General features: G+C 58.3%; 54 protein-coding genes and 2 pseudogenes (2 of these 56 cut by a window edge). 28 read left to right on the top strand and 28 right to left on the bottom strand.

Translation table 11 applies throughout. The annotated features are described in order from the left end of the window. The 4 genes from FHL16_RS16980 to FHL16_RS16965 form a co-directional block, all read left to right on the top strand. Positions 1-637 carry the 3' portion of a glutamine synthetase family protein gene (locus tag FHL16_RS16980; protein ID WP_077748779.1) on the top strand. The gene continues 737 nt to the left of window position 1, outside the view, so 637 of the gene's 1,374 nt are visible here — the last part of the coding sequence; the start codon falls outside the window, past its left edge; its stop codon occupies positions 635-637. Positions 638-647: 10 nt separating this feature from the next. Beyond that, positions 648-2,039, top strand: coding sequence for an aldehyde dehydrogenase family protein (locus FHL16_RS16975; protein WP_077748778.1), 1,392 nt, complete (start codon positions 648-650; stop codon positions 2,037-2,039). Positions 2,040-2,042: 3 nt separating this feature from the next. Next, positions 2,043-3,203, top strand: a complete 1,161-nt coding sequence (locus FHL16_RS16970) for an iron-containing alcohol dehydrogenase (RefSeq protein ID WP_077748777.1) — start codon at positions 2,043-2,045, stop codon at positions 3,201-3,203. Between the two features lie 133 nt (positions 3,204-3,336). Further along, positions 3,337-4,902 carry an amino acid permease gene (locus tag FHL16_RS16965; RefSeq protein ID WP_077748776.1) on the top strand — a complete coding sequence of 522 codons (1,566 nt, stop codon included), beginning with the start codon at positions 3,337-3,339 and terminating at the stop codon, positions 4,900-4,902. Positions 4,903-5,213: 311 nt separating this feature from the next. Here FHL16_RS16965 and FHL16_RS16960 read toward each other — a convergent pair whose 3' ends face one another. From FHL16_RS16960 to FHL16_RS16945, 4 genes are all read right to left on the bottom strand, one after another. After that, positions 5,214-6,326 carry a hypothetical protein gene (locus tag FHL16_RS16960; protein ID WP_077748775.1) on the bottom strand — a complete coding sequence of 371 codons (1,113 nt, stop codon included), beginning with the start codon at positions 6,324-6,326 and terminating at the stop codon, positions 5,214-5,216. Positions 6,327-6,409: 83 nt separating this feature from the next. Next, on the bottom strand, positions 6,410-7,585 hold the full coding sequence (locus tag FHL16_RS16955; protein ID WP_306461189.1) for a DUF2252 domain-containing protein: 1,176 nt from the start codon (positions 7,583-7,585) through the stop codon (positions 6,410-6,412). A gap of 548 nt (positions 7,586-8,133) precedes the next feature. Then, positions 8,134-9,327 carry an MFS transporter gene (locus tag FHL16_RS16950; protein ID WP_077748774.1) on the bottom strand — a complete coding sequence of 398 codons (1,194 nt, stop codon included), beginning with the start codon at positions 9,325-9,327 and terminating at the stop codon, positions 8,134-8,136. Between the two features lie 71 nt (positions 9,328-9,398). Then, a complete protein-coding gene (locus tag FHL16_RS16945) occupies positions 9,399-10,427 on the bottom strand; it encodes an alpha/beta hydrolase (RefSeq protein ID WP_077748773.1) in 1,029 nt (342 codons plus the stop codon). Positions 10,428-10,618: 191 nt separating this feature from the next. Here FHL16_RS16945 and FHL16_RS16940 point away from each other — a divergent pair, with 191 nt between their 5' ends. Then, positions 10,619-11,518: a LysR family transcriptional regulator gene (locus FHL16_RS16940; RefSeq protein WP_010459000.1), complete on the top strand. Its 900-nt coding sequence runs from the start codon at positions 10,619-10,621 to the stop codon at positions 11,516-11,518. Positions 11,519-11,783: 265 nt separating this feature from the next. Here the strand turns inward: FHL16_RS16940 and FHL16_RS16935 are convergent, their stop codons facing one another. The 3 genes from FHL16_RS16935 to FHL16_RS16925 form a co-directional block, all read right to left on the bottom strand. Then, on the bottom strand, positions 11,784-12,614 hold the full coding sequence (locus FHL16_RS16935) for a type 1 glutamine amidotransferase domain-containing protein (protein ID WP_010458998.1): 831 nt from the start codon (positions 12,612-12,614) through the stop codon (positions 11,784-11,786). 273 nt (positions 12,615-12,887) lie between these two features. After that, complete coding sequence (locus FHL16_RS16930; RefSeq protein ID WP_077748772.1) at positions 12,888-13,637, bottom strand: creatininase family protein; 750 nt, start codon at positions 13,635-13,637, stop codon at positions 12,888-12,890. A gap of 62 nt (positions 13,638-13,699) precedes the next feature. Beyond that, on the bottom strand, positions 13,700-15,013 hold the full coding sequence (locus FHL16_RS16925; RefSeq protein ID WP_077748771.1) for an MFS transporter: 1,314 nt from the start codon (positions 15,011-15,013) through the stop codon (positions 13,700-13,702). Between the two features lie 138 nt (positions 15,014-15,151). Between FHL16_RS16925 and FHL16_RS16920 the strand changes: the two genes are divergently transcribed. After that, the gene (locus tag FHL16_RS16920) at positions 15,152-16,084 is read left to right on the top strand and encodes a LysR family transcriptional regulator (RefSeq protein WP_077748770.1); all 933 of its coding nucleotides are present in this window, start codon (positions 15,152-15,154) and stop codon (positions 16,082-16,084) included. Positions 16,085-16,217: 133 nt separating this feature from the next. Here FHL16_RS16920 and FHL16_RS16915 read toward each other — a convergent pair whose 3' ends face one another. Beyond that, on the bottom strand, positions 16,218-16,943 hold the full coding sequence (locus tag FHL16_RS16915; protein ID WP_238706181.1) for a FadR/GntR family transcriptional regulator: 726 nt from the start codon (positions 16,941-16,943) through the stop codon (positions 16,218-16,220). 269 nt (positions 16,944-17,212) lie between these two features. On the opposite strand from FHL16_RS16915, the gene FHL16_RS16910 reads away from it, so the two are divergent. Together FHL16_RS16910 and FHL16_RS16905 are read left to right on the top strand one after the other, a co-directional pair. Beyond that, positions 17,213-18,319, top strand: coding sequence for a mandelate racemase/muconate lactonizing enzyme family protein (locus tag FHL16_RS16910; RefSeq protein WP_077748769.1), 1,107 nt, complete (start codon positions 17,213-17,215; stop codon positions 18,317-18,319). Positions 18,320-18,381: 62 nt separating this feature from the next. Beyond that, on the top strand, positions 18,382-19,365 hold the full coding sequence (locus FHL16_RS16905; RefSeq protein WP_224795470.1) for an AEC family transporter: 984 nt from the start codon (positions 18,382-18,384) through the stop codon (positions 19,363-19,365). A gap of 248 nt (positions 19,366-19,613) precedes the next feature. Here FHL16_RS16905 and FHL16_RS16900 read toward each other — a convergent pair whose 3' ends face one another. Then, positions 19,614-19,973 carry a DUF6124 family protein gene (locus tag FHL16_RS16900; protein WP_077748768.1) on the bottom strand — a complete coding sequence of 120 codons (360 nt, stop codon included), beginning with the start codon at positions 19,971-19,973 and terminating at the stop codon, positions 19,614-19,616. A gap of 593 nt (positions 19,974-20,566) precedes the next feature. Here FHL16_RS16900 and FHL16_RS16895 point away from each other — a divergent pair. From FHL16_RS16895 to FHL16_RS16885, 3 genes are all read left to right on the top strand, one after another. Beyond that, positions 20,567-21,640 (top strand): NAD(P)/FAD-dependent oxidoreductase, encoded by a 1,074-nt coding sequence (locus FHL16_RS16895; RefSeq protein ID WP_077748767.1) that lies wholly within the window; start codon positions 20,567-20,569, stop codon positions 21,638-21,640. 179 nt (positions 21,641-21,819) lie between these two features. Continuing rightward, positions 21,820-22,302, top strand: coding sequence for a hypothetical protein (locus FHL16_RS16890; RefSeq protein WP_010458980.1), 483 nt, complete (start codon positions 21,820-21,822; stop codon positions 22,300-22,302). A gap of 238 nt (positions 22,303-22,540) precedes the next feature. Beyond that, entirely contained in the window at positions 22,541-22,840 is a 300-nt protein-coding gene (locus FHL16_RS16885; RefSeq protein ID WP_077748766.1) for a hypothetical protein, read from the top strand. Positions 22,841-23,214: 374 nt separating this feature from the next. Here the strand turns inward: FHL16_RS16885 and FHL16_RS16880 are convergent, their stop codons facing one another. Then, positions 23,215-23,808: an NADPH-dependent FMN reductase gene (locus FHL16_RS16880; RefSeq protein WP_077748765.1), complete on the bottom strand. Its 594-nt coding sequence runs from the start codon at positions 23,806-23,808 to the stop codon at positions 23,215-23,217. Continuing rightward, the gene (locus FHL16_RS16875; RefSeq protein WP_077748810.1) at positions 23,805-24,662 is read right to left on the bottom strand and encodes a sterol desaturase family protein; all 858 of its coding nucleotides are present in this window, start codon (positions 24,660-24,662) and stop codon (positions 23,805-23,807) included. The genes FHL16_RS16880 and FHL16_RS16875 overlap by 4 nt, the downstream gene beginning before the upstream one ends. Positions 24,663-24,729: 67 nt before the next feature. Between FHL16_RS16875 and FHL16_RS16870 the strand changes: the two genes are divergently transcribed. Beyond that, a complete protein-coding gene (locus FHL16_RS16870; RefSeq protein ID WP_077748764.1) occupies positions 24,730-25,692 on the top strand; it encodes an AraC family transcriptional regulator ligand-binding domain-containing protein in 963 nt (320 codons plus the stop codon). Positions 25,693-25,913: 221 nt separating this feature from the next. Here FHL16_RS16870 and FHL16_RS16865 read toward each other — a convergent pair whose 3' ends face one another. The 4 genes from FHL16_RS16865 to FHL16_RS16850 all read right to left on the bottom strand — a co-directional run bounded on the left by FHL16_RS16865 (position 25,914) and on the right by FHL16_RS16850 (position 29,871). Continuing rightward, complete coding sequence (locus FHL16_RS16865) at positions 25,914-26,924, bottom strand: zinc-dependent alcohol dehydrogenase family protein (protein ID WP_077748763.1); 1,011 nt, start codon at positions 26,922-26,924, stop codon at positions 25,914-25,916. 55 nt (positions 26,925-26,979) lie between these two features. Then, positions 26,980-27,276, bottom strand: a complete 297-nt coding sequence (locus FHL16_RS16860; RefSeq protein ID WP_010458965.1) for an ArsR/SmtB family transcription factor — start codon at positions 27,274-27,276, stop codon at positions 26,980-26,982. A gap of 259 nt (positions 27,277-27,535) precedes the next feature. Next, a complete protein-coding gene (locus FHL16_RS16855) occupies positions 27,536-28,375 on the bottom strand; it encodes a nitrilase family protein (RefSeq protein ID WP_077748762.1) in 840 nt (279 codons plus the stop codon). Beyond that, the gene (locus FHL16_RS16850) at positions 28,372-29,871 is read right to left on the bottom strand and encodes a purine-cytosine permease family protein (RefSeq protein ID WP_077748761.1); all 1,500 of its coding nucleotides are present in this window, start codon (positions 29,869-29,871) and stop codon (positions 28,372-28,374) included. The genes FHL16_RS16855 and FHL16_RS16850 overlap by 4 nt, the downstream gene beginning before the upstream one ends. Positions 29,872-30,019: 148 nt before the next feature. Here FHL16_RS16850 and FHL16_RS16845 point away from each other — a divergent pair, with 148 nt between their 5' ends. Beyond that, complete coding sequence (locus FHL16_RS16845) at positions 30,020-30,943, top strand: LysR family transcriptional regulator (protein ID WP_077748760.1); 924 nt, start codon at positions 30,020-30,022, stop codon at positions 30,941-30,943. On the opposite strand, the gene FHL16_RS16840 is transcribed toward FHL16_RS16845, so the two are convergent. Further along, complete coding sequence (locus FHL16_RS16840) at positions 30,909-31,448, bottom strand: cysteine hydrolase family protein (RefSeq protein ID WP_077748759.1); 540 nt, start codon at positions 31,446-31,448, stop codon at positions 30,909-30,911. The two genes, FHL16_RS16845 and FHL16_RS16840, sit on opposite strands and share 35 nt — an antisense overlap. 970 nt (positions 31,449-32,418) lie before the next feature. Here FHL16_RS16840 and FHL16_RS16835 point away from each other — a divergent pair. Beyond that, positions 32,419-34,947: pseudogene (locus FHL16_RS16835) on the top strand (beta strand repeat-containing protein); the annotation flags it as partial. A gap of 52 nt (positions 34,948-34,999) precedes the next feature. On the opposite strand, the gene ggt reads toward FHL16_RS16835, so the two are convergent. Further along, complete coding sequence (gene ggt / locus FHL16_RS16830) at positions 35,000-36,727, bottom strand: gamma-glutamyltransferase (protein WP_010458954.1); 1,728 nt, start codon at positions 36,725-36,727, stop codon at positions 35,000-35,002. A 149-nt stretch (positions 36,728-36,876) separates the two neighbouring features. On the opposite strand from ggt, the gene FHL16_RS16825 reads away from it, so the two are divergent. Continuing rightward, a complete protein-coding gene (locus tag FHL16_RS16825) occupies positions 36,877-37,392 on the top strand; it encodes a methylated-DNA--[protein]-cysteine S-methyltransferase (RefSeq protein ID WP_010458952.1) in 516 nt (171 codons plus the stop codon). Positions 37,393-37,558: 166 nt separating this feature from the next. Here the strand turns inward: FHL16_RS16825 and FHL16_RS16815 are convergent, their stop codons facing one another. The 4 genes and pseudogenes from FHL16_RS16815 to FHL16_RS16800 form a co-directional block, all read right to left on the bottom strand. Continuing rightward, positions 37,559-38,152: an NUDIX domain-containing protein gene (locus FHL16_RS16815; RefSeq protein WP_077748757.1), complete on the bottom strand. Its 594-nt coding sequence runs from the start codon at positions 38,150-38,152 to the stop codon at positions 37,559-37,561. A gap of 107 nt (positions 38,153-38,259) precedes the next feature. Then, positions 38,260-39,294: pseudogene (locus FHL16_RS16810) on the bottom strand (chitinase); the annotation flags it as partial. A 43-nt stretch (positions 39,295-39,337) separates the two neighbouring features. Next, positions 39,338-39,973: a lytic polysaccharide monooxygenase auxiliary activity family 9 protein gene (locus FHL16_RS16805; RefSeq protein WP_077748755.1), complete on the bottom strand. Its 636-nt coding sequence runs from the start codon at positions 39,971-39,973 to the stop codon at positions 39,338-39,340. Between the two features lie 221 nt (positions 39,974-40,194). Continuing rightward, positions 40,195-40,632 carry a hemerythrin domain-containing protein gene (locus FHL16_RS16800; protein WP_010458944.1) on the bottom strand — a complete coding sequence of 146 codons (438 nt, stop codon included), beginning with the start codon at positions 40,630-40,632 and terminating at the stop codon, positions 40,195-40,197. Positions 40,633-40,783: 151 nt separating this feature from the next. On the opposite strand from FHL16_RS16800, the gene FHL16_RS16795 reads away from it, so the two are divergent. After that, on the top strand, positions 40,784-41,215 hold the full coding sequence (locus FHL16_RS16795) for a GNAT family N-acetyltransferase (RefSeq protein ID WP_077748754.1): 432 nt from the start codon (positions 40,784-40,786) through the stop codon (positions 41,213-41,215). Between the two features lie 142 nt (positions 41,216-41,357). On the opposite strand, the gene FHL16_RS16790 is transcribed toward FHL16_RS16795, so the two are convergent. Continuing rightward, complete coding sequence (locus tag FHL16_RS16790) at positions 41,358-41,708, bottom strand: hypothetical protein (protein WP_077748753.1); 351 nt, start codon at positions 41,706-41,708, stop codon at positions 41,358-41,360. Positions 41,709-41,870: 162 nt separating this feature from the next. Here FHL16_RS16790 and FHL16_RS16780 point away from each other — a divergent pair, with 162 nt between their 5' ends. From FHL16_RS16780 to FHL16_RS16740, 9 genes are all read left to right on the top strand, one after another. Then, the gene (locus tag FHL16_RS16780; protein WP_008154823.1) at positions 41,871-42,119 is read left to right on the top strand and encodes a hypothetical protein; all 249 of its coding nucleotides are present in this window, start codon (positions 41,871-41,873) and stop codon (positions 42,117-42,119) included. Positions 42,120-42,141: 22 nt separating this feature from the next. Continuing rightward, on the top strand, positions 42,142-42,471 hold the full coding sequence (locus tag FHL16_RS16775) for a DUF6388 family protein (RefSeq protein ID WP_077748751.1): 330 nt from the start codon (positions 42,142-42,144) through the stop codon (positions 42,469-42,471). Between the two features lie 35 nt (positions 42,472-42,506). Continuing rightward, positions 42,507-43,211 carry a YoaK family protein gene (locus tag FHL16_RS16770; RefSeq protein ID WP_042932182.1) on the top strand — a complete coding sequence of 235 codons (705 nt, stop codon included), beginning with the start codon at positions 42,507-42,509 and terminating at the stop codon, positions 43,209-43,211. 222 nt (positions 43,212-43,433) lie between these two features. After that, the gene (gene tusD / locus FHL16_RS16765) at positions 43,434-43,826 is read left to right on the top strand and encodes a sulfurtransferase complex subunit TusD (RefSeq protein ID WP_010458929.1); all 393 of its coding nucleotides are present in this window, start codon (positions 43,434-43,436) and stop codon (positions 43,824-43,826) included. 1 nt (position 43,827) lies between these two features. Continuing rightward, entirely contained in the window at positions 43,828-44,190 is a 363-nt protein-coding gene (gene tusC, locus FHL16_RS16760) for a sulfurtransferase complex subunit TusC (protein WP_077748749.1), read from the top strand. Continuing rightward, on the top strand, positions 44,190-44,483 hold the full coding sequence (tusB, locus tag FHL16_RS16755; protein ID WP_077748748.1) for a sulfurtransferase complex subunit TusB: 294 nt from the start codon (positions 44,190-44,192) through the stop codon (positions 44,481-44,483). Before tusC ends, tusB begins: the two co-directional genes overlap by 1 nt. Then, positions 44,480-44,815 carry a TusE/DsrC/DsvC family sulfur relay protein gene (locus tag FHL16_RS16750; protein ID WP_010458921.1) on the top strand — a complete coding sequence of 112 codons (336 nt, stop codon included), beginning with the start codon at positions 44,480-44,482 and terminating at the stop codon, positions 44,813-44,815. The genes tusB and FHL16_RS16750 overlap by 4 nt, the downstream gene beginning before the upstream one ends. Further along, positions 44,812-45,813, top strand: a complete 1,002-nt coding sequence (locus FHL16_RS16745; protein ID WP_010458919.1) for a glycosyl transferase family protein — start codon at positions 44,812-44,814, stop codon at positions 45,811-45,813. Before FHL16_RS16750 ends, FHL16_RS16745 begins: the two co-directional genes overlap by 4 nt. 90 nt (positions 45,814-45,903) lie before the next feature. After that, complete coding sequence (locus tag FHL16_RS16740) at positions 45,904-46,905, top strand: glutathione S-transferase family protein (RefSeq protein ID WP_077748747.1); 1,002 nt, start codon at positions 45,904-45,906, stop codon at positions 46,903-46,905. A 134-nt stretch (positions 46,906-47,039) separates the two neighbouring features. On the opposite strand, the gene cysG is transcribed toward FHL16_RS16740, so the two are convergent. The 6 genes from cysG to FHL16_RS16710 all read right to left on the bottom strand — a co-directional run bounded on the left by cysG (position 47,040) and on the right by FHL16_RS16710 (position 54,701). Next, positions 47,040-48,434, bottom strand: a complete 1,395-nt coding sequence (gene cysG / locus FHL16_RS16735) for a siroheme synthase CysG (RefSeq protein WP_010458915.1) — start codon at positions 48,432-48,434, stop codon at positions 47,040-47,042. Beyond that, positions 48,435-49,715, bottom strand: a complete 1,281-nt coding sequence (serS, locus tag FHL16_RS16730) for a serine--tRNA ligase (protein ID WP_010458913.1) — start codon at positions 49,713-49,715, stop codon at positions 48,435-48,437. Between the two features lie 15 nt (positions 49,716-49,730). After that, positions 49,731-50,105, bottom strand: a complete 375-nt coding sequence (gene crcB, locus FHL16_RS16725) for a fluoride efflux transporter CrcB (RefSeq protein ID WP_010458911.1) — start codon at positions 50,103-50,105, stop codon at positions 49,731-49,733. Further along, positions 50,106-51,428 carry a replication-associated recombination protein A gene (locus FHL16_RS16720; protein ID WP_010458909.1) on the bottom strand — a complete coding sequence of 441 codons (1,323 nt, stop codon included), beginning with the start codon at positions 51,426-51,428 and terminating at the stop codon, positions 50,106-50,108. It lies immediately after the preceding gene. A gap of 174 nt (positions 51,429-51,602) precedes the next feature. After that, positions 51,603-52,226, bottom strand: coding sequence for an outer membrane lipoprotein chaperone LolA (lolA, locus tag FHL16_RS16715; protein ID WP_007904916.1), 624 nt, complete (start codon positions 52,224-52,226; stop codon positions 51,603-51,605). A 66-nt stretch (positions 52,227-52,292) separates the two neighbouring features. Beyond that, complete coding sequence (locus FHL16_RS16710) at positions 52,293-54,701, bottom strand: DNA translocase FtsK (protein ID WP_077748746.1); 2,409 nt, start codon at positions 54,699-54,701, stop codon at positions 52,293-52,295. A 307-nt stretch (positions 54,702-55,008) separates the two neighbouring features. On the opposite strand from FHL16_RS16710, the gene trxB reads away from it, so the two are divergent. The 3 genes from trxB to FHL16_RS16695 form a co-directional block, all read left to right on the top strand. Further along, positions 55,009-55,968, top strand: coding sequence for a thioredoxin-disulfide reductase (gene trxB, locus FHL16_RS16705; protein WP_077748745.1), 960 nt, complete (start codon positions 55,009-55,011; stop codon positions 55,966-55,968). A gap of 63 nt (positions 55,969-56,031) precedes the next feature. Continuing rightward, positions 56,032-56,712 carry a leucyl/phenylalanyl-tRNA--protein transferase gene (gene aat, locus FHL16_RS16700; RefSeq protein WP_010458902.1) on the top strand — a complete coding sequence of 227 codons (681 nt, stop codon included), beginning with the start codon at positions 56,032-56,034 and terminating at the stop codon, positions 56,710-56,712. Between the two features lie 57 nt (positions 56,713-56,769). Next, positions 56,770-56,891 carry the start of an arginyltransferase gene (locus FHL16_RS16695; protein WP_010458901.1) on the top strand. 586 nt of this gene lie beyond the right edge of the window, so 122 of the gene's 708 nt are visible here — the first part of the coding sequence; its start codon is at positions 56,770-56,772; its stop codon lies off the right edge, out of view.

The following is a 56,891-nucleotide window of genomic DNA, read 5'->3' as shown; positions in this document are numbered from 1 at the left end:
GATCACGTTCATGGCCAAGTGGCGGTATGACGCCGCCGGTTCCAGCAGCCACATTCACAATTCGCTGTGGGACAAAAACGCCAAGAAGCCGCTGTTCTTCGACGCCAAGGCCGAGTTCGGCATGTCGAAGTTGATGCGTGCCTGGGTGGCCGGCCAGCTGAAATACGCCAACGACATCACCTGCTTTCTCGCGCCGTACATCAACTCCTACAAGCGCTTTCAGGCCGGCACCTTTGCGCCGACCCGTGCGGTCTGGAGCCGCGACAATCGCACCGCAGGCTTTCGTCTGTGTGCAGAAAGCAGCAAATCCATCCGCATCGAATGCCGCATCGGCGGCGCCGACCTCAACCCTTATCTGGCCTTTGCCGCGTTGATCGCTGCGGGGCTGGCCGGTATCGACGAGAAGCTCGACCTCACGCCGCCCTTTGAAGGCGATGCCTACGTCGACGAACACTTGCCTGAAGTGTCGAAGACGCTGCGCGAAGCCTGCGCCGCCCTTCAGGGCTCCACCATGTTGCGCGAGGCATTCGGTGATGAAGTGATCGACCACTACGTGCACACCGCCGAGTGGGAGCAGAAAGAGTACGACCGGCGCATCACCGACTGGGAATTGCAGCGCGGTTTCGAGCGCTATTGAGACCGCCATCATGACTGCAACGATTCAACTCATCTCACCGGTCGATGGCCGGGTCTATGCCGAACGTCGCTGTGCCGATGCTGCGCAGATCGAGCAGGCGCTGGCGGCTGCCGCAGCGGCCCAGGCGCAATGGAAGCACCGACCGCTGAACGAGCGCGCCGATTTTTGCGGTGCCGCCGTTGACGCGATGCTGGCCATGAAGGACGAAATCGTCCCGGAACTGGCCTGGCAAATGGGCCGCCCCGTGCGCTTTGGCGCGGGCGAACTGCGCGGTTTCGAAGAGCGCGCCCGGTATATGATCGCCATTGCACCCGAAGCGTTGGCAGCCATTGAACCCACGCCTGTCACCGGTTTCCGCCGCTGTATCAAGCGCGAGCCGATGGGTACGGTGCTGGTCGTCGCCCCTTGGAACTACCCCTATCTGACGGCAGTGAATACGATTATTCCGGCACTGATGGCCGGCAACAGCGTCATCCTCAAACACGCCTCACAAACGCTGCTGGTGGGCGAACGGTTCGCCGAAGCGTTTCGCCGCGCCAATCTGCCCGAAGGCCTGTTCCATAACCTGCTGCTCAATCATGACCAGACCGCCGCAATCATTGCCTCTGGCCGCGTGCAGCAGGTGAACTTCACCGGCTCGGTCGGCGGTGGCAAAACGATGGAAAGCGCAGCGTCAGGCCACTTCCTCGGCCTGGGCCTGGAACTCGGCGGCAAGGACCCGGCCTACGTCCGCGCAGACGCCAACCTCGACCACGCGGTGGAAAACCTGGTGGACGGCAGCTTCTTCAACTCAGGGCAAAGCTGCTGCGCCGTCGAGCGCATTTATGTCGATGAAAAAATCTACCCGGCGTTTGTCGAGCGATTCGTCGCGCTGACGAATCAATACGTACTGGGCAATCCATTGGACGAAGCCACCACACTCGGTCCGCTGGTCAATCCGGGCGCGGCTGAATTTGTGCGCGGGCAGATCGCCGATGCGCTGGCCAAGGGCGCAACAGCGCTGATCGATCCGAAGGCGTTTCCCCTCGACGCACCCGGCAGCGCCTACCTCGCGCCCCAGGTGCTGGTCGATGTCAGCCATCACATGTCGGTGATGCGCGAAGAAAGTTTTGGTCCCGTGGTCGGCATCATGCCGGTGACCAGCAATGACCAGGCCATTGCCTTGATGAACGACAGCGAGTTCGGGCTCAGCGCTTCCGTCTGGACTCAGGACCTCGCCGCCGCCGAACGCTTGGGCAACGCGATCGACACCGGCACCGTGTTCATGAACCGCTGCGATTACCTGGACCCGGCCCTGGCCTGGACCGGCGTCAAGAACAGCGGTCGCGGCGTGACGCTATCGCGCCTGGGCTACGAGCATCTGACCCGAGCAAAATCCTTCCATTTGCGCCATGAGATCTGAGCCATGAGCCTGACCGGAAACTGGAACTACCCCACGAGCATCCGCTTCGGTGTCGGTCGCATCGGCGAGCTGGCCGAGGTCTGTCGCAGCCAGGGTATCCAGCGACCGTTGCTGGTCACCGACAGCGGCCTGGGGCGCGCGCCGATCACCACGGCGGCGTTGGATTCCTTGCGCGCCGCCGGCCTCGGCGTCGCGCTGTTTTGCGACCTCAAGCCCAATCCTGTCGAAGCCAACCTCGCAGGCGGACTCGATGCCTGGCGCGCCGGCAAACACGATGGCGTGGTGGCTTTTGGCGGCGGCAGCGGCCTGGACATGGGCAAGCTCATCGCTTTCATGAGCGGCCAGACTCGGCCGGTCTGGGATTTCGAAGACATCGGCGACTACTGGACACGCGCCGACGAGAGTCAAATCGCTCCGGTTATCGCGGTGCCGACGACGGCGGGCACCGGTTCGGAAGTCGGCCGCGCAGCAGTGATTATCGATGAACGCACCCACACCAAACGCATCATCTTCCACCCGAAAATGATGCCGCGCGTGGTCATCAGCGACCCGACCCTGACCGTCGGCATGCCGGCCAAAATCACCGCAGGCACCGGCATGGACGCCTTGGCGCACTGCCTGGAAGCCTACTGCGCGCCTGGTTTTCACCCGCTGGCCGATGGCATCGCAGTGGAAGGCATCCGCTTGGTGGCCAACGCGCTGGTGCGGGCAGTCCACACCCCGTCCGATCTCGATGCGCGCGCGCAAATGCTCGCCGCCGCCGCGATGGGCGCCACCGCATTCCAGAAAGGCCTGGGCGGCATGCACGCCCTCTCGCATCCGGTCGGCGCGCTATACGACACCCATCACGGCATGACCAACGCCACCTTCATGCCCTACGTACTGCAATTCAATCGCCCCGCCATCGAAGAACGCATCACGCGCCTGGCGGCTTATCTGCGTCTGCCCTCGCCCGGCTTCGACAGCTTTCTGGCCTTCATCCTCAAACTGCGCAAAGACATCGGCGTGCCGCACACGCTGATCGAGTTGGGCGTGGATGACCAACAGGCCGACCTGATCGCGGACATGGCCATTGTCGACCCCTCTGCCGGCGGCAACCCGCTGCCATTGACCCGGGCTGGCGCGGCAAGCATTTTCGACGCGGCTTATCACGGCCGTATCTAGAGCAGTTGTCTGTCCAGACATCGGGCATGGACAGGGTGTACCGGTTGGAAAAGGAGCAGTACGACAAGGGGTTGAAAGCCAGCCCATCCGGGACACGGATGGATGCGTATCAAAACCTGAAGGGGCACACAACATGAAGCCAGCAAGCCAAGCCGGCACCAACGCGTCGCACGACGATGACGTCAAGGTGCTGCACAGCATGGGCTATGCCCAGCAACTCTCGCGACGAATGGGCGTTTTCTCCAACTTTGCCATTTCCTTTTCGATCATCTGCATCCTCTCGGGTGGCATCAACTCACTCGCCCAGGGCACCTCGGGCGCGGGTGGTGCGTCCATCGGCATCGGCTGGCCGATCGGTTGCCTGATCTCCGGGGTCTTCGCCATGGCCATGGCGCAGATCTCATCAGCCTACCCAACCGCTGGCGGCCTCTATCACTGGGGCTCGATTCTCGGGAACCGCTTTACCGGGTGGCTGACGGCCTGGTTCAACTTGTTGGGGCTGGTGACCGTGCTCGGCGCGATCAACGTCGGCACTTACTACTTCTTTTTTGGTGCTTTCGGACCCGCATTGGGGATGGAAGACACCATCACGACACGGATGATTTTCCTGGCGATCCTCACGGGGTTGCAGGCCTTGTTTAACCACCTGGGGATTGGCCTGACCGCGAAGCTCACCGATTTCTCGGGCTATCTGATCTTCGCCACTGCACTGGCGCTGACCATCGTCTGCCTGATCTCGGCGCCCAGTTATGAGTTTGCCCGGTTATGGACCTTCAGCAACTACTCCGGCGAAGCAGGCGGCAACGTCTGGCCGCAGGTCTCGAACGGCTGGATCTTCATGCTCGGCCTGCTCTTGCCGATCTACACCATCACCGGTTATGACGCCTCCGCGCACACCTCCGAAGAAACCCGCAATGCCGCCCTGTCCGTGCCACGGGGCATGGTCATGTCGGTGGTCTGGTCGATGCTGTTCGGCTGGGTGATGCTCAGCTCGTTCGTGCTGATGCTGCCGAGCATGGACGAAGCGGCGAAGCATGGCTGGACCGTGTTTTTCTGGGCGATGGACACGCAAGTGAACCCGACGGTAAAAACGGCGCTGTACGTGGCCATTTTCATCTCGCAATTCCTCTGCGGACTGGCGACCGTGACCTCGGTCTCGCGCATGATCTTCGCCTTCTCCCGCGACGGAGGCCTGCCCTTCTCCAGAGCATTGTCATCGGTCTCGCCAACCCTGCGCAGCCCGGTGGCGGCAATCTGGACCGGCGCTACCCTCGCGGTGTTGTTCGTCTGGGGCTCGTCGGTGATCTCGATCGGTGAAACACCGGTCTACACCATCGTCGTGTCTTGCACGGTGATCTTCCTGTTCTTCTCCTTCATCATCCCTATCGTGCTCGGCCTGTTCACCTACGGGACCTCGAGATGGCCAACCATGGGACCGTGGAACATGGGACGATTCTGGTTCACCGTGTTCGCCCTCCTCTCGATCCTGTCGATGGTGATCATCTTCGTCATCGGCATCCAGCCACCGAACGATTGGGCGCTGTACATCACCATCGGCTTCCTGGTGCTGACGGCGATTGTCTGGTTCGGTTTTGAAGCCCGCCGCTTCCAGGGGCCGCCGGTGGGCGACGTGATCATCAGGCGTCAGGCTGAAATCGCTGCGGCGGAAGAGGCGCTGAACAAACGTTTCGGAGACTGATGCCACCACCATAAAAACGGGACGCCAAGCGTCCCGTTTTATGAAAACAGATAGATCAGGAGTTGTTTAATAAACTGACATTCACTTCCTATAGGCACTGATAGCTTCGACAACGCCCACAAAGCCACTACCGCCTGAGCCTGTTTCGAGGCAGCAATCCCGAGGTGTGTTGGCGCTGTGCGGGTACCGTCGTCGATTACAGCAGAGGAGTTTTACGCTGCGTTGGGTTATCAGAACATCCGCGACGAGTTCCATGGGGCTGAGCGCACCATCGTCATGGAAAAGCGGCTTGAGACTACCCCCCTAGTCGCTCAGTTTGCGGGCACGGTGATCACTGGTGTCTGAGGCGCCACGCCCGTTTCGGCCAGCGAAAACAGGACAAGAATAAACAAGAACTCCGATTTGGATTTCATGTCACGGTCATCGATCCAGAACCAATAGTCGCGATAGCGAACGGCTGCATAGGCATCGATTGGCCGCTCCCTGCTTGAGTGAATGCGCACTAATGGTTCGTCCCATGGGCTTGGATGCTCAGGCGCGGCAGGCGCCGGGTTTGCACGTCCTTCTTGCACATGGGCAGGTGGAACCTCGATGGTAGCGGCCAGCTCCACGAAGATTTCCGACATGGAACGAGTGAGTAGCACGACCTCGGTATCATCCTGCTGCACCATGCCGAACTTTAGATTCAGCTCGCTGGCATCGGGGCTCAAGTGAAGGAGTTCGCGCACCTTTCGGCGATCTTTCTCGATGTCGTCGGAGACGTCCCGCGAGATCAGGACGAGCATGCTTTCATCGTTGCTTCGTTGATTGATGCGCATCCCCAGCGACTCAGAGCGCTGGATCCGTCTGAAGGCCTCCAGTAACTCGTAGAAACGCGGATCTGCTGCTCGAAAACGCGAGGGGGATGTGGATCGGTTATAGACACCATTAACGGCGCTGGTGGTCAATTGCAGGACGCGATCAATAGGATAGCCGGCCTGAATCAGGGAGAACACGGCAGCCGGCGATAGGGGCTGCAGTAAATAGCGAGAGAATCTCTCCCCGGAAAGCGGGGTGTAGCTGATCGTCGGTCGATCCGTGTACACCCCGGAAGCCCCTATGGCCTGGCTGTTTCCATCGCTGGGAAGTCCAGAATACCAACTCGCTGCGAGGCTGACCTGGCTCTGCATCGCGCTGGAGGCAATGACCGAGGAAACCTCGAGGAACACGGGCGCATCTGCGTAGCGTAATTTGACGATATTGAGCAGTGTCTGTTCTTTCCAGGTCGAGGCAATAACTGCACTGTAATCTGTACGGTCACGCTGAATCGAGTTCGGTCCCATCGTTGTGCACCCGGTCACGCAGCAGGCAACGAAGAAGAGCGCTACTTGACGAGTACGGCCCGGCAATAGCCTGGTCTTCGCCGTTGAAAGATCGTGATCCATGACCTTGCCTCACAACGTATTGTTCTGTTGCACTGGGCAATCGGGTTCAGCACGCGAGGTAATGACTGCGCACTGGATCGGTTTCATAAGTCTTCTTCTCTCAACACTTTGATGCGCCCCGATTTTTCAGCGGCCACCAACGAGGCATGGTCTTTCGCGTTTTGCTTGGCGTAGCTCTGGGCAAATTCGCCAATAGCCAGATCGAAGGTGTCCGACTTGCCCAAATAGCCGCTGATGAGCGCAGCATCCCCGGATTTGGCGTGGGCACGGGCCAGGGTGAGCCCGCATAACTCGGCATACAGCTTCATTTGATCGACCGTCGCGCCTTCGACAGGGGCCGCCATTTTCATGTCTCGCAACTGCCGTACGAAGAAATGCCGGCCATTTTCCCCCTGTGTCCAGCCCAGGAAAATATCGCTGGAGGCCTGCATCAGGCGTTGCCCGGTGACCACGCGCTCACCTTGATTCTCAAAGTCACTCTTGCCCGCAAAAGGAGCCAACACCGAAGGACAGGCTTCCTTGAATTGAAGGAGCAACGGGTGATTTTCAGCAGAAAAGAACAGGCCGACAAAACAATAGGTGCCGACGCTTCCGATCCCGACAGCCTTGACGACAAAGTCTTCGAGACGGTAACGATCGAACAGCACACGCCGTTCAAGCGGTAGCGATAATCGATAGTCTTGCAGCGCCACCTGCACACGTTGTGCAAAGTCCTTTTCATAGATATGAAACAGTATCGGTGGCTGATCGAGCAGGCGTCGACGTCCCGCTACTACGCTGCTGATTGTCGGATAAAGGTATTCGCCGATGCGTGCTTTGGCCTTGGCAATCAGCTGAACTCGGTTCTTTTTGATTTTCGCGTTGGGGGCCATGTCGATGATCGTTTGAGCGTCCAGGCGGTCATACCAGACGTCCAGCGGGCTCATCTTCGACAGTTTGCGCAGGCGCTCGCGGTAAGCACGAACACACTGGACCGCTATCGCCTGAGCGTCTTTGTCGCTGAGCCGGTTGTCACGGGCAGCCACGACGAAACTGATTGCGAGGCGTTTTACATCCCATTCCCAAGGGGCTGGAAGCGTTTCGTCGAAATCGTTAATGTCAAAAATCAGGTTGCGTTCAGGAGTGGCAAAAAGTCCGAAGTTCAAAAGATGACAGTCCCCGCAGGCTTGGACTTGAATGCCTGTGTTCGGCGTATTAGCCAAGTCATGAGCCATCACCCCGGCAGAGCCACGCAAAAAGGTAAACGGGCTGCGTAACATGCGCCCGTAGCGAACCGGAATCAGATTGGGCAGGCGATATCGGTTAGACGCTTCCAGGATTTCAATAGGGTCGCGGTGTTTACGCTTCGGCTTCCAAACGGCGTGAAGTGCGTGCGGCACGCTCTCGGATAAACGCTCACCTGCTTCCAGTCGTTCCTTGCGCGAGCGAAAAATCGGTTCATCGTTCTCCATGCCTTTTGCGTCCTTCAACGTACCTTTGATAGGACTCTGCTTGTTGCGAGACATGTCCGCTCCTTTGTTCTCTGGGGCACCATTGAGTCAACCACGGTTGTAATGAGCCATATCAGGGCAAGGCCGTAGCCATTGTTCATCAAAACGCTAACACCAGATGGCATTGGCATTTCTGACAAAAATCAATGCAGCGACGGGAAAAGCGTTCAGTGATGGGATGCCTTCAAGCAGATGTGTCAACGCCCGGATCTACCGGGCGTTCGATGGAAAAATAAATCCGTCCCCTTTTTTCCTCTCGTCCCCTTTTTTTCCTCTTTTTTTCCTCTCACACTTCCCCCCACGCAACAGCGGCATTGTCATCGCAACGGGGGCAGATCCGATCGTGATACGAACAGTGCAAGCACGGCAGCCACCAGAAGAAATAGTCCACTCGCGATGAATGTTGCCTGGTAGCCAGCTCCGTCATAAAGCAGCCCACCCAGCGTCGCGCCGAGTGTGATAGCCAACTGAATAACCGCCACCATCAAACCGCCTCCGGTTTCGGCATCACGGGGAAGCGTGCGTGATAGCCATGTGAACCAGCCCACAGGCGCGCACGTAGCAATCAGGCCCCACACACCCAGCAAAACGGCTGTCGCCCACATCGAGTTGCCGAAGACGAGTAGAGCCACAGCAATCCCCGACATCAGCAGTGGAATGATCATCAGCACTCGATTAAGGCTTCTGTTCAACACCGGGCCGATCACCATGGTGCCCACCAATCCGGCCATTCCGATAATCAGCAATAGCAGGGACAGTCCAGACACATCAACGCGGGTCACCGACTCTAGAAACGGACGCAGATAGGTGAATAACGCGAACTGCCCCATAAACAAAAATGCCACTGCGGCCATGCCCAGCGAGACTTTGGCGCTACCTAACAGCCGAAACACATCAAGTGCAGATCCAGACTCAATTTGCCCAGGCATTTTCGGCAGCGTGAATGCTTGCCAACAGAGCGCCAGAGCGGCAAGCGGAACCACGCAGAAGAATGCACCTCGCCAGCCGATCAGCCCGCCCATGAAACTGCCAATGGGGGCTGCGACTGCAGTGGCGAGTGCGGTACCGCCCTGAATCAAAGCGATGGCTTTAGGCACAAAACTTTCGGGAGCAATCCGTATCATGACGGCGGTCGACATTGACCAACTGCCACCAATGGCGATCCCCAAAATGGCTCGACCCACCATCAGTGTCGAGTAGTTCGGGGCAAAAGCGACGAGCGTGCCAGAGGCAATCATCAAGGCCGTCAGGAAAAGCAAAACGGGTCTTCGGTCGAGCCGGCGAATGACTGAAGAGATGAAAAGGCTGGTGACAACCGCGAAGAGGCCGGAAATTGAAATCGCTTGTCCGGCCTGCCCCTCTGTCAGCGCGAGATCGGTCGCAATCGGTGTGAGCAAGCTCACCGGCAGAAACTCCGATGTCACCAACGCAAAGGCGCACAGCGACATCGCCAGGACGGCGCCCCATACCTGTCGGCTCGCGGCTTGAATAGGTAAGGCAGTGCTGCTCATCTGATTTCCTTCAATACGTAAAGCGCCAACGCCTGTTGAGAGCGCATGGCCTGATAGCCCAACGATCAGTGTCACTTAAGGTTGGTTTGGAAGAACGAGGTCAGCTTGGCAAACGGGATAAGATCGACCCGATCATAGAGATCCACGTGGCCCGCACCTGGAATGATGACAAGCTCTTTGGGTTGACCAGCCAGACGATAGGCCTCTTCACTGAACTCACGGGAGTGAGCGTTTTCACCGGCGATAAACAGCATCGGACGTGGCGAGATCGTCTCGATATCGTTGAACGGATAGAAATTCATGAACTTGGTATTGCTGGCCAGCGTCGGGTGAGTGGTCAGTAACGGCGACTGGCCTTTGGGGGTGAACTCACCGCGTGGCGTGCGGTAAAAATCGTAGAACTCGCGCTCGATAGCGTTGGACTTGTCCGTCAGCTCATGGACAGTTCCGCTGGTGTACTGGGTTTCGCCCCCGATGAACTCGACATAGCGCTGCTCGGCAGCAGCGGCGATCGCTTGTTTCCTCTGCTCGACAGTGACGGAATGCTTCAGGCCATTTCGATTGGCCGCGCCCATGTCGTACATGCTGACCGTGGCAATGGCCTTCATCCGAGGGTCGATCTTGGCAGCGCTGATGACGAAGCTGCCGCTACCGCAAATGCCCAGGACACCAATCCGGTTCCGATCAATGAACGTCTGTGTGCCAAGGTAATCAACAGCGGCACTGAAGTCCTCAGCATAAATTTCTGACGAGACCGCGTTGCGCGGTTGCCCATCGCTTTCGCCCCAGAACGACAGATCGATGGCAAGGGTCACGAAACCTTGCTCCGCCAGTTTCTGGGCATACAGGTTCGAACTCTGCTCTTTGACCGCGCCCATGGGATGGCCAACGATGATCGCTGCGCTTTTGCTGCCTGGTTTCAAATCTTTAGGAACAAACAGATTCCCTGCAGTTTTCATCTGGTACTGATTGTTGAAGGTCACCTTCGTCATCGTGACCTTCTCACTTTTGTAAAAATTATCGGCTCCGTTAGACATGTCGGCTCCCAGTGCAGAGAGCGACGCCATCAGAAGGCCGAGCAAGATAACGAGTTTTCTCATGTGCTGCTCCCATCAGTGAATAGGTGCTGATCGACATGGTTGCCGGGCCTGGATCAGCGGATCGTGTGGGCTCTGCCTGTGACCACAGGTGAGGCTTGCCCTATTCTCTGGGAATACGCAGTGCTTGATAATCTAATGAAAGCTTGTTGAAGTTATAAGCACAGCTAATCAATTGCGATAGGCAGGCTCCGATGCCACGACATAATTTGAACGACCTTCTGGCCTTTGTGACGGTCGCCAGGGAAGGCAGCTTCACCCGAGCGGCCGCCCTCTTGGGTGTCACGCAATCCGCCCTGAGCCAGACTGTTTCCGGGCTTGAAAAGCGCCTGAAAATTCGCCTACTGACGCGTACCACTCGCAGCGTTTCGCCGACGAGCGCGGGGGAACGCCTGATGCAAGCCATTGGTCATCGTTTTGACGAGATCGAGGCCGAACTGGATGCTTTGACCGAGCTTCGTGACAAGCCGGCGGGCACGGTGCGCATTACTTGCGGTGATTTTGTCCTGAAGACAATTCTCCTTCCGCGACTCACGCCTTTGCTCCTCGAATACCCTGACATCAAGGTTGAGTTTGATATCAACTATGGCTTCCGGGACATCGTTGCTGATCGCTTCGATGCGGGCATCAGATTCGGCGACACCGTCGATAAAGATATGATCGCCGCGCCTATCGGACCTGAAGTACGAATGGCTGCGGTGGCATCGCCTTCGTATTTCGCACGCAACAGCATGCCTAAGAAACCACAGGATCTGGTGAATCACACATGCATCGACATACGCTATCCAACCCTTGGCGGAGTTGACGCCTGGGAATTCGAAAAGCGTGGTCGAAAGATCAACGTGCGTGTCGTGGGCCAAGTCATTGTGAATACCAGCGCACATGTCCCGGCAGCGGCAGTTAATGGCTTAGGCATTGCCTATTTACCGGAGGAAGAATTTGCACCGCACATTGAAGAGGGCCGCTTGGTGCGGGTACTGGAAGACTGGTGCCCTTTATTCCCGGGTTATCACCTGTACTACCCAAGCCGTCGTTTGCCGACTCCAGCCTTCTCGCTCGTTCTGAATGCTCTACGCGGTGAGGCTTTCTATTAACGCGGCGGATGGGATGGGGTTTGTGTTGGATCGAATGCGGTTACCGCCTTTGATGCAGGGCATTGGAAGGCGGGAACAACGACTATCGGGCGGTAAAATCTCTAAACGAGGGCATTACGAGCGGCCCTTGGGCTTGGACGAAATGTGCGGGTGTCGTCTTCCGACACATTAGCGTGCAGCGTGTCGGGATAGACGGTGGCGCTGGAGCCAATGCAGATCGACCCCAGCACCTACGGCCCGGTTTGCCCGGAACGGCCGCCCAGGATTACTTCAGTTTCGCCAGCATGGCCACGGCGACTGCCTTGGCCGACTGTGGGTTCTGGCCGGAAATGACTTCGCGATCTTCGATCACGTTCTCGCTCCATGGCTTGGCTTCGGAGAAGTTAGCACCGGCTGCCGTCAGGCCATCCTGCGGGAACAGTTTCATATGGCCGCCGCCGAGGAAACCTTTGGCCTGCTCCTCTTCCGCGTCGGTGAAGGCGGTGACTTTGTAGCCCTTGTAAATCCAATTGGCTGGCGCTGCCGGCTGTTTGCCCGATTCCAGTGCGGAGACAAAACCGTGCGCATCCGGGATCGCCGACAACATGGCTATGGTGCCATGGCAGGTGAAGCCGGTGATCTTGCCTTTTTCGTGGAAGTTGGTCAGCAGTTGGCCCAGTTGCTTGTCCTTCAGCAGATCCTGCATCGGGATATGACCGCCAGGCACGAATACAGCATCGAACTTGTCGTAGCCGATTTTCTGAACCTGCGCGAAGCTGATTGCCGGCGAGCCGCTCTTCGAGGTCAGCTTCAGCGTGTCCAGCAGCGCAAGACTTTCCTGACGGGCCTTTTCATCGCCGCCCCAGAAGCTCACATCATTGGATTTCTGGTCTGCGGTTGGCGCCTTGCCGCTAGGGGTGGCAAATACGACGGTTTGACCCGCCTCGATGAAGGTCTGCACCGGTTGCATTAATTCGTTCAGGAAGAAGCCTGTTTGCATGACCTTGCCGTCTTTCAGGTCCAGTTGAGCCTGATCCGACAGTACAACCAATACCGTGCCGGCGTTGGCATAGTTAGCGGCAGCGGTTAGCAGGGCGGCAATAATGGTTTTTTTCACGCGATTCTCCAGTAGCAATGGTTTGTTGGCGCCATCTTATTACTAGAGCAGAGAGTGATAGAGCCCCTGAATTGAATTTCACTTATTACACTGAGTAATCAATAGTTGGAGCTTGCTGTCGCTGAAGTGCCAGGCCTGTGGTTGAAATTTTCTCGGTGAAAACTCCGGGGCATGGATAACCCTCCGTATCAACGATCGTAGGGATTTCCTCAAACAGGACGTGCCAACGCCCGGAAATACCGGGCGTTGGCCAATTGAAAAGACTGTGATTGTTCAGCCAGGCATTGATTCGCGGCTGAAAGCGTCCAGCTCCCGCACCAGGCTCTGTGCTGCCAGCATGACCAGTTCACGACCTTTGTCTGGCGTCGCCAGCGCCGGGTCCGAACCCATGCGGCCATCGGGGTGGCGTGCGCGGAAGTCCATCGCTTCGCGGATCGGGCCCCAAGGGGCGATCTGCGGCGAGTATTCAGCCGATTTGATCGAATCCGGGTAGGCCCATTGTGTGACCGCAATCTCGGACGGCGTGGCATGAACGCCGTGCCCCGTAGGAAACTGCTCGCGCGCAAGCTCCCCTACCCCCTCAAGGTCCCACCAATTGCACAACTTGAGCGCGAACCCTGCTGGGCGTCGAGCGAAGCTGGCTTCGGCGTAGAGCTCAGAGAACGCCGCCTCAATCGATGCAACGTTGCCACCGTGGCCATTGAGAAAGAGGATTTTTTCAAACCCGTGAGCGGCCAGCGAGCGCACCCAATCGCCAATCGCCGCAATGAAGGTCGACGGACGCAGCGAGATGGTTCCAGGGAACCCAAGATGGTGCTGGGCCATGCCGATATTGAAGGTCGGTGCAATCAGGATGTCTGAGTTTTTTTGCGCTTCACCGGCAATGATTTCCGGGCACATCCAGTCGGTTCCCAGAAGACCGGTAGGACCGTGTTGTTCGTTCGAACCAATCGGGATCACGATGGTGCGGCTGCGTTGAAGAAATTGGCCGATCTCGGCCCAGGTCGACAGGTGTAAAAGCATTTGAGTTCTCTCTTTTAAAGGGTTCCTTGCGGAACATGACAAAGGACGCGGGTGGCAACAGATCAACCCGCACTGTATTCCGGAATCGCGCCGTCACGCGTTTTCGGCTTGGTCGACAGGATCACCAATGCTGCGCACAAAAATACGCAACCCACGATAACGACGCCAAGATTTGCGCTGCCGGTTGCGGTTTTTGCCCAGCCGATTATGGCCGGCCCCCAGAAGCCGCCGGAAAGACCGATGGTATTAATCAAGGCAATGCCCCCTGCCGCCGCCTCGCCCTTGATGTGTTCGGAGGGCATCGCCCACAACACGGTGTAGGCCATGAACATCATGGCGGTTGCCACGGTCAGCAGTGCCAGCGCGGCCATCAGGTTGCCGTCGGCAAAAGGGTACATAAGCAGCAGGATCGCGCCGATCCCCGCCGGCACTGCGCAGTGATAGCGTCTTTCACCGACACGGTCCGACCGGCGCCCTATCCAGTACATGCCGCAAGCGGCGGCGACATAGGGAATCGCGGCGTACCAACCCAGTTGCATGGTGTCGTTGACGCCCTGGGCCTTGAGGATTGCCGGCAGCCAGAAACTCATGGCGTAGATCGAGAAGATGATGCAGAAATAGGCGCTGGCGAGAATGTAGATTTTCGGGTCGCGCAACACTGCACGGAACGAATGGACGCGCCCGGTCGATTCACCCAGCTCACTGGCCAGCAAGGCCTTTTCTTCCTGGCTCAGCCAGCGCGCCTCAGCGGGTCGATTGGAAAGGATGAAAAAAGTCAGCACACCGAGGAAAACGCACGGCAAGCCTTCAATCAAAAACATCCACTGCCAGCCGGCCAGACCACCAACGCCTTCGAACGTGGTGATCAACCACGCAGACAGTGGGCCGCCCACAATGCCGCCAATGGGGCCGGCGATAAACACGATCGCAATGGCCCGCGCCATACGCTTGGGACCGTACCAGCAGGACAGGTAATAAATCATGCCCGGTGCAAAACCGGCTTCGAACACACCCAGCAGAAAGCGCATGGCGTAAAACATCGGCACGTTGCGCACGAACAACATGCAGGCCGAGGTGATGCCCCAACACACCAGAATACGGCTGAAGGTTTTCCTCGCACCGACCTTCGGCAGCATCAGGTTGCTCGGCAACTCGAACAATACGTATCCCAGAAAGAAAATACCGGCGCCCGCACCATAGGCCGCATCGGAAAGCCCAAGGTCATTTTGCATCTGCAGTTTGGCAAAGCCGACGTTGATCCGGTCCAGATACGCAAATACGTAACAGATGAACAGCAGCGGCAGCAGTCGCCAGTTGAGCTTGCGGTAAAGGGCTGAAATGGCATCACTTCGTGCCGGCGCCTGAAGAATTGACATGCGAATCTCCCGTTATTCTTGTTGGTCCGAGTTCGTGTCAGAGAATGTTGCACCGGCACCTCATGACCAGCAAGAGCAACTAAGTTCGTGTAGTGTTGCTCTACAGGCAACGCAACATCTCTGGAGAGAGTTCCCGGCATGCGCGAAATCAATCAACAACGGCTTCGGTATTTTCATGAAGTGCTGACTCACGGATCGATTCGTGGTGCGGCCGACAACATCAATACGTCGCCCTCAGTGATCACGCGCCAGATCAAGCTGCTGGAAGAGGAAATCGGCGCCAAACTATTCGAGCGCCAGGCACGCGGCGTTCAGCCCACCGAGGCCGCGGCGCACTTGCTGGAGTTCTGGCGCGGCTATCGATCGCACCAGGAGAAACTCGAAGATCAGTTGCAAGCGATCAAGGGCCTGCAGCAAGGCCATGTGCGCGTCGTCATCAGCGAGGGCTATGTCGATGCGTTGGTCGACAACGTGCTCGCGCCGTTCTGCAAGCAGTACCCCAAGCTCGATGTGCGGCTGGACATTCTGCCCGTCGACGATGTCCTCAACGAAGTCGCCGAAAACCGTGCGCACATCGGCCTTGCGTACAATCCGCCGCCGCATCCGCACATCGACTACCGCGCGACGTTTTCGCAACCGGTGATGCTGCTGGTTCGCCCGGATCATCCGTTGGCATCGCGGGGCGCGGCGGCAACCGTCGAGGATATCCTCGACTGCCAACTGGTCCTGACACCCACGACGTTCGGTATCGGTCATGCGATCAAGATGCTCGAGTATGCCGAGAAAATCGAGATCCGCCCGGTACTCGTCAGCAACTCCCTCGCGGCGCTCAAGCGCATGGTGGAGGACGGCGGTTTTGCTTCGTTGCTCGGCGAATTCGCGGCCTATCGGGAAATCGCCAACGGCAGCCTGGCGGCGGTATCGATCGACCATCCGTTGTTTCTTGGGGTTGAAGCAAAACTGTTGGTGAAATCCGGCCGACCGTTGGCCGCCCCTGCTCAAGAGCTACTGAACTGGATGTTGCAGCGCTTGCCGATGTTTGCGTCTGATACGGGAGTGCCGAGTGCCTGACCAGAGACAAGTCATCCCTATTCCCTCGCCTTCTCTCCTGATGGAACAGACGCGTTCGAGATGCTCGGAAGGCCAAAGGAACAACCTGATCAGGTTGTAGAACAACGAAACAAGATCCGCTCGGCTCAAACCATCAGAAAAACGTGATCTCGTAGCCGAATCGCGAGGCTGCGTTGACGATATGTTCCCCCATGATCTGGCGTGCCGCCGTCGCATTTCGATCGATAAAAGCCTGCACGAGTTCTTCATGCTCCCCTCGCGCCGCGTGAGGAATGTTGCTGAACACCGGGCCGCGCCGCGCGAAGTTCATGGTGATCAGTGCGCGCATTGGCTCGAGCACTGTGCGAATCATCGTCTCGAGATAGTCGTTGCCCGACGCTGCCGCAACGGCCCTGTGAAAATCGAGGTCGGCGTTGACCGTTTCCAGGGTCGGTTCGCCTTCGTATTGCATGCGCAAGACCGCGGCCTGAATGACTTTCAACTTGGCCGGGGTCATGTGCGAGGCGGTGAGCGCGGCGGCCTGGCTTTCCAGGACGGCCCGCACTTCAAACATGTTTCGGATGGTGTTGTCACCGTCCAGCATCGGCGCACTCGCCTGCGGTGCCAAAGGCTCTGACGCTTGGGAGGTGGCGGAGACGAAGACGCCTACGCCCTGGCGAGACTGAATCAGCCCCTGCGCCCGCAGCGTGGCGATGCCCTCGCGCACCACGTTGCGGCTGACGCCGAAGTTCTGCGAGAGAAACTGTTCAGTGGGCAAACGGTCTCCCGGCCGCAGCCGCCCGGAAGCAATCTCATCGCTCAGCGAGCGGGCGATGTGCTCGGCCAGATGAGGTCGGCGGGTTACGGGTTGCACATTCATTTCACTCATTCTTTTTTCTCCCCTCACTTGTCTACTTAATCTACATCAGAAGACTTGTTCCTGACAGTTGAAACTGAAATTCGCAAAACACATCAAACACTTATTTCAATTAAAACAATGTCTTACCTAACAAATAGGTTAAAGCCTGCTGAAATGCCGCAGTTGTTCTGTTGAAGGACAACAGGATGTGATGTACGTTGCCCTCAACCTGATACGGACGAATAAAAAATTGCCGTGTCAGCTTCGCAACCCGCTTGAGGCGCAATCCTATGAAAATTGCCAGCATTGAAACCATTCCGCTTCGTATTCCCTTCACCACGGGCGGCCCGTCGGCCGGCGGGGTCTGGGGGCCGAAAGACCTGCAAATGGTCGACTCTCTCGTGGTCAAGATCACCACCGACGACGGGATCGTTGGCTGGGGCGAAACCTTCGGCTTCACCGCAATCCCGGCGGTAAAAGTGGTGATCGACACCATCCTTGCGCCTGAACTGATTGGCAGCGATGTCACTCGACGGGAGAAATTACAGGGCGATCTACAGAGGAAGTTTCACGTTTTCGGTCGCAGCGGCGCGTTCATCTACGGCCTCTCGGCGATTGACATCGCGCTGTGGGATATCGCGGGCAAAGCAGCCGAAAAACCGATTTACCAGTTGCTGGGCGGCAGTGAGGCCACGTCTCTTGCGGCGTACGCAAGCCTGATCCGGTATGCAGACCCCGAACTCATCCGCATCAATGTGCAGCGCGCAGTCAACAGCGGTTTCCGCCACCTCAAGCTGCACGAAGTGGATATCGACGTCATCCGCGCTGCGTGCGAAGCCGCTGGCCCCGGCGTGGAAATCACCCTCGACGTCAACGCTCCGTGGACGGTGCGCGAAGCGCTGGACATGACCGAGAAACTTCGCCCGTTGAACCTGCGCTGGATCGAAGAACCGGTGTGGCCGCCGGAAGACTATTCAGGGCTGGCAAGGGTGCGCGCACACGGCGGTATCCCGGTTGCGGCTGGCGAAAATGCCTCGACGCTCATGGACTTCCAGCACCTGCTTGAGGCCGGCGCGGTGGATTTCGTGCAGCCAAGCCCCGCCAAAATGGGCGGCATCACCGAACTGCAAAAAGTCTATGCACTGGCCAACGCCCATGGCGTCACCGTGATGGTCCACGCCTTTTATGACGGCCCCGGCCTGCTGGCGGCGGTGCATGGAAGCGCAGCCCTGGGCGGCGCCAAGTCACTGGTCGAATGGCGTTACTTCGACCTCGAAGCGCAACTCTATGGCGACGCCATCATCCCGCGTAACGGACGCATCGACGTACCGCAAGGGCCGGGACTCGGCATCGAGCCTGACCAGGACGTCATCCGGGATTACCGCTTCAAACCTTGACCCCATAAGCCGCTGGCTCATTGCAACGTTGATCGACGCCGACGTGTCGGCCTCGATCAGCCATGACGACATTCTTGATAAAAATAAATACGAGGATTGATGACATGTTAGACAGGATCGTAGGACCCATCTTGCCCGTCGCCTTTGTGATCGCGCTGGGCTATATCGCCGGCAAGCGCGGACGGCTGACCCATTCGGACAGCCTGCTGATCAGCCGCCTGGTGCTGGGCTGGATATTCCCGGCGCTGCTTTTTGTCGGGATGGCGAGCACGCCCCGTGAACAGCTCTTCGACTTCAAGTTCATCGTGGCCACATTCATCGGCATCATGGGCATGTACACGATAGCGCTGGCAATCGGCTGGTTCAGCACTCGCGATCTCAAGGTGGCAACGCTCAAGGGCTTCGTGAACGGTTATCCAGACGCCGCCTTCATGGGCATCCCTATCCTGGGTGCAATGTTCGGCGCGGGCAGCATCTACTCGGTGCTGGTACTCAACCTGGTCGCGAGCCTGGTGATGATCCCGCTGACGACCATGTTGCTCACCATCGCCGATGGAAAGGCCAGTGGCGGCCAGGCGTTTTTGTCGAGCCTTTCAGGGGCGGTACGTCGTCCGCTGATGTGGGCGCCGGCCCTGGGGATTCTACTGTCCGTGCTGCAGGTCGAGTTGCCTGCGCTTGCGGCGGAGTCTTTCACCCTTCTCGGCAAGGCCACGCCCGGTGTATCCCTGCTGTGCCTGGGACTGATCATGTCGTCGGAGAAACTGAAAATGTCCGGTGAAGTCTGGGGCAACCTTGGGCTCAAGCTGCTCATTCACCCGGTGTTAATGTTCGGCGCCACGGTACTGCTCGGCACTCATGGCCTGTACGCACAACAGATGATCCTGCTTTGCGCCCTTCCATCGGCGACGATCCCGGCGATGTTTGCGAACCAGACCGGCGCCTATCAAAGCGAAGCCGCGACCTCCATTCTGGTCAGCACCGTGCTGTCGATCGTGACGTTCTCCTTTGCGATCTACCTGATTGATGGCGGGCTTGCCGCTGCTTGACTGCTGGCTCGCGCAGGCGCCAGGCTGGAATCGCTGCAGCGGCAGAGGCGTTAAATAAACGCGCCGGAGGCTGATACCCCCCCTAAAAAACGGGACGCCAAGCGTCCCGTTTTTACAAACACAAATATTACAAACAACAAACAACCTGTGGCGAGGGAGCTTGCTCCCGCTGGCCTGCGCAGCAGGCCCATCTGTTAAGGCCGCCTCGCCACCCATTGGAAGCAAGCTCCCTCACCACAGGTCAGCAACTACTTAGACGGCTCAACCCTATCCAACACCCGGTTCGCCGTGATCTCCGCCACCATGATGCTGTTTGAAATGCCCAGCAAGGCATAGCGCGACTCCCCCTCCAGATGATCCACCAACTGATGGACCATCACGTCGACCGACGCCAACGTCTCGACCAAAAAAACCGCCAGGGTTTCGGCTGTGGCCTCCGGGTCCACGGAAGACAGTTTGCTGGAGGTACGCGGGGTGGCTTTGATATCGGCGCTTGATGGGAAGTGGAAATCGAGGGCGCGTTCGGCTGCTTCGTTGAGTTTTTTTGAATCGGGTTCGTAGGGGGACACTGGATCGGTGTCGGGTGGGTTAGGTGTAATTTTGAACATAAGCTTGCTTCTCAAATTGAGCGCCAACCTTCTTGCTGCTAAACGAGAGGGAGGCAGCTGTACGCAGGTTAGCAGACCGGGGAAGCTAGCAAAGCCGGCGCGCCCGAAGGCGCCCTGCGCACAACCACCATCAAGTGCAGGCGTGGGAATGCCTGACTGACAAGAGCTCGTGCAGCTTGCTTGTAACCCCGGGCTGCTAAACCCGATCACTGAAGGGCAGTGACGGGAATCAAGTTACCGAGCAGCCCAAAAGCGCACAAGCCGGCGGATTCTGGTGCAGCCGTAGGCAACGGCGCAAGGTTTTGTAGCTTTCAGGACGTAACCTTGAGGGCGTTTAAACATGCGCGCTCAAGGGTTGTTGAAAAAGCTGATACGCGCTTCCTACAGGCGGTGAAAGCTTCGAAAAAAATTCAGGAAGCCACTGCCGTATTTACAAGATGACCGTCGCAAGTGTGATAGCAACGTGGTCTCTTGAATCAGCCTGCTATCGGCCAAAAGAAGACACTCAAAAAGCGTCCTGGACGATCAGGTTCTCATGTCATGAAATCATCCAGCTGTCGTACCATCGTCACATCGACAGAACGGAGGTTGATATGGGAAATGGTCAGGGCAGACGAGTCGTTGTCATTGGTGCAGGCATCGTTGGCGCGTCATTGGCGTATCACTTGGCCGGTAAAGGCGCGAATGTCACCTTGGTAGAGGCTGAAGATATAGCTTCGGGAGTGACTGGCAGCTCATTCGCTTGGCTCAATACCTCACACCCCGAACCTGACCCAATTGCGCAACTGCGCGGTTCTGCCATCAAGGAGTACCGCCGACTCGAAACGCAGCTACCTGGTCTGGAGATACGATGGACAGGTGCCTTGTCTTACAGCGTGATGGCGATTGGAGCGCTGCCGATCCCAGGTCACCAAGCTTCGGCAAATCTGGTGTCTCGATCGCAGATTCTCGACCTTGAACCAAATCTCAAGAACCCTCCCCAGTCTGCTCTATATGCGGCTGAAGAAGGAGCGCTGGACGCAGTGGCAGCTACACATGCGTTGATCGCAGGTGCCCAGGCGCATGGGGCGAAGATTCTCACTCAGACGCGAGTGCTCGGTTTTGTAACCCAGAGTGCAACGGTGACCGGAGTCGAAACAACAATAGGCATCATCGATGCCGATATTGTCGTATTGGCAGCCGGGACAGGCATCACGAAGCTGACAGACATGCTTGGAGTGTCCCTGCCGATAGAGGCCTCGCCTGCCATTTTCATCCGTTACAAGTCACAACCCAACCTCGTGCACACCCTCATCTCCAGCCCTGAAATGGAAGTGAGGCAAAGTTCGGATGGTGCGTTGCTGGCGGCAGAAGATTACCTGGACGACGCCATGGAAAATCAGCCGGCAGCGATAGCGCTTCGAACTGCCAAGACAATCCAGAACGAACTCCATGGTGTTGTTTCCATAGATCCGGAATGGGCTTGTGTCGGACTCAGGCCCATGCCTGCCGATGGCATCCCCATCATCGGTTATCTACCCAAAGTAGGTGGCGTCTATGTTTGTGCAATGCACCCTGGAATTACTTTGGCGGCGATAGTGGGACGTCTGGCCAGCGAGGAGATCATCGATGACAAGGCGTCCAGTTCCCTTTGCCCATGCCGGCCCGATCGATTTTTGCAGGCGTAGGGGATCCTCTTGTGAGGCAGCAATAGGTCATTTCCGGCCTCTCGCGGAGATAGAATAGCGAGCGCTGGTTCTTTCTGTGATGAGCTGATGCTTCGTCCGGTCGATATCAGGCATAACCCGTAGTCGATGCCTTATGACGCTCCACCCTAAAAATTCCAACACTCAGCGATGGAATGAGAATGTCCAAAAAAACCATCTATGCCAAAGAATTCGACATCTGTGTATCGATGTCAGATTTAGTAACCTGGGAAGGTGACCGGAAGGCTCCCAGCGCCGACCTGCAGGCGGTATTTACCACCCTTGAAATTCCAGTCAACATTATCGAACTCCACGAGTTGTATTTCGCCCACCTTTACAACGGCTACGGCGACGTGCATGTGTATCATGCTCAAAATAACGGAGGCAGTATTTTCGCAATCGACTTGTATCGAGAGCTCACGGACCAGCAAGATTTGACAGGTCTATTTCTGCGTATTGAAAGCCCTGCATTTGATCAGGCACTCGCCCATCTCCGGTCATTCTTTGACAGCGCCAGGTGCCAGGTTGCCTTTGAGCAGGCAAGCTACTCTAGGCGACTTCGCGAAACGCTTGACGAAAGCAGATACCCTCGACTGGTCGAAGTCGATCACGACTTCATACAGCAGCATTACACTCATCGGTGACGCTAGCCAACCAGACACTGCACAAGTCCGATTCAGCGTTGGCTTTTAGCAATTGCGCCAATACTGTGTTCACTTGCCGATCGCCTCCTTGCGACCAAAGAATGCGATCACCCGGCCCAATGCCGTCTCGGTACCGGCACGCAGGTCCATCGGCTCAGTGCGCAAAGACCAGGTCTTGGGCAACAATCGACCAGACGGGAACGGAACGCAGGTCACCATAATCGAAGGAATGTTTGTTATGAGCCACCTTAACAACTACTTGAGGGCCGATTTCGTTGAGGCACTTGAGGAAATCTCGACGCTGATGTCCATTGCATACGACCAGCTCGGCCCTATACCGGAAGACCATGCATTAGCTCAGGCAGGTTTAGAGAATGGTGGTGAAATAGTTCTGGATTATGTCGATCACAACGAGGCTGGAGTAGCGTTCGAACACCTGCTTTACATGATTAACGAACCACCGCTCGTTGTTTCTGAAAAATGCATAAAAATTTTAGGTCGGATCGCGAAGTCCTTGAAGATGCCATTCACGAGGTGACAAAAATTTACCCATCTGAAGGTCAGCTTTGGGTCGATAACTGCCCTTCGCGACGGGTAGGAAACGGCCCTAAACGGACATTCATGGCAGGCAATTATTGGCTGGCGGTTGTCTGTCGCGAAATAGTTATTCCAGCGTCATGAGCTATTAAGATTGAGTTGTAAAAAATCGCATTTGTAATTAATCGCTGCATCTTAATTGCTGGTGCGTTGATGGTGGTTTTTAACCATGCCAACCGCGTATCCGTTTGATTTAGATCAACCCGTCGATGCAACACCCTGCTGGCTCAATATTGAATGTTTTTGCATCGACGTGGTTGAAATGCACACATTAGCGCAAGGTTTATTTATTCAATTCGTTGAGGTGCGACAGTTTTACATCCCCGTAGAAAACTCAGGTGGGTGTTTGATTGCAGTTCGTATCGTGCGTAAGGCGTCATCGTATTGACAAAGTAAATGCAAAGCCCAGTCGATACGTGTGCGGATGCGAATATCATTTTCGTCTGAGGGAATTTCGCTATTCATCATCGATTCAACATTTCTTATGATGAGTTGTTCAGGCAAATACATGATCCGGCTGTTTTTGTAGCTCGAAGCACGCAATTCAGCAATTGGATAGGCTCCCCCGAGCCCAGCCGAAACCCCCACCAGGAGCGCTGGCTTGTGTCCAAGTTCACCGAGTCCTGCGTACAAAAAGAAATTTTTTAGCGCCGGGCAAGCCATGCCATTCCACTCCGGGCTGATCACGATCAGTGCGGTAGCTTTTTTGAGGATGGTTTGCTGGACATTCCAGACTCCATCAATGTCTTCTTCTGGCCACAGCGGTAGCCGACTGGAAGCCAAGTTCAGCAGTTCGCCTGAATCACAAAGACCAAGTTGCTCTAATCGGTCGCGCAAGTATTTTGCGACTTTGAGTGATTGGCTGTTTGATCTATTCGATCCAGACAGCAGAACGATATGACGGCTCATTGCGCCACCTTCTGTTTAGCCTTATGTGCTTTGGGAGTGACACGGCGTGAACGCACGATGGGCCAGAACAACTCTTCTTTCCAGCTGATCGGTGACAAGTGTTCGATACCGTATAAGGGCGGACGCCGGCGGGTAATTTTGGCCGTACCGAACAGGATGTCCCAGAAGAACAACAGGTTGCCGAAGTTGCCCTTGTAATGCGTGACACCATCCTCGGCAGTCAAGCCGTGATGGGCTGAATGAGTGGAGGGGGTGGAAATCGTTCGCTCCAGAACCCAGACAATAGGACGCAACACACGGATGCCATACAGTTTGTCGTCCCACGCAACGCTGCTGTGCGCTGCGAAGATGACGAGCATCTTCAGGATCAGATAAACATAGTAAATATGCGCAAGCCCTAGATAGATCAGTATGCCGGACAGCCAGATCCCGGGCATCAGCATGTAGTAGAAGCTATTGTTTCGATAAACGATGCGGACACTCATGTAGGGCGCGGAGTGATGAGCGCGGTGCAGCGCATAAAGTGCCGGGACCCGATGTGTCAGTCGATGCCACCAGTATTGAGTCATGTCATCCAGTACTAGAAACAACACGAACCCTGCGACCCAAGGAATGGTGGCCAGGGCGCCTTTCATTTCCGGAACAGCCAGGCTCAGGATTTTTCCACTGAGCCACATGACACTGGGGAACGTGATTGCAACCAGGATCCCGGAGCCTATGACTTCGATCAGTACGTCACGCTTCCCGCTCAACGGGTGTCGGAGCGAAGAACACGCGAGTTCCAGCAAGATGAAGGCAAGGAATATCCCGGCCACTATTACGGAAGGATTGTTGGCGAGCATTATTGTATTCATGGCACTCTCGATTAAGGCCCTTGCGGGCAATGCCATTTCATTAGAAGCCAACGAGTAAGCCGTCCCTATGCGCGAAACGGACAAAATTGAGCGAGAACAGGTCAATCGTTCCCCCCAGCGCTTTCACCGGGGCAAATTGGGCCAGGTGCTGGAGCGTTTCCTGGATAGCCAGGCCCTGAGAGAAAACAGGGATTACAGCCTGATCGAGCTGGATCAGCTTTGGCGCGAGGCGGCGCGCATCGATCCGGCGATCGGGTTGAAACTGTTCACGCTATTCACGCCTCAGGACTGGCACGTCCTGGCCTATCTGTGCTTGTACAGCCCCGACGTTTTATCATCCATGAAGCTTTGGGCCCGGTACGCGCGGCTTGCGGCGGACACAGACACGGTGAGACTGCTCGATGATGAAAACGGCGTCGGCATCGAGCTGTGCGTCGATGCGCCCAGTGAGCTGGCGCGCTATGTCATTGAGCACTACGGCGCAATGTCCATCGCGCAGTTGCGGCGTGGAACAGGGCAGCAGGTGCAGCCGGTCCTGGCAAGATTTACTCACTCTCGTCCGTCGTATTACAAGCAATACACCCAATGGTTTGGGGGTCGTGTCGAGTTTGACTGTCCGATTAACTGCTTCTATTTCGATGCTCGAAGCTTGAGCCTGCCGATGCAGACACGTCATCACGGGATGCTTGAGTTATTGACCCAGGAACTGGATCGACGGATCGCCGCGCATCGGAATTTCAGCGGTTGGTCAGCCAAGGTTGCTGAAGGAGCGCGACGATCTCTAGCGAGAGGTGAAACTCCCAATCTGGACAATCTGGCGAAGGCGCTGCACCAGACGCCAAGGACCTTACGGAGACGACTGGAAGAGGAAGGTACTACCTTCAGGCAATTGCTCGATCAGATTCGCGCAGAATTGGAACTGCATCTTGAATTGCAAGGAGAGTCATTAACGGATATTGCAGCTCAACTAGGCTACAGCGATTTGACGGCGTATCTCCACGCCCGAAGTCGATGGCGTGACAGGAAGTAATGTGGCGGGCCCGAACTTTTCGGAACGACAGCGTTACCTCACAAATCACCTCATCCCACGCCAGCAATTTCCTTTGAAAAAAGGGGACGGATTTATTTTTAACAGCGCTTCAGGCACCTGGATCACAAATAAATCAGCCCCCTTTTACACATGGCTGCCGGTGCGACAGGGAGCAATGGGCTCTTTGAGATAGGCATATGGATCATGCCCATTCATGCGGCTTAGATATCCAGACAAATTTTGCCGAAATGCTGGTTGGTTTCCTGATACTTGAACGCTTCGACAATCTCGCTCAAAGGGAAATGACGATCAATAATCGGGCGCATGCCATTAGCATTGATGGCCCGGATCATGTCTTGCTGCTGGCTGCGGCTACCCACCAATACACCCTGCAGACGCACTTGCTTGATCAGTGCCGGTACAAAATTCATTGCACCGCTTACGCCACTCAATATCCCTATGACGGAAATGTGACCAGCAACCCGAATTGCAATCATCGATTGCTCAAGCGTCGCAGGGCCGCCGACTTCGATGATGTGGTCAACACCACGGCCACCCGTTAGAGCGCGTGCAGTTTCGCCCCAGTTAAGGTCTTTGCGGTAATTGATGACATGATCAGCGCCTAGAGCTTTCAGACGTTCAAGTTTTTCGTCGCTTGAAGAGGTCGCAATGACGGTAGCTCCGGCCATTTTAGCGAACTGCAGGGCGAAAATTGAAACGCCACCAGTGCCTTGGACGAGCACGGTGTCGCCCGGCTTGAGTGAGTCATCGGCCATCAGGGCGCGCCATGCAGTAAGGCCAGCGGTGGTAAGCGTCGACGCTTCAGCATGGCTGTAGCCAGTAGGCGCGAGGGTAAACGATGTGGCTTTGGCCGTCACTTGCTCACGAGCGTAGCCGTCAATGCCGTCGCCTGGCACGCTGACAAAGCCTTCAACCAGTGGCACACCGTCGATCCACTCCGGGAAGAAGGTGCTGACGACCGAGTCACCCACCTTGAATTCAGTGACATCAGGGCCGACAGCAATGACTTCACCTGCACCATCGGCCATGGGGATGCGTTTTACGCTAGGGCCCCACATACCGCTGACCACCGCGAAGTCGTGGTAATTGAGCGAGTTGGCGTGAAGTCGTACGGTGATTTCGCCAAGCGCTGCGGCTTGGACTTCGCTGCTGCCAACCACAACGTTTTCATAGCCGCCACCGGGTTGGACGAAGATCGTTTTGCTGCTCATAGGGAATTCCTTATGTTTTCTAATTACGCGAAATAACGAAATGAAAGTTTAAAAATTACAATTCGATGATCAACCTGGCCGCAAAGTCGTCAATCGCCTGCTCGTTGCGCCGGTAGTAAGTCCACTTTCCGATGCGGGTGGTTAGCACGAAGCCTGCGCGCTGCAAGATAGCTAAGTGTGCAGACGCGGTAGAAGGTGAAAGCCCTGCCTTGTGCTGCAAATGGGTTACGCACACCCCTATCGCAGGATCTCCATGATCCTGAGGTGGGAAATTATTAAGTGGGTCTTTGAGCCACTCCATCATTTGCATGCGAGTGTCATTGGCCAGGGCTTTGAGCTGTTCGAGTATCATGGTCGGCAATGCTACGCTTTTTTACGAAATGTTCAATAAATAATCTATTAGCATTGGCAAGGGTTTGAAATCAAACAAACTCATCCAGCTGAATCGCCCCTACTTTTGTCGATGTACTGAATGACTGCTTGAACTGTTCCGCTCTGGTAGACATCCCCGGTCTATGTTTGAACGTCTGGCCGATTGCTGTCCTTCGTACCAGGCAGAAAATCGGCCAGAAGCAGTATGGGCGGATAGCCAATAGGCACAGCCTACCGCTTCACTCCTCGCCGCCTCCATACAACCCCAACCGCCGATCCCGATGCAAATCATTACGCGCACTAATCCGCTTATTCCGCGCCTCAGCGAGGTTAAGTGTCGCCAACAAAATCTGCTCTCCCCCCTGCTCCGCCGGCCCCGCCAACGGATAACCATCAGCATCGACAATCACTGAACCTTGCACCCATCCAACCCCGCGTTCATGCCCATGCCGATCACACGCGGCAATAAACATCCGGTTCACCGACGCATTGGCCTGAACCCGCACCACCTCGGCCGGGCGCTCGGTTGGGGGCCTCGGTCCATCGGGCCAATTGACGGGAGCGCAGAGCAATTCTGCACCCGCCAGCGCCGGCAGTCGCACCCATTCCGGAAACTCCAGGTCGTAGCAAATCAGCATGCCGATCCGTCCATGGACCGTTTCGACCACCGGCGGCGCGTCGTTGCCGGGGCTGAAGATTTCGCTTTCCGCGTCCCACAGGTGTGCCTTGCGATACACGGCGCGCAGGCCTTGGGGGTCGATCATCGCCGCGCTGTTGGCCAGTGCATCGCCTTGCAGTCGTTCGCAGAATCCGCCCACTACAACGACGTTCAATTCTTTCGCCAACGCCGTCCACAGGCGCAGGGCCGATCCGTCGGTTGTTTCAGACAGGGACAACGCTTCGTCGCGGTCAGCAAACAGGTAGCCGCTCTGCACCAGTTCGGGCAGCACGATAACTTGGGCGCCTTGCAACGCCGCCGAGCGAATCGCTCGTTCTGTCAGTGTCCGGTTGTAAGCGAGGTCGCCTATTTTCGGTGCCACTTGGCAGCAGGCGACCACGGTATTTTTCACGCTGTTCAACGTCCCTCCTCCACTGGCTGATGAGCCATGGCAACAATGTCGCTCTCGGTGATCGAGTCGATGATTCGGCGTTCGTATTCAAGGTCGATCGAACGGCTGAGCAGGTAATACGCCAGGCCCGAAACCACCAGGCCGACCAGCCAGGCGATGTCCACGCCTTCGAGCATGCGCGCCAGCGGCCCGACGAACACTTCTTTGCCGGCGGCGGCATCGAAGATGTAGAAGAACGGCACCATCGCGGCAAATCCGATCAGGTACGAGACGATTCCTCGGAATTGCCAGGCGCCGTAGATGCCCTTCGGTGTGAAGAAATGCGGGATCGCGTAGCGGCCTCTGCGCACGAAGAAGTAGTCGACCAGATTGACCGCGGTCCAGGGCACGAGGAAGTACAACAGCAGCACGAGGAAGGTGTTCAACAGCGCGATGCCATCGCCCTTGATCGACAGCACGCAGGTCAACAGGATGACGCTGATCGCGGAGATCGACATGACCCGGGCGCGAGGGGTTGGCGTGATTTTTTTGATCGAGTCGACGCCGGTCAATAACGTCAGCATCGCGCTGTAGGTGTTGAGCGCGATGATCGGCAGGAAGCCTGCCACGGAGACGATGACCAACACGTTGCCCAGGCCCGGGATCATCGACGATCCGACTTGGTTAAGCGCCACCAGCGCATCCGCCGCTTTTAACTGCTGCGCGAGCCAGGCGCCGAGGCCGATCATCCAGCTCCCCGACAACGATGCGCCGATGAACACGGCGGCGATCAGTTTTGGCCGGCTGGTGTTTTTCGGCAGGTAACGGGAATAGTCGGAGACATAGGGCGCGTAGGAAATGTTGTAGCTCGCGCCGATGGCAAACAGCGTGGCGAACGCAACCCAGCTGAAGCCCAGGTCGGTCGCCGGGGCGACGCCTTCCTGGCCTGCACCGAACATCAGGGCGATGGTGACTAACGCATACAGCGGCAAGGTCGCCAGCAACGCCCATTTGAAGGCTTTGTGCATCAGGTCGTGGCCGTAGATCGACAGCAGCGCGCCGATCAGCACCACGACGATGGCGACAATGGTCGGGTCGATGCCGAAGACGTGTTCGAGGCCGTTCATGATCAGCGAGATGTTCACCACGTTGAAGCCGACGAACACAAACATCGTCGCCATCAAGGCCAGGATCACTCCGCGATACCCGAACTGGGCACGGGACTGGATCATTTGCGGGAGGCCCATTTCGGGACCTTGCGAGCCGTGAAAAGCCATGAAGATGGTGCCGAACATGATCCCGAGCGCACCGGCCAGCATCGTCCACAGCGCCGACAAGCCAAGGCTTGGGCCGACAAAACCGATGGAGATGGTGAAGAAGTGGAAGTTGCCTAAAAACCAGAAAGGGCCCTGGCTGCTGAGCTTGGCGTGACGTTCGTTTTCCGGAATGTAATCGATCGAGTGGCCTTCGATGGCCAACCCGCCACTCGCCTCGAGGGCGTGCGCAGAATGAGGAGACCCTGACATACGATTGTTCCTATGCAGTTGATTGTTGTTTTTATGGGCAAAGCGCCGGTTTCATTGCAATGTAGGGCCTGGGTCAGGGCTATAAAATATCGCAGGCACACTGTTTACATAGATCCGCGTCTATGTGAATGAACATTGAGGGACACCCATGCTGGGCACTGTATCGGAACTAGATCTGCGTTTGATCCGGGTCTTTTTGACCGTCGTTGAAGCGGGCGGCATCTCGGCCGCGCAAACTGCGCTCAACACCACTCAACCGACCATCAGTGCGCAATTGGCGACGCTGGAAGCGCGGGTGGGATTTCGACTGTGCGAGCGCGGTCGCGGCGGATTTTCGGTGACGCCCAAGGGCGGTCAGTTTGTCGAAGCGGCCCGCCGATTGCTGGCGGCAGCCGAAGGTTTCCGGGTTGAGGTCCAGCACATCAATCGCAAAGTGTCGGGCAACATCAATATCGGTTTGCTCGGTCAGATCGATCCTGTTGCCAACAAGAAAATCGCCCTGGCCATCGCGCGTTTAAGGGCTCGTCATGAAGGCCTGTATTTCCACTTCACGGAACTGTCTTCGTCGCTGCTGGAAGAGAAAATCATCAATAGCCATATCGATCTGGCGATCGGTTACTTCTGGCACCGCTTGCCCAACATCGATTACTTCCCCTTGTTCCAGGAAACCCAGATCGCCTACTGCGCCCCGGCTCACCCGCTGTTTGAGCACGTGGGGGATCTGACCCGGGATGACGTCCGCGATTACGACTGGGTATGGCCCAGTCACCCCTTGCCGGAAATGCCTGCGCCCACCTCGATCGAACGCCTGACCGTGCTCACCGACAGCATGGACGGCGCGGCGCTGCTCATTCTGTCGGGGCAGCATTTGGGCTTTTTGCCGCAGCACTATGCGGCGAAGCATGAACAGCTGGGGCAGTTGCATCCGCTGAATCCCGAGCTGCTGCGTTATGAGGTGGGGTTTCATGCGGCGGTTCGGCATTCGGCGCGGCAGCGGGATCTGGTGAGTGCGTTCCTGAATGAGCTAATCGATATTTTCAGTTCTGAATCGCTATCTCGCTGGCCGGGATGACGTCGATCCGTGCCACGGGCCCCGTCAAGTGCGCCAACTCCGCGTTGTGCTGGGCGATGATGTCTTCGGCGGCGAGGTTGCCGTTGTCGACGGTGGAATGCGCGTCGGCGGCGAGCACCACGTCATAGCTCAGGTTCAGGGCCTGGCGGACGGTGGCGTTGACGCAATAGTCGGTTTGCAGCCCGCAGATGATCAGGCGGTCGGAGCCAAAATCTTGCAGTAGGGCTTGTAAGTGGGTCTGGTAGAACGAATCTCGGTTGGTTTTTCGCACCCGACGGTCTTGCGGTGAAGTCTTCAGGCTTTCGGCCAGTTGCCAGCCTTCAGAACCATGTTGCAGCTGGTCGCCCTTTTCTTCGTGCTGGATGAGGATGACCGGAATCCCTGCCTCCCTGGCCTTGGCACTCAGGCCGTTTATATTCTCGATGACGCGTTTGATCTCAAAACATTCGTACTCGCCAGTGCACAAGGCGTGCTGGACGTCGATGATCAGCAATGCAGTGGTCATGGGCTCAGGCCTTAAAGTAGTCCTTCAGATTAAGGGGTACGCCACCTGCTCCCTGGGGCCGAGCAAAGAGTGCGTACCGTCGATAATGCCGTAAAACACCTACGATGGAATAGCTTGAAATCGCTGCCTGTCCGCGAATTTATCCAGTCGGACACAGCCCGCCCCAACACCGCTAAGCTGAATTGAAAATTCATTAAACCACATCAACTATTACGGTATTACTTTATCTCTTGTAACGAACAACATTAAACACTTCCAAAGCACAATAAGTGTGGTCATACCCGAGTCATTGCTTTAGGGTGAATCTTCGATATCGAGAAGTTTCGCCAGGGACTGCGACCTGTTTAATGACAGGACTGCGGCTTTGCCGCTGGCTCTTAATGGATTTCAGCCAGTGACGTGTAAGTAATACCTGACCGTTCTATTTGAACGCTATGGGTACTTACAATCCTGATTCCCGCTGATGCCGTTATATTCATTGAGCACATATGATATGAGTGACAACAAAGTCCTTGTCTTGCGCACTTGCGCCAACGACATGTCGGACCATGCCGGCCAAGTCTGGCCGGACGCCGGCCTGGTGGTGTGCAAGCACTGGAAGCCCAGCAAGAAACTCGAGAACGGCCTGGTCGGCTTATTGTGGGGAGAAGGTTCCTCTACTCAACTGAGTTTGCGAGCCGATGCCAAATGGGTTGTGTGCGAAGTTCACATTGGTCACATTATAAAACTTGATGAAGACGGCATGATCAAGTTCCCGGAGGCGGAAGTTGTTCACACGGGCACTCAAGACAGTTCGATCAATTACATTGCAGCGCACATTGAACACTATCAATCAGCAAACATCCCTTTAATCGACACCCCACTTGAATCACCAAATAAAACCTCCAGTCGCGAATTCGAAAGTCGGCGAGCACAGGGTTACAGTCCTTCCGGCATCGGCGCTAAAACCGACGCCTCGCAAACTTTCGAAACTGCTGTGTACGGCAGTACGCTCACGGGTGGGCATCAAAGTTATCTGCTGGCGGGTTACGGCAGTACGGAAACAGCCGGCGGTCAGAGCTCATTGATTGCCGGTTACGGCAGCACCCTGACCGCCGCCGACAGCAGCTCATTGACCGCCGGGTATGGCAGTACGGAAATGGCTGGCGATGACAGCTCGCTGATCGCCGGGTACGGCAGCACCCAGATCGCCGGGCAGAAAAGCACGCTGACCGCCGATTACGGCAGCAGCCAGACCGCCCAGGACGGCAGCACCCTCACCGCCGGTTACGGCAGTACCGAAACGGCGGGAAGCGACAGCTCGCTGACCGCAGGCTATGGCAGCACTCAAACCGCCCAAGAGGGTAGCGCCCTCACCGCCGGCTACGGCAGCACCGAAACAGCCGGATCGGATAGCGCCTTGATTGCCGGTTACGGCAGCACGCAAACGGCGGGACAGGACAGTACGTTGACCGCGGGTTACGGCACCACCCAAACCGCCCAAGACAGCAGCGCCCTCACCGCTGGCTATGGCAGCACCGGCACAGCGGGGCCGGAAAGCTCCTTGATCGCCGGTTACGGCAGTACACAAACTGCCGGCCACGAAAGCACCCTGACCGCCGGGTATGGCAGCACCCAAACCGCTCAGGAAAACAGTTCCCTCACGGCCGGGTACGGCAGCACCGCCACGGCGGGATCGGACGGTACGTTGATTGCCGGTTACGGCAGTACACAAACAGCCGGTCATGAAAGCACGCTAACCGCCGGGTATGGCACCACCCAGACCGCACAGGAAAGCAGTTCGCTCACCGCAGGCTACGGCAGCACCGCAACGGCCGGGCACGACAGTTCGCTGATCGCCGGATACGGCAGTACGCAAACGGCCGGTTATGAGAGCACGCTGACCGCCGGCTACGGCAGCACTCAGACTGCCCAGGAAAGCAGTTCCCTGACGGCAGGCTATGGCAGCACCGGAACCGCCGGGTACGCCAGTTCCCTGATCGCCGGTTATGGCACGACCCAGACCGCAGGCTATGAAAGCAGTCTGACGGCGGGTTACGGCAGCACCCTCACCGCTCAGGAAAGCAGCTCCCTTACCGCCGGTTACGGCAGTACGGAAACCGCCGGCGGCGACAGTTCGCTTATCGCTGGCTACGGCAGCACTCAGACCGCCGGTTATGACAGCAGTCTGACCGCCGGCTATGGCAGCACCCTCACCGCGCAGGACGGCAGTTCTCTCACGGCCGGTTACGGGACCACGGAAACCGCCGGGCATGAGAGTTCGCTGATCGCCGGCTACGGCAGCACGCAAACCGCCGGCCACGACAGCACGCTGACGGCAGGTTACGGCAGCACCCTCACCGCTCGGGAAAACAGTTCACTCACGGCCGGCTACGGCAGCACCCAGACGGCGGGTTACAAAAGCACTCTGACCGCTGGTTATGGCAGTACGCAAACCGCACGGGAAAGCAGTGTTCTCACCGCCGGCTACGGCAGTACGGGAACCGCCGGTAGCAACAGTTCGCTGATCGCCGGATACGGCAGCACGCAAACCGCTGGCTACGAGAGCACGCTGACGGCAGGTTATGGCAGCACCCTCACCGCTCAGGACAACAGCTCCCTCACCGCGGGTTATGGCAGCACCGAAACCGCCGGCTACGAAAGTTCGTTGATCGCCGGTTACGGCAGCACGCAAACCGCCGGTTACGACAGCACGCTGACGGCGGGTTACGGCAGCACCCTCACCGCTCAGGACAGCAGCTCCCTTACCGCCGGTTATGGCAGCACCGAAACGGCGGGCCAGGACAGTTCCTTGATCGCCGGCTACGGCAGTAGCCTGACCAGCGGCATCCGCAGCTTCCTCACGGCTGGATACGGCAGCACATTGATCAGCGGATTGCGCAGTGTATTGACCGCCGGTTATGGCAGCAGCCTGACCTCCGGCATGCACAGCACCCTGACCGCCGGATACGGCAGCAACCAGATCGCCAGTTATCAAAGCTCATTGATCGCCGGTCCCGACAGCACGCAAATTGCCGGGCACAAAAGCATGTTGATTGCCGGCAAGGACAGCTCACAGACCGCGGGTTATCGCAGCACCCTCATCGCGGGCGCCGGCAGCGTCCAGACGGCGGGTGATCGCAGCAAATTGATAGCCGGCAAGGACAGCACCCAAATCGCCGGCGACCGCAGCAAGCTGTTGGCGGGCAGCAATAGCCACCTCACGGCCGGTGATCGCAGCAAGCTGACGGCGGGCGATGACTGTACGTTGATGGGCGGCGATAAAAGCGTTTTGACGGCGGGCAAAAACAGCATTCTGGTGGGCGGCGCCCGCAGCAAGCTGATTGGCAGCCTGGGTTCAACGTTGACCGGAGGCGAGAATGCGACGTTGATTTTCCGATGCTGGAACGGCAAGCGATTCAAGAATGTCGTGGCGCAGACCGGCAGGGATGGCGTGGAAGCGCATGTGCCGTATCAGGTGGACGAGGCGGATAACCTCGTCACCAAGCCCGACGAATAACTTTCTCGGTCGGGCCACCCTCGCAGCTTGAGGGTGGCCATGGACTTACGCCTTAGTAGCCGAGCGACAACCCCGTATTCCTGCGCGGGTCATTGGCCCCATAGAAGCGGTTCTTGCCCACCGGTTTGCCTTCCAGCGAAGGCGCGCCCACCAGGATCGCCGCCAAATGGTTGGGATCCTGCGGCCCGGCAAACTTGTGGCCCCAGCTCTCAAGCATCTTCACCGTGTCCGGACTGGTGGTGAAGGTCTCCAGGTTGGTCTCTTCCGGCAGCCATTGCTGGTGGAAACGGGGCGCATCGACCGCTTCCTGGATGTTCATGCCGTAGTCGATCACGTTGAGCATGGTCAGCAAGGTGGCGGTGATGATGCGACTGCCGCCGGGGGTGCCGACAACCATGACCACTTTGCCGTCCTTGGTGACGATGGTCGGGCTCATGGACGACAGCGGTGCCTTGCCGGGAGCAATGGCGTTGGCTTCGCCTTGCACCAGGCCGTACATGTTGGGCACGCCGATTTTCGAGGTGAAGTCGTCCATTTCGTCGTTGAGGATGACCCCGGTTTTGCTGGCCATCACACCGGCACCGAACCAGTCGTTGAGGGTGTAGGTCACTGACACCGCGTTGCCCCATTTATCGACGATGGAGTAATGCGTGGTGTTGCTGCCTTCATGGGGCGCTACACCGGGTTTGAGCTCGCGGGACACGCCGGCTTTTTGCGGATTGATCGCCGCGCGGATTTTGGTCGCGTAGTTCTTGTCCAGCAGGTGCTCGATCGGGTTTTTAACGAAATCCGGGTCGCCGAGGTAGCTGTTGCGGTCCACATAGGCATGGCGCATCGCTTCGATCTGGTAATGCATGCCCTGGGCCGAGTGGTAGCCCAGATCCTTCATCGGGTAGCCTTCGAGAATGTTCATGATCTCGCAGATCACCACACCACCGGAGCTGGGCGGCGGTGCCGACACCACGTGATAACCGCGGTAGTCACACTCGATCGGCGCCAGTTCGCGGGTCTTGTATTTGTCGAGGTCGGCCTGGGTGATGATGCCCTTGTTGGCCTGGCTGGAAGTGACGATGGCGTCGGCCACCCAACCTTTGTAGAAACCGTCTTCGCCCTTCTCGGAAATTTCCCGCAGGGTTTTGGCCAGATCCTTCTGCACCAGTTTTTGCCCGACCTGCATCGGTTCGCCATTGCTGAGGAAGATCGCGCCGGAATCCTTGATGTCCTTCTTGAACACGTCGGTGGCGTATTCCAGCAATTCGACATCGCCCTGCTCCAGCACAAAACCGTCTTCGGCAAGTTTGATCGCCGGGGCGATTACTTCCTTGCGCGGTTTGGTCCCGTATTTCTTCAGCGCCAGTTCCATTCCGGACACGGTGCCGGGCACGCCAACGGCCAAGTGACCTCGGGTGCTCAGGTCCGGCACGACGTTGCCCTCTTTGTCGAGGTACATGTCTGCTGTCGCGGCCAGCGGCGCTTTTTCGCGGAAATCGAGGAAAGTCTTGCGCCCGTCCGCCAGTTGAACGGTCATGAATCCACCGCCCCCCAGGTTACCCGCAGCGGGATAAACCACCGCCAGCGCATAACCCACGGCGACAGCGGCATCGACGGCGTTGCCACCGTTCTTGAGCACATCGACGCCTACATGGGAGGCCAGGTGCTGGGCCGTGACAACCATGCCGTTTTCGGCCGCGACCGGGGCCACGGAGGCTGCGTAAGCACTGAGGCAACTGAGCGCCAATGAGGTCGCAATCAGCGATTTGGCAAAAGGTTCGAACTTCATGAGTCGGTCTCTTTTTGTTTTTAGGCTCTGTTTAAAAACGGAGAAAACGCTTCAAAGCAGACGCAAGTATGGCCGGGATTGCGTTTTGCGCCTCCTCGCCGAGGCAGTATGCTTGGCCTCTGTTCAGCCCTTCTGAGGAGTTCGCCGGCATGACTTACACCTTCACCACTCTGGCGTCCCCGGTCGGCGAGCTGAAACTGGTTGCGAAAGATTCAAGACTGGCCGCCATCCTCTGGGAAAACGACAAGCCGAACCGGGTTCGGCTTGGCCCGATGAGCGAGGCACCGGATAACCCGATCCTCCTACGCGCCGTTCAGCAGTTGCAGGAATACTTTTCCGGCACGCGCAATAGCTTCGATCTGGAACTGGATTTTGCCGGGACGGACTTTCAGAAGAAGGTGTGGCAGGCGCTGCTGACCATTCCGTTTGGCGAGACGCGCAGTTACAGCGAGATCGCCGAGCAGATCGGCAATCCAAGCGCAGTCCGGGCGGTGGGCGCGGCGAATGGCAAGAACCCGATTTCGATTGTTGCGCCGTGCCATCGGGTGATTGGGGCGTCGGGGAAGTTAACGGGGTTTGCCGGCGGACTTGAGGCAAAGGAACGGTTGTTGACGCTGGAAGGTTGCGAGTGGTCCGGGGCTAGCCGGACGGGCGAGCTGTTTTAAGCCGACTGCCCCCCCGATCTCTGTGGCGACGGAGCTTGCTCCCGCTCCAGTGCGCAGCACTGGCAAAAATCTCCGACTAAGCCAGTATTTTGGGGCCGCTTCGCAGCCCAGCGCGAGCAAGCTCGCTCGCCACAGGGTTAAGGGTTCAGATCTCGGGACTCAGGTCTCAGGTAGCGGTGAAGATATTTTTCATCGCCGCATACTGCAGCAGCATGATGGTCTTCGCATCGCAGATCTCCCCGCGATAAAACGCCTCGAGCGCCTCGTCGAATGTCCACTCCAGCACTTCCAGTTCTTCGGTTTCTTCTTCCAGCCCGCCACCCTCGCTGACTTTCGACGCCGCGTCATATTCAGCGATGAAGAAGTGCAGTTTTTCGGTGACCGAGCCTGGGCTCATGTAGGCCTCGAACACCTTTTGCACGTGGTGCACGCGATAACCGGTTTCCTCTTCGGCTTCGGCGCGGATGCGTTCTTCAGGTGCCGCACCTTCGAGCAGCCCCGCCGCCACTTCGATCAGCAAACCATCGTGGCCGTTGACAAACACCGGCAACCGAAACTGACGCGTCAGGACGACGGTTCTTTTCTCGCGGTTGAACAACAGAATCGCCACGCCATTGCCACGGTCATACACCTCGCGGGTCTGGCGCTGCCAGTCGCCGTTGTTACGCAGATAGTCGAAGGTGATTTTCTTCAGCAAGTACCAGTCGTGGGACAACACCTGGGACTCGATGATGTTGACCCGCTCGGCTGTGTTCGCCATCACAACGCATCCTTTTTTCGTCAGAAGGTCCCCATGGTAGGCGAAAACCAAAAAGCCCGGCATCTCTGCCGGGCTTCTTTTTACTGCTGGCTGACGACGTCAGGTATCGCGCTGTCTTCCTGTGAAGAGAGCTGCTTGCCATTGATCAACGGCCCGTAACGACGGCTGAACTCCCAGTTGTAAGGTACGTGGTCTCTATTGACCCCGTTGTCCCAATTCACCGACCAAGTCATCAGGCCTTTGATCGAAAGCCCCTTGGCGTCGAGACGCTTGAAGGCATTCACCACTGCCGCCGGATTGATCACGTAACCGGTGGCCGCCGCGTCGACGTTGGCAGGCAGGCCGATCACGAACTTGTCCGCCGGGATCTTCGTGAACCCGCGAGTGCCGCTCACCAGGCTTTCGGTCAGGTAAAACAGGAAGTCCTCTTTCATCGCGTCGTTGTTCTGCGCAATCCACGCGCCATTGCCGTTATTGGCTTCCGGCACCCAGATTCCGTCGCCGCCCTGGTTGTAATACTGCGGGGCGATGAAGTCGTAATAGCCTTCCAGGGCCTGGAGGTAGCCGACGTATTTGCCGGCGGTGGTCAGGTACGGAAACTCCGGCGCCATGCTGATGATGAAGTGTTTGCCTTCACCGGCGTAATGGTCCTTGACCAGCTTCAGCGCGGCAGGCAGGACGCTCTTGTTGTCGGCGAAATCAATCGCGCTCTGTTCAAGATCGATGTCCAGCCCATCGAAGCCGTAGGTTTCCACCAGACGGATGATTTCGTTGGCCAGCGGCTGTTCGTTACCTTTGTGCAACTCGATGTGCGCGTCGGCGCCACCGAGGGAAATCAGCACCGCCCTGCCCTGACTGTTCAGCACGCCGACCTGGCGACGGAACTCGGCGTCGGACAAGTTGTACGGCTTGAAGGTCGGGATGCCGTTGCCCTTCATGAAGGCCACGGCCACCACGTTGTAATCCTTGGGCACATCCTGCAGCGCGATGTTGGCGAACTGGCCACGCTGATAACCGTCGCTCGGCCCGGCGGGCCAGTTATGCCAGAAGCCCATGAGGATCTTTTTGCCGGCAATGCTCGGCATCAACGAAGCGGCGTCGGCGAGTGGCGATTTCAGTAGCGTAAAGTCGAAAGTAGACATGTTCTATTCCTTCAGAACGTGTGGGGGGATTAACGCTGCGGGCTTACTTGAAGTCCACGTCGAATGCTTGGTAGAAGGCGTTGCCGGTGTTGGCCACGATCCACATCAGCACGATCACGTGATGGCCTTTCTTGTTGCCCGGCAATTTCACTTCGTGGTTGACCTTGGCCTTCATCTCGGCGGAATGGCTGTAGTACGGGACCTGGGTGTAGAAGTCGTCGAAGAACGATGTCGGCTCCAGTTGCGCACGGCCGATGCGCTGTTCCGGGCTCCAGCCATCCTTGGTGATGAACCAGCTGTAGCCACGGGTGACATGGGGCGCGGTGTATTCCCAGGTGACCTTGAAGGTCTGGCCCGGATCGACGTTCAACAAAGGCCAGGTGAAGGGGCGGCCGAGCCTGACGCTCATTTCCTTGTTGGTGAAGTTGATGCAGTCTCGGGCATCCGTCTTGCCACCGCTGAGGATGTAGCGGTCGGCAGGTGGCGTGACACTGTCGCTGTCGGTTTGATACGGCGCCGCGAAGGGCCCCGCCGTCAGCGAAGGGAAGTTCTTGCCGCCTTCCATTTCGTTGACTTGCCAGCTACTCAGCAACCCCAGCTCTACGGCGACCGCACCGCGGCTGGAGGGGGATGTGACACGACCGTGTCGAAGTTGAGGTTGAGTCTGTGGTTGGTTCATTTTTTCACTCCGTTGATTTTGAGAACTCTCCTTCCTGAGGAGAGGCCTCCAACCTAACGGCGCTGTTTTTTTTGTCCATCAGCCCATTTGAGCCCCGAATGAACCCGCCTTCGCAGATCACTCGCAAATACTGGATATAAAACCAGTACCCTGATCCAAGTCCTACGTCCTGTGTAGCAAAAGGATTACATCACCAGGTAGCAATCGGGGCATCGTACCGACTAGGGAAGCTGTGCCTTGTATTCCTTTTCGTATTGGCCGGCCAGGGCCTCTTTCTGCTTGTCGTCGAGCAGCTTGCCGGCCATCTGGAAGAACTTCTGCTCTTCCTCTTCCAAGTGATGATGAACCTTCTCGGACAGCTTCTTGGCGGTCGCCAGCCAGGCCGGGCTGGACATTTGTGTCTCATCCAGCTCTTCCATCATTTCGTCCATCTCATGGTGTTCGGAGATGGCGTGGCGGCTGAGATCGACGCCATTGTCGAACGCCATCAGCGGGATGTAGAAATGGCGCTCTTCGGCGGTTTCGTGGGCCTGGAGTTCAGACTTGAGCTGCTTGTAAGCCTCGACCCGCTCCGCGGTGTCGCCGCTGGTCTTGATGAGCGCTTTGGCATAGGTGCGCTGGCGGTCGTGACTTTCACGCAGGGCTTCAAAAATATTCACGGGTGATCCTCATTGGCCGCGTTCCGGAAGGACGCTCTTCAGGCTAGACATCCGGGCGCGAGCGAGGGTTCCACTCAAGGGGCTGGAACAACCGCAGGGGGTCGCGTTAGGCTTGCGGCTGTTGCCCCTCATGGCCATAAGGATTGAGCTGATGGAACTGCGTATCGAACAGTCGCAAAACCCCACCGAAGCCGAGGAGCAGGCGATCCTGCTGCCGTTGCGCGCCTATAACGCTTCAAAGGCAGGCGTTTCGAAGCAGGAGCCCATTGCCCTGCTGATTCGCGACGAGCATGACGAGATTCTTGGCGGTCTGTATGGTCGGGTTTTTTATAAGTGGTTGTACATCGAGTTGCTATCGGTACCGGAACAGGGTCGGGGACAAGGCATAGGCTCGAAGTTGATGCGGATGGCCGAAGACGTGGCGCGGGAGAAGGAATGCATCGGGGTCTGGCTCGACACCTTCGACTTCCAGGCGCCGGAGTTCTACAAGAAGCTGGGCTACAGCGAGGTGGGGCAGATTGTCGACTACCCGCCGGGGCATAAGCGCTTCTTTTTCCAGAAGCGCCTGATCAACGACGCATAACCTGCTCGTATGATCCACACCATCCAACTGTAGGAGTGAGCCTGCTCGCGATCGCGGAGTGACATCCAACATTGATGTCGACTGACCCGCCGCTATCGCGAGCAGGCTCACTCCTACAGGGGATGGGGGTCAACGCCTCAGGTCAGAGGCAGGTCGCCAGCGCCGCCAGGCGGCGCTTGGCCACAAAGTTATCTTGCTGTGCGTAGTAACTCAACACGGTGCCTGACGCATCGGTGGTCACGTCGACAAAGGACTCCGCAGAACGCGTGTAAACGGTGGACCCACCCTTCTCTCCCGGCTGCAAATACGCGCCGGCATCGACACCGAACACCGCCTCGTCCTGCCAGGAAAACTGCACGCACTGGGCGACGACTTTTTCCGGCTTGTCCGATTTCAGGGTTTTGTAAGGGGCTTTGGTGCGGGCATCGTTCATCACCGAGCCGGCGCATCCCGCCAGCAACGTCACGGCCAGCGCCACCATCAGAATTCGCATTGTGTTCGCTCATCAAGAAAAAGCGGACTGTATCACCGTGGCACGGCGTATCGTTCTGCTTTACTTCATTTATACCGCGACATCGCGTGACGATTCGCGCACCCTGTCGCGCCATTAACGTCGCATCGCCCGTTTTTTCCGGGCTCATTTTCTGGAAAGGTCATGACACCCAACGCCGAGTATTACAAACCGACCGCCGAATACGCTGACAAGCTGATCAGCCAGATCGGTCAGACGCCGTCCTGGATCGCCAAGCGCATTGGCGTCACCGACAAACGAATCCGTTACATCCTCGACGGCGAACGCACCGTCAAAGGCGAGACCACGCCGATCCAGATGACCTACCCCGAGCAATTTGCCCTCGAGTGCCTGGCGGCTGCGGCCAAGGCCAGCAAGAAGCAATCTTCGTAAACCCGGGCCTCAAGGAGCGACCATGGCGGCAACCGAACAGCAACACGAGAAAGCGCTGAAGAAGTTTCTCGATGAGCGTCCTGAGCTGCGCAATGAGCTCGACAACCTCAACCCGCTGTTGGCCCAGGCCAAAGGCGAGACCGCGGCGCAATATCGTGACGAGCGCTTGCATGAGGCCTTCGAGGCCGAAGCCGAGCGCCTGGGTCTGTTTGCCTGGGAGCTGACATTGCAATTGACCGCCGTGACGCCTGAAGACTACGATTCTCAGCGTCTTGAAGTGCACAAGGAAGTGGCCGAGATGGCCGGTATGGACTGGCTGGAGTATTGCGAACTACATGGATTGATCAAGTGACCCTGATGGTCGCTGCCTGAGGACGACTTTCGCCGATGTTGCCATCCCTCTCGACTTCTCGCGCCAGCCCGGGCCATCTTCATATCCAGAAATGGCGCGGACGCATCGGCATGGTGCTGGTGGCCGCGCTCTCGGTGCTCGCCGGCATGACTGACGCCATCGGCTTCATGGCCAGCGGCGACTTTGTCTCCTTCATGAGCGGCAACACCACCCGCCTCGCCGTGGCCATCAGCGACGGCGATCTCGGGCTGACCCTGCGCCTGCTGATTCTCGTGACCACCTTCATTGTCGGCAACGCCTTGGGCATTGTCGTCAGCCGCCTCGGTGGCCGCCGGGCGCTGCCCTTGCTGCTGGGCATCGCAATGCTGCTCTGCGGCGCCGCGGCCTGGCCTTTTGACGAACAATTGCCGGCACTGCTGGCGACAATCATCGCCATGGGCATGCTCAACGCAGCGGTGGAGGAAGTGAACGGCTTGCCGGTCGGCCTCACTTACGTCACCGGCGCCCTGTCGCGCTTCGGGCGTGGGCTGGGGCGCTGGATGCTCGGTGAGCGGCGTAATGGCTGGCGGGTTCAGTTGATTCCCTGGACGGGGATGTTTGCCGGTGCCGTGCTCGGCGCGGTGCTGGAACACCACCTTGGGCTCAAGGCGTTGTTTGTCAGCGGGTTGCTGGCGGGCGCGATTGGATTGCTGTCGCTGAAGATTCCACGGCGATGGCAGTTGGGGTATATGCCGCGTTGAGCGGGTTATCACGTTCCGCATTGATGTCGCCTGACAGGCCGCTATCGCGAGCTGGCTCGCTCCCGCAGGGTTCTGTGGTGGATTTCAGTGTCATGCACCACCAAATACCTTGCAGGAGCGAGCCTGCTCGCGATGGCCGCGACTCGGTCTACGAGTAAACCCCCTTCGCCGCACTCGCGATAAAGCTTTATCATGACCGCAGTTTTGCTGATCGAGTCCGTCATGAAGTTCGCCATCGCGCTGTTTTCCGCCGCCCATGCGCCCTCCTCGCGCCGTGCCTTGCTGTTTGCCCAGGCAGCGCTGGCCGGCGGGCATGAGATTGTCCGGCTGTTTTTCTATCAGGACGGCGTCTACAACGCCTCCGGCAGCGTGGTCACGCCGCAGGATGAGCAGGACCTGCCCAAGCAATGGCGCGCCTTTGTCACCGAGCATCAGCTGGATGGCGTCGTGTGCATTGCCGCCGCCCTGCGCCGTGGCGTGTTGAACGCAGAGGAAGCCGGACGCTATCAGCGTGACGCCGTTGCCGTGGGCGCGCCGTGGGAATTGTCCGGCCTCGGCCAGTTGCATGACGCGGTGCAAGACGCTGACCGCCTGATTTGTTTCGGAGGCGCGTGAGATGGCTAAATCCTTGTTGATTATCAGCCGCCAGGCCCCGTGGTCCGGGCCGAACGCTCGGGAAGCGCTGGACATCGTGCTGGCTGGTGGCGCGTTCGACCTGCCGATTGGCTTGCTGTTTCTCGATGACGGGGTGTTCCAGCTCGCTGCGAAACAGGACGCCAAGGCCCTGCAACAAAAAGACCTGAGCGCCAACCTGCAAGCGTTGCCGATGTTCGGTGTGGAAGACCTGTATGTCTGTGGCCACAGCGCTGCCGAACGAGGTCTGGACCTCAACGGTCGGTCGCTTGAAGAAGCCCGGGTGCTGGCCACCCAGGAAATCACCGCACTTATTGACCGTTACGACCAGGTGATCACCCTCTGATGTCGACTTTGCATGTGTTGTCTCATTCCCCGTTCGGCGATGACCGCCTGACCAGTTGCCTGCGCGTGATCGGCACAAACGACGCGTTGCTGCTGACCGGCGACGCCGTCTATGCGTTGCAACCGGGCACCGCGCCGTTCAACGCGCTGAATGCCCGCCCGTTGAAACTGTTCGTACTGGCCGAAGACGCCCAGGCCCGTGCGTTGGCGGTTCCTGACGCGGCCAAAGCCATTGATTACCCCGCCTTCGTCGAGTTGTCGATTCACTACGACAAGGTGAACAGTTGGCTATGAATTCCCTGACAGTCGGCGCACGCGCCATCGAGTTGGACAAGGACGGTTTCCTGGTCGAACTGAGTGACTGGTCGAGCGAGGTGGCCAGCGCCCTCGCCGCCGCCGAAGACATCCAGTTGAGCCCGGAGCACTGGGAAATCCTCGAATTGCTCCGCAACTTCTACGCCGAATTCCAGCTATCCCCGGCCACCCGACCGCTGATCAAGTACACCGCGTTGAAGCTCGGCCCGGAAAAAGGCAACAGCCTGCACCTCAACCGACTGTTCAAAGGCACCCCTGCCAAACTCGCCGCGAAACTGGCGGGCCTGCCCAAACCGACGAATTGCTTATGACTGACTTTCCAGCGCTGACCCTCGAAACCCCCGCCGAACATCCGTTCGCCCAGTTCGTGCGAATCCTCGGCAAAGGCAAGCGCGGTGCCCGCGACCTGACCCGGGCCGAAGCGCGTGAAGCCATGGGCATGGTGCTCGACGACAAGGTCGAGGACACCCAGCTCGGCGCGTTCCTGATGCTGTTGCGGCACAAGGAAGAAAGCGCCGAGGAAATGGCCGGTTTCACCGAAGCCCTGCGCGAACGGTTGAACCCGCCAGCCCTGGCGGTGGACCTGGACTGGCCGACGTATGCCGGCAAGAAGCGTCACCTGCCGTGGTACCTGCTGGCGGCCAAATGCCTGGCGCAAAACGGCGTGCGCATCTTTATGCACGGCGCTGGCGCCCATACGGCCGGCCGGCTCTACAGCGAACAACTGCTGGAAGGGTTGAACATCCCGTTGTGCCGCGACTGGCAACAGGTCGGCTCGGCGCTCGATAACGGCGGCCTGGCGTTTATGCCGCTGGTGGATTGGGCACCGCAGTTGCAGCGCATGATCGACCTGCGCAACACCTTGGGCCTGCGCTCACCGATTCACTCCCTCACCCGCATTCTCAACCCGTTGGGTGCTCGCTGCGGCCTGCAAAGCATTTTCCACCCGGGTTACCAGGCGGTGCATCGCGATGCCAGCGGCTTGCTCGGCGACACCGCGATTGTGGTCAAGGGCGACGGTGGCGAAATCGAGATCAACCCGGATGCCGACAGCCACCTGTACGGCACCACCGGCGGCGAAAGCTGGGACGAGGAATGGCCGCAGTTGTCGAGTCAACGCCACGTCAAACCTGCCTCGCTCGATCCTGAACATTTGAAAGCCGTCTGGCGCGGTGACGTGGTCGACAGCTACCCGCAAATGGCCTTGATCTCGACCATGGCCCTCGCATTGCGTGGCCTCGGTCAGACCCGGGAACACGCCTTCGAAACGGCGCAGCAGTATTGGGACGCTCGGGACAGATCGATTTAACCGATCATAACCCTCGAACCTTTGCGCTATTTAATCGAACCTATATGAATAGACTCCTCTCCAACGCTTATCGGTTGAGGAGTCTTGAACATGGGTTTGTTAGTTGAAGGTCGCTGGCAGGACCAGTGGTACGAAAGCAGCAAGGACGGCGCGTTCCAGCGCGAACAGGCGCAACGTCGCAACTGGCTGACCGCCGACGGCAAGCCCGGCCCGACGGGCGTCGGTGGCTTTGCAGCCGAAGCTGGCCGCTATCACCTTTATGTATCCCTCGCCTGTCCGTGGGCGCATCGCACGCTGATCCTGCGCAAACTCAAAGGCCTCGAAAACCTGATCGACGTCTCGGTGGTCAGCTGGTTGATGTTGGAAAACGGCTGGACCTTCGACCAGAACCTGGGCTCGACCGGCGACAAACTCGATCATTTCAATTTCATGCACCAGCGCTACACCGCCGATACCGCCGACTACACCGGCCGCGTCACCGTGCCGGTGCTCTGGGACAAACAGCAAAACCGCATCGTCAACAATGAATCAGCGGAGATCATCCGCATGTTCAACGGCGCCTTCGATGACCTGACCGGCAATGACCTGGATTTCTACCCGCCCCCCCTGCGCGGCGAGATCGATGCGTTGAATGAGCGGATTTATCCGGCCGTGAACAACGGCGTTTATCGCGCAGGGTTTGCCACGTCACAGCAGGCGTATGAAGAAGCGTTTGATGATGTGTTTGCCGAACTGGATCGATTGGAGCAACTGCTGGGCGCCAACCGTTACCTGGCCGGCGAGTACCTGACCGAAGCGGATATTCGGCTGTTCACCACGCTGATTCGCTTTGATGCGGTGTATCACGGCCACTTCAAGTGCAACCTGCGGCGGATTGCCGATTATCCGAATCTGTCGAACTGGCTGCGGGAGATTTACCAATGGCCGGGCGTTGCCGAGACGGTGGATTTTCAGCACATCAAAAATCATTACTACGGCAGCCACAAGACCATCAACCCGACCGGGATTGTGCCGAAAGGGCCGGCGCAGGATTTCACAGCAACCCATGATCGGGCGCGGTTGAACGGGAAAGGGGTTTGGCGCAGGGCCTGAGGTTTGTGCCATTTTTGAGGCCCCCAATCGCTAGCAGGCTAGCTCCCACACTGGATTTGTGTCGTTCTCAAATCCCCTGTGGAAGCTAGCCTGCCAGCGATGGGCCGGGGTCGCGCTCGACCGGCTCGGTCCGATCAGACTTGCGCCTGAGCCCCTTCAAACCAGGCCAGTTTCTCGCGCAATTGCACCACTTCCCCAACGATCACCAGCGTCGGCGCATGCACTTCATGCTCCGCCACCAGTCGAGGAAGATCAGCCAGCGTGCCGGTAAATACCCGCTGATTGACCGTGGTGCCCTGCTGAATCAGCGCCGCTGGGGTGTCCGCCCCGCGACCGTGCTTGATCAGTTGCTCGCAGATGATCGGCAAGCCCACCAGCCCCATGTAAAACACCAGGGTTTGTGCCGGCGCAACCAGGTCGGCCCACGGCAAATCGGTGGAGCCGTCCTTCAAGTGCCCGGTGACAAATCGCACCGACTGCGCGTAATCGCGATGGGTCAGCGGAATCCCGGCATATGCCGCGCAACCGCTGGCGGCGGTGATACCCGGCACGACCTGGAACGGGATGCCATGGGCCGCCAGTTCTTCGATCTCTTCACCGCCACGACCGAAGATGAACGGATCACCGCCCTTCAATCGCACGACCCGCTTGCCTTGCTTGGCCAGGTCGACCAATTGCTGATTGATCTGGTCCTGCGGCACCGCGTGATCGGCGCGACGCTTGCCGACGTAGACCCGCTCGGCATCGCGACGGCACAGATCGAGAATCGCCGGGGCGACCAGGCGGTCGTAGAGCACCACATCGGCTTGCTGCATCAGGCGCAAGGCACGGAAGGTCAGCAAGTCAGGATCACCGGGGCCCGCGCCCACCAAATACACTTCACCGGTGGCGACCGGCGCTTCGCCATTGATCTTCGCCAGCATCAGGCGTTCGGCTTCAGCACCCTGCCCGGCCAGTTGCCGGTCGGCAATCGGGCCCTGGAACACATCCTCCCAGAATGCCCGACGCTGCTGCACGTCCGGGAACAGGCGTTTGACCTGGCTGCGAAAACGCGCCGCCAGACCGGCCAGTTGACCGTAGGTGGACGGAATCCAGGTTTCCAGTTTGGCGCGGATCAGCCGCGCCAGCACCGGCGCATCGCCGCCGCTGGACACCGCAATGATCAAGGGAGAACGGTCGACGATCGCCGGGAAGATCACGCTGCACAAAGCCGGCGCATCCACCACATTGACCGGCACGCAACGCCGATGGGAATCAGCGGAAACTTGCGCGTTCAGCGGTTCGTCATCGGTGGCGGCGATGACCAGCCCGCAACCGTCCAGGTCCGCTTCAACGTAGCCCCGTAACAGGCACTCGCCGCCGCTACCGACAACCAGCTCGCGCAGTTGCGGTTCGATTTCAGGTGCGACCACCCGCAGCAGCGCACCGGCTTCGGCCAGCAGGCGGGATTTGCGCAAGGCAATCTCCCCCCCACCAACGACCAACACACGACTGCCGCGAAGGTTATGGAACAGCGGCAGATAGTCCATTTAGCCGATGACCTCGAGGCCACCCATGTAAGGTTTCAGCACTTCAGGCACACGGATCGAACCGTCGGCTTGCTGGTAGTTTTCCAGCACCGCCACCAGGGTACGACCGACTGCCAGACCCGAACCGTTCAGGGTGTGAACCAGTTCAGGCTTGCCGGTTTCCGGGTTGCGGAAACGCGCTTGCATACGACGGGCCTGGAAGTCGCCGCAGTTGGAGCACGACGAAATCTCGCGGTACTTGTCCTGGCTCGGGATCCACACTTCCAGGTCGTAAGTCTTGACCGCGCTGAAACCCATGTCACCGGTGCACAGTGCAATCGTGCGATAAGGCAGTTCCAGCAGTTGCAGGACTTTCTCGGCGTTGGCCGTCAGACCTTCCAGCGCGTCCATCGAGGTCGACGGCTCAACGATCTGGACCATCTCGACCTTGTCGAACTGGTGCTGACGGATCATCCCGCGAGTATCGCGACCCGACGCACCGGCTTCGCTGCGGAAGCACGGCGTGTGGGCGACGAACTTGATCGGCAGCAGCTTCGAATCGACGATCTCGCCGGCGACGATGTTGGTCAGCGACACTTCAGCGGTCGGGATCAGGTACAGATCGGCTTCGCCTTCGCGGCTGATCTTGAACAGGTCTTCTTCGAACTTCGGCAGTTGACCGGTGCCTTGCAGCGCCGGGGCCTGGACCAGATAAGGCGTGTAAGCCTCTTCGTAACCGTGTTCGCTGGTGTGCAGGTTGATCATGAATTGCGCCAGGGCGCGATGCATACGGGCGATCGGGCCGCGCAACAGGGCGAAACGGGCGCCGGACAGCTTGGCGGCGGTTTCGAAGTCCAGCCAGCCGAACTTCTCGCCCAGGGCCACGTGGTCCTGGACCGGGAAATCGAACGCGGTCGGGGTACCCCAGCGGCGCACTTCGACGTTGCCGTCTTCGTCATCACCGATTGGCACGGATTCGTGCGGCAGGTTCGGGATGCCGAGCAGGATCGAATCCAGATCGGTCTGGATCCCGTCCAGCTCGACTTTACCGGCACTCAATTCGTTCGCCATACGCTCGACGTCGGCCATCAACGGCGCGATGTCTTCGCCGCGCTGCTTTGCCTGGCCGATGGATTTGGAGCGCGCGTTACGTTCAGCCTGCAGTGCTTCGGTGCGGGTCTGGACGGTCTTGCGCTGTTCTTCCAGCGCTTCGATGCGCGCAACATCCAGCGTGTAGCCACGGGATGCCAGGCGGTCCGCTACGTCCTGAAGGTTGCTACGTAACAGTTTGGAATCGAGCATGTCGGTCTCTCGTTATCAAAGTTTGGTCAAGGACAGGCCAGCCCAGGTGGCGAGCAGCCCGCCGAATACGCTGATGGCAGCATAGCCCAGGGCCAGCGGCATTTGCCCGGTTTCGAGCAGGCGCACCGTATCCAGTGAAAAGGATGAAAAAGTCGTCAGCCCCCCGAGGAAGCCGACCATCAACCCGGCGCGCACCTCGATCGGCACCTCCGGGCGTAGCAAAAACAGACCGTATAGAACGCCGATCAGCAAACAGCCGACGATATTAACGGCCAGCGTCGCGGTATAGAAGTGCCGCGGCCAATTAGCGTTGACCCAATTACCGGTGGCAAAGCGCAACAGAGTCCCGGCGACACCGCCAACGGAGACAGCAATGACCAATGGAATCACTTATTTTCTCCGCTGTCGGGGGCTTAGACGGTCAAGTTGTGCAAGGTGATTGAGCTTTTCGCCGATCTTCAGCTCCAGGCCGCGAGGCACGGGCTGATAGAACGGTTGCGGCTCGAGTTCTTCCGGGAAATAGTCTTCGCCAGCGGCATAGGCGTCCGGCTCATCGTGGGCATAACGGTATTCATCGCCGTAACCCAATTGCTTCATCAGCTTGGTCGGTGCGTTGCGCAAATGCAGCGGCACTTCCAGCGAACCGTGTTCGGTGGCGCTGCGCATGGCGGCCTTGAACCCCATGTACACCGCGTTGCTTTTCGGCGCGCAAGCCAGATAAGTGATGGCCTGGGCCACCGCCAACTCGCCTTCAGGGCTGCCGAGGCGCTCCTGCACTTCCCACGCCGCCAGGCACAGGCTCAGGGCACGCGGGTCAGCGTTGCCGATGTCTTCGCTGGCCATGCGCACCACGCGCCGGGCCAGGTACAGCGGATCGCAACCGCCGTCGATCATCCGCGCGAACCAGTACAACGCGCCGTCGGGATTGGAGCCGCGCACCGATTTATGCAGCGCAGAAATCTGGTCGTAAAACGCTTCGCCGCCCTTGTCGAAACGCCGGCGGGTATCGCCGAGCAGACTTTGCAGCAGATCGATGCCGATCTCGCTGTTGTCTTCTGCCAGGTCCGAGGCGTTTTCCAGCAGGTTCAGCAGCCGCCGGCCATCGCCATCGGCAGCCGACAGGAGCATCTGGAAGCCTTCATCGCTGAGGGTCAGCTGCCGCTTGCCCAGGCCACGCTCTTCGGTCAGCGCCCGATGCACCAGTTTGCGCAGGGCCGCTTCGTCGAGGCTTTTGAGCACGTAAACGCGTGCCCGGGAGAGCAACGCGTTGTTGAGTTCGAAGGAAGGGTTTTCCGTGGTTGCGCCGATGAAAATCAGCGTGCCGTCTTCAACGTATGGCAGGAATGCATCCTGCTGCGACTTGTTGAAGCGATGCACTTCATCGACGAACAGGATGGTGCGCTTGCCGTACTGGCCGGCCTGCTGCTTGGCGATTTCCACCGCCTGACGGATTTCCTTCACGCCAGCCAGTACCGCCGAGACCGTTTCAAAGTGCGCATCCGAGACTTCCGCGAGCAACCGCGCCAGGGTGGTTTTGCCCACGCCCGGCGGGCCCCAGAAAATCATCGAGTGCAGGGCACCCTGCTCCAGGGCTTCGCGCAAAGGCTTGCCGCGAGCCAGCAGGTGTTCCTGACCGACGTACTCGTCCAGATTGGCTGCGCGCAAGCGGGCGGCCAAGGGTTGAGCGATCGGGGCACTGCGAAACAGGTCCATCACGTGCGGTTGAAACCTCGCTTTATTACGCAGTTCTCAAGTCTGGCGAAATCCTGTGGTGAGGGAGCTTCCTCCCGCTGGACTGCGCAGCGGTCCCATTTCGGGGTGCGCTTCGCGTCCCAAGCGGGAGCAAGCTCCCTCGCCACACAAGCCAGCTCCAACAGGTTTTGCGTCTTACTCTTGAATGACGTCGGCCCCCTTGGGAATGTCGAACTTGAACTTGGACGCCGGGATCGGCTCGTTGGCCTTCACGCCGGTGAACAGGATATTGGTGCGCTGACCGACGCTGTCGATCAGTTGCATGTCATTGACCAGGCCATTGCGGAACGACAGGCGCAGGCTGTCGAACAGGGTGTCCTTGGTTTTAGGTTTCAAGGTGAAGTCGATCACGCCGCCGGCTTCCTTGGCGCTGATGTCAAAGCTCTGGCTGATCTTGGACACGTCGCCGGACAGCAGCAGCGCAGGTGTCTGGGTCAGGCGCTGGTCAAGGGTCTTGATGGTGACCTGTTCCAGGTCCGGGTCCCACAGGGACACCTTCTTGCCATCGGAAACCATCAATTGCTCTTGCGGTGCGTCGGTATGCCAGTAGAACAGGCCAGGACGCTGCAGGGACATTTGCCCGGCCGTTTCCTGCAACTGGGTGCCGCTGCCATCCAGCGTCAGCTGAGAGAAGCGCGCAGTCAGGGTCTGGGATTTTTCCAGCAGTTGGGTCAGACGCGCCACGTCCTTGTCATCGGCGTGGGCCGAGAGCGTGGTCAAAGCCAGTACCGGCAGCAACAGCATGCGGATAAGACGCATGGGAGTCCTCATAACATTCGTGGGAGTTCGGGTGGCGCATCACTGCGCCATCCTTTCAAAATCAAATCAGTCGCGTACCGGGCCAGGCGCCAGGACTTCACGCGAACCGTTGGTGTTCATGGACGTCACGACCCCGGCCATTTCCATGGCTTCGATCATGCGTGCGGCGCGGTTGTAGCCGATTTTCAGCTTGCGCTGAACCGCAGAGATGGACGCACGACGGCTTTCCAGGACGAACTGCACCGCTTCGTCGTAAAGCGCATCGGATTCACTGTCTTCGTCGCCACCGCCACTGCCACCGTCGAAACCGCTACCGGCCTCCTCAACACCGGCCAGGATCTCGTCGTTGTATTCCGGTGCACCGCGCAGTTTCCAGGCTTCAACCACCCGGTGAACCTCGTCATCGGACACGAACGCACCGTGAACACGGATCGGCAGGCTGGTGCCCGGCGGCATGTAGAGCATGTCACCGTGGCCCAGCAGTTGCTCGGCACCGCCCTGGTCGATGATCGTCCGGGAGTCGATCTTGCTCGACACCTGGAACGCCATGCGCGTCGGGATGTTGGCCTTGATCAGACCGGTGATCACGTCAACCGACGGACGCTGGGTCGCGAGGATCAAGTGGATACCGGCCGCCCGGGCCTTCTGAGCGATACGGGCGATCAGTTCTTCAACCTTCTTGCCGACGATCATCATCATGTCGGCGAATTCGTCGACGACCACGACGATGGTCGGCAGTTTGGTCAGCAGCGGCGCTTCGTCATGAATGCTTTCGCGTTTGTACAACGGATCGGTCAGCGGCGTGCCCGCGTCCTGAGCTTCCTTGACCTTGGCGTTGAAGCCCGACAGGTTTCGTACGCCCATCTTCGCCATCAGTTTGTAGCGACGCTCCATCTCCGCCACGCTCCAGCGCAAGGCGTTGGCCGCGTCCTTCATGTCGGTCACGACCGGGCACAGCAGGTGCGGAATGCCTTCGTAGATCGACAGCTCGAGCATTTTCGGGTCGATCATGATCAGCTTGGCGTCTTCCGGGCCGGACTTGAACAGGATCGACAGGATCATCGCGTTCACACCCACCGACTTACCGGAACCGGTCGTACCGGCCACCAACAAGTGCGGCATTTTCGCCAGGTCAGTGATGACCGGCTTGCCGCCGATGTCGTGGCCCAGGGCCAGGGTGACCGGCGACTTGAAGTTGTCGTACTCAGGGGTCGACAGCACTTCGGAGAAACGCACGATCTGGCGGTCCTCGTTGGGAATCTCGATACCGACGGTGGTCTTGCCCGGAATCACTTCCACCACACGAACGCTGGTCACGGCCAGGGATCGCGCCAAGTCTTTCGCCAGGTTGGAGATGCGGCTGACTTTGACGCCGGCGGCCGGCTGGATTTCGTAACGGGTAATGACCGGGCCCGGATGGATCGAATCCACCGAGACTTCGACGCCGAATTCCTTGAGCTTGATTTCCAGCAAGTGGCCGACGGCGGCCAGCGATTCTGGAGAGTAATTGAGTTGTTTCTTTTCGGCCGGGTCGAGAATCGAGATCGGCGGCAAGGTGCCTTCGACGGCGCTGTCAACGAACAACGGCGCCTGCTTCTCTTTCTCGACGCGCTTGCTCGGCGCTGCCGGCTTGGGCGGCGCAGGTGCGATGACAGGCGGCACCTGCTTCTCGCGGTCCGACATGTGCTTGCTCAGGGCCTGCTCACGCTCGATGAGGCGCTCCTTGACCTTGGCTTGCTCGCGTTTGTCCGTAACCGTCGGGGCGACCACGTCATGCACGCGATAATCGACTTCACGCAGCTGCGCCACCAGTTGTTTGCGCTCGACACGGGCGCTCCACCAGCGATTGGCCGCGCCCTGAAACAGTTCGAAAAGGTCGAGGGTGATCTTGCCGGTAACGTCCATCACCTTGAACCACGACAGGTCAGTGAACACCGTCAGGCCGAACAGGAACAGCGCGATGAACAAGAGCGTGCTGCCCTGGATGTTCAGCGCGTTCCTGGCCAGGTCGCCAAGACTTTCGCCCAACGCGCCGCCCGCACCGGCCGGCAGACCGGTCGCCGCATGGAAATGGATATGCGCGAGTGCCGCGCCCGACAGCACCAGAAACACCAGGCCGATCAGGCGCCAGGAGAACAGCCAGCCGCTCCACTGCCACTGTTCGTGGCGCTGACGGAAGATCTGATAGGCCTTGATCGCCAGCAACAACGGGAAGATGTAGGCGAAGTAACCCAGCACCATGAACAGGATATCGGCGCTGTAGGAGCCGACCGGCCCGCCGAAGTTCTGTACGTCGTCGATCTTGCTGTTATGGCTCCAGCCCGGATCGTCCTTGCCGTAGGTCAACAGGGCCATCATCAGGAACAGGCACAGGCCACCGATGGCGATCAATGCACCTTCCTTGAGCCGGTAGTGCAAGTGCTGGCGCCAGAGTGGAACGACGACTGTTTTGGGTGCTGCGGTGGATTTCTTCAAAACGCTTCTTTTCCTGCGCCCATGGCGCGTCCATCTGTTGAATGACTATAAAAAACTGCCCAATCCAGGCAGGTAAAAAAGTTAACACGCGCAACTGGGACTACTTTTAACATTGCACCCCGGTTTTTATAAACACGGTACGCACAGCTTATTTTGTTTCAATCACTGTTACAGACGGCATTGTACGGGTTTGTTCGCCCGATGCCATGCTTGAAGCCCTTCGGTGTAGCATAGCCAAAAGCACGTTACGCGCGTTTCAATTTGAGCATGCATTCTCTTTTGTGACAAAGGCTTATGAGGTGTTTTTATGAGCGAACCGAAGCATTCCCGCCTGATCATTCTGGGTTCCGGCCCTGCCGGATACAGCGCAGCCGTTTATGCCGCCCGCGCCAACCTCAAACCCGTTGTCATTACCGGCATACAGGCAGGTGGCCAGCTGACCACGACCGTCGAAGTCGATAACTGGCCCGGCGACGTTGAAGGCCTCACCGGCCCGGTGCTGATGGAACGCATGCAAAAACACGCCGAGCGCTTTGCCACCGAGATCGTCTACGACCACATCCACACCGCCAAGTTGCAACAACGCCCGTTCGAGCTCATCGGCGACAGCGGCACATACACCTGCGACGCGCTGATTATCGCGACCGGCGCCTCGGCGCAATATCTAGGGCTGCCTTCGGAAGAGGCGTTTGCCGGCCGAGGGGTTTCGGCCTGCGCCACGTGCGACGGATTTTTTTATCGCAACCAAGTGGTCGCGGTGGTCGGCGGCGGCAACACAGCGGTTGAAGAAGCACTGTACTTGTCGAACATCGCCAAGGAAGTCCACCTGATTCACCGGCGCGACAAGTTGCGCTCGGAGAAGATTCTCCAGGACAAACTCTTCGAAAAAGCCGCCAACGGCAATATCCGCCTGCACTGGAACCAGAATCTCGATGAAGTGCTGGGTGATGCCAGTGGCGTGACCGGCGCCCGCCTGCGCGACAGCCACACAGGCGAAACCCGTGAATTGCCACTGGCCGGCGTGTTCATCGCGATCGGCCACAAGCCCAACACTGACCTGTTCGAGGGCCAGTTGAAAATGCGCGACGGCTATCTGCTGGTCAAGGGCGGCAGCGATGGCGATGCCACAGCTACCGAGATCCCGGGCGTGTTCGCCGCCGGCGACGTGGCCGATCACGTCTACCGACAGGCCGTAACCTCCGCCGGGGCCGGCTGCATGGCCGCGCTGGACGCCGAGAAATACCTCGACGACATTCCCACCGTTTGACGGCACACTTCACGGCGGGCCGCCAGCCCGTCACCGCCCTCCCCTTCTGCAAGCCCGGATGCCATGCTGACTTGGTTACAACGCAACACCCTGACGTTCCCGCCGCTGGAAAAAGCCATGCGCGACCCCAACGGGTTGCTGGCCGCGGGTGGAGATCTGTCCGCCGATCGTCTGATTCAGGCTTATCGCCACGGCTGCTTTCCATGGTTCTCGGAAGGCCAGCCGATCCTTTGGTGGTCGCCGGATCCGCGCACCGTCTTATTTCCCGACGAACTGCATGTCTCGCGCAGCCTGAATAAATTGCTGCGCCAGCAACGCTATCAAGTGACCTTCGATCAGGACTTTGCCTCGGTGATCAGCGCCTGCGCCGCGCCTCGGGACTACGCCGACGGCACCTGGATCACTGACGCGATGCAGACGGCTTACCTCGAGCTGCATCGACGTGGCTACGCGCATTCCGTGGAGGTTTGGGATGATGGCGTGCTGGTCGGCGGGCTCTATGGCCTGGCGATGGGTCAGCTGTTTTTCGGCGAATCCATGTTCAGCCGCGCCGACAACGCCTCGAAATATGGCTTTGCCACGCTGGTGCGACATCTGAAAGACTCAGGTTTTGTGCTGATCGACTGCCAGATGCCGACCGACCATCTGCACAGCCTCGGCGCCCGAGCGATTCCTCGGCGCGATTTCGCCAACTTCCTCGCACAACATCTGGATCAACCCAGCCGTGCAACCTGGGTTTGCTGAGCGACTTTTGCCCGTGTGGCTTACACTTAATCCAAAGCTTATTCCCGAGGGTTGATCATGACCGAGTTGGCGCGTTTGAAGTTTTATGCCACTCAGCCCCACTCTTGCAGCTATCTGCCCGAGGAGCAGGCCACGACCCTGTTTCTCGACCCTAGCCAGCCCATGGATGTGCATGTCTA

Origin of the sequence: Pseudomonas sp. FSL W5-0299 (assembly GCF_005930655.1) — a bacterium.
GTDB classification, from domain to species: domain Bacteria; phylum Pseudomonadota; class Gammaproteobacteria; order Pseudomonadales; family Pseudomonadaceae; genus Aquipseudomonas; species Aquipseudomonas mandelii.
This window is presented reverse-complemented; position numbering and strand designations above follow the sequence as displayed.

Bases quoted from the DNA above. Each gene is read 5' to 3' on its own strand.
- tusC (WP_077748749.1), top strand. From the start codon at position 43,828: ATGGCTAAATCCTTGTTGATTATCAGCCGCCAGGCCCCGTGGTCCGGG.
- FHL16_RS16930 (WP_077748772.1), bottom strand. From the start codon at position 13,637: ATGCTTTTACACCTGTCGACCTGGGCCGAGATCGGCCAATTTCTTCAA.
- FHL16_RS16790 (WP_077748753.1), bottom strand. From the start codon at position 41,708: ATGCGAATTCTGATGGTGGCGCTGGCCGTGACGTTGCTGGCGGGATGC.
- FHL16_RS16905 (WP_224795470.1), top strand. From the start codon at position 18,382: ATGACGACATTCTTGATAAAAATAAATACGAGGATTGATGACATGTTA.
- FHL16_RS16750 (WP_010458921.1), top strand. From the start codon at position 44,480: ATGAATTCCCTGACAGTCGGCGCACGCGCCATCGAGTTGGACAAGGAC.
- FHL16_RS16775 (WP_077748751.1), top strand. From the start codon at position 42,142: ATGGCGGCAACCGAACAGCAACACGAGAAAGCGCTGAAGAAGTTTCTC.
- FHL16_RS16960 (WP_077748775.1), bottom strand. From the start codon at position 6,326: ATGGATCACGATCTTTCAACGGCGAAGACCAGGCTATTGCCGGGCCGT.
- FHL16_RS16840 (WP_077748759.1), bottom strand. From the start codon at position 31,448: ATGACCACTGCATTGCTGATCATCGACGTCCAGCACGCCTTGTGCACT.
- FHL16_RS16795 (WP_077748754.1), top strand. From the start codon at position 40,784: ATGGAACTGCGTATCGAACAGTCGCAAAACCCCACCGAAGCCGAGGAG.
- tusD (WP_010458929.1), top strand. From the start codon at position 43,434: ATGAAGTTCGCCATCGCGCTGTTTTCCGCCGCCCATGCGCCCTCCTCG.
- FHL16_RS16950 (WP_077748774.1), bottom strand. From the start codon at position 9,327: ATGAGCAGCACTGCCTTACCTATTCAAGCCGCGAGCCGACAGGTATGG.
- FHL16_RS16975 (WP_077748778.1), top strand. From the start codon at position 648: ATGACTGCAACGATTCAACTCATCTCACCGGTCGATGGCCGGGTCTAT.
- FHL16_RS16965 (WP_077748776.1), top strand. From the start codon at position 3,337: ATGAAGCCAGCAAGCCAAGCCGGCACCAACGCGTCGCACGACGATGAC.
- FHL16_RS16805 (WP_077748755.1), bottom strand. From the start codon at position 39,973: ATGAACCAACCACAGACTCAACCTCAACTTCGACACGGTCGTGTCACA.
- trxB (WP_077748745.1), top strand. From the start codon at position 55,009: ATGAGCGAACCGAAGCATTCCCGCCTGATCATTCTGGGTTCCGGCCCT.
- FHL16_RS16845 (WP_077748760.1), top strand. From the start codon at position 30,020: ATGCTGGGCACTGTATCGGAACTAGATCTGCGTTTGATCCGGGTCTTT.
- FHL16_RS16880 (WP_077748765.1), bottom strand. From the start codon at position 23,808: ATGAGCCGTCATATCGTTCTGCTGTCTGGATCGAATAGATCAAACAGC.
- tusB (WP_077748748.1), top strand. From the start codon at position 44,190: ATGTCGACTTTGCATGTGTTGTCTCATTCCCCGTTCGGCGATGACCGC.
- ggt (WP_010458954.1), bottom strand. From the start codon at position 36,727: ATGAAGTTCGAACCTTTTGCCAAATCGCTGATTGCGACCTCATTGGCG.
- FHL16_RS16860 (WP_010458965.1), bottom strand. From the start codon at position 27,276: ATGATACTCGAACAGCTCAAAGCCCTGGCCAATGACACTCGCATGCAA.
- FHL16_RS16885 (WP_077748766.1), top strand. From the start codon at position 22,541: ATGAGCCACCTTAACAACTACTTGAGGGCCGATTTCGTTGAGGCACTT.
- FHL16_RS16895 (WP_077748767.1), top strand. From the start codon at position 20,567: ATGGGAAATGGTCAGGGCAGACGAGTCGTTGTCATTGGTGCAGGCATC.
- FHL16_RS16920 (WP_077748770.1), top strand. From the start codon at position 15,152: ATGCGCGAAATCAATCAACAACGGCTTCGGTATTTTCATGAAGTGCTG.
- FHL16_RS16945 (WP_077748773.1), bottom strand. From the start codon at position 10,427: ATGAGAAAACTCGTTATCTTGCTCGGCCTTCTGATGGCGTCGCTCTCT.
- serS (WP_010458913.1), bottom strand. From the start codon at position 49,715: ATGCTCGATTCCAAACTGTTACGTAGCAACCTTCAGGACGTAGCGGAC.
- FHL16_RS16850 (WP_077748761.1), bottom strand. From the start codon at position 29,871: ATGTCAGGGTCTCCTCATTCTGCGCACGCCCTCGAGGCGAGTGGCGGG.
- FHL16_RS16915 (WP_238706181.1), bottom strand. From the start codon at position 16,943: ATGAATGTGCAACCCGTAACCCGCCGACCTCATCTGGCCGAGCACATC.
- FHL16_RS16910 (WP_077748769.1), top strand. From the start codon at position 17,213: ATGAAAATTGCCAGCATTGAAACCATTCCGCTTCGTATTCCCTTCACC.
- FHL16_RS16870 (WP_077748764.1), top strand. From the start codon at position 24,730: ATGCGCGAAACGGACAAAATTGAGCGAGAACAGGTCAATCGTTCCCCC.
- FHL16_RS16875 (WP_077748810.1), bottom strand. From the start codon at position 24,662: ATGAATACAATAATGCTCGCCAACAATCCTTCCGTAATAGTGGCCGGG.
- FHL16_RS16940 (WP_010459000.1), top strand. From the start codon at position 10,619: ATGCCACGACATAATTTGAACGACCTTCTGGCCTTTGTGACGGTCGCC.
- FHL16_RS16900 (WP_077748768.1), bottom strand. From the start codon at position 19,973: ATGTTCAAAATTACACCTAACCCACCCGACACCGATCCAGTGTCCCCC.
- FHL16_RS16955 (WP_306461189.1), bottom strand. From the start codon at position 7,585: ATGTTACGCAGCCCGTTTACCTTTTTGCGTGGCTCTGCCGGGGTGATG.
- FHL16_RS16745 (WP_010458919.1), top strand. From the start codon at position 44,812: ATGACTGACTTTCCAGCGCTGACCCTCGAAACCCCCGCCGAACATCCG.
- FHL16_RS16825 (WP_010458952.1), top strand. From the start codon at position 36,877: ATGACTTACACCTTCACCACTCTGGCGTCCCCGGTCGGCGAGCTGAAA.
- FHL16_RS16815 (WP_077748757.1), bottom strand. From the start codon at position 38,152: ATGGCGAACACAGCCGAGCGGGTCAACATCATCGAGTCCCAGGTGTTG.
- FHL16_RS16720 (WP_010458909.1), bottom strand. From the start codon at position 51,428: ATGGACCTGTTTCGCAGTGCCCCGATCGCTCAACCCTTGGCCGCCCGC.
- FHL16_RS16970 (WP_077748777.1), top strand. From the start codon at position 2,043: ATGAGCCTGACCGGAAACTGGAACTACCCCACGAGCATCCGCTTCGGT.
- cysG (WP_010458915.1), bottom strand. From the start codon at position 48,434: ATGGACTATCTGCCGCTGTTCCATAACCTTCGCGGCAGTCGTGTGTTG.
- FHL16_RS16890 (WP_010458980.1), top strand. From the start codon at position 21,820: ATGTCCAAAAAAACCATCTATGCCAAAGAATTCGACATCTGTGTATCG.
- FHL16_RS16740 (WP_077748747.1), top strand. From the start codon at position 45,904: ATGGGTTTGTTAGTTGAAGGTCGCTGGCAGGACCAGTGGTACGAAAGC.
- lolA (WP_007904916.1), bottom strand. From the start codon at position 52,226: ATGCGTCTTATCCGCATGCTGTTGCTGCCGGTACTGGCTTTGACCACG.
- FHL16_RS16780 (WP_008154823.1), top strand. From the start codon at position 41,871: ATGACACCCAACGCCGAGTATTACAAACCGACCGCCGAATACGCTGAC.
- FHL16_RS16770 (WP_042932182.1), top strand. From the start codon at position 42,507: ATGTTGCCATCCCTCTCGACTTCTCGCGCCAGCCCGGGCCATCTTCAT.
- FHL16_RS16925 (WP_077748771.1), bottom strand. From the start codon at position 15,013: ATGTCAATTCTTCAGGCGCCGGCACGAAGTGATGCCATTTCAGCCCTT.
- FHL16_RS16865 (WP_077748763.1), bottom strand. From the start codon at position 26,924: ATGAGCAGCAAAACGATCTTCGTCCAACCCGGTGGCGGCTATGAAAAC.
- aat (WP_010458902.1), top strand. From the start codon at position 56,032: ATGCTGACTTGGTTACAACGCAACACCCTGACGTTCCCGCCGCTGGAA.